59 protein-coding genes (2 of these 59 running past the window's edge) are annotated in these 53,606 nt (G+C 70.3%); 29 read left to right on the top strand and 30 right to left on the bottom strand.

Annotation, left to right across the window (positions count from 1 at the left end; all coding sequences use genetic code 11):
• A protein-coding gene (locus tag DJ017_RS17915; protein ID WP_111530271.1) for an NADPH:quinone reductase crosses the window boundary here: on the top strand, positions 1–855 show its 3' portion. The gene continues 135 nt to the left of window position 1, outside the view; the window shows 855 of its 990 coding nt (coding positions 136–990); its start codon lies beyond the left edge, outside the window; it ends in the stop codon at positions 853–855.
• A gap of 43 nt (positions 856–898) precedes the next feature.
• Here the strand turns inward: DJ017_RS17915 and secA are convergent, their stop codons facing one another.
• Positions 899–3,655, bottom strand: a complete 2,757-nt coding sequence (gene secA / locus DJ017_RS17910) for a preprotein translocase subunit SecA (RefSeq protein WP_111530270.1) — start codon at positions 3,653–3,655, stop codon at positions 899–901.
• 182 nt (positions 3,656–3,837) lie between these two features.
• The gene (locus DJ017_RS17905; protein ID WP_111530269.1) at positions 3,838–5,007 is read right to left on the bottom strand and encodes an acetyl-CoA C-acyltransferase; all 1,170 of its coding nucleotides are present in this window, start codon (positions 5,005–5,007) and stop codon (positions 3,838–3,840) included.
• A gap of 150 nt (positions 5,008–5,157) precedes the next feature.
• Here DJ017_RS17905 and DJ017_RS17900 point away from each other — a divergent pair, with 150 nt between their 5' ends.
• From DJ017_RS17900 to DJ017_RS17885, 4 genes are read left to right on the top strand one after another with little or no spacing between them, the layout of a single operon-like run.
• On the top strand, positions 5,158–6,120 hold the full coding sequence (locus DJ017_RS17900) for a peptidylprolyl isomerase (RefSeq protein ID WP_111530268.1): 963 nt from the start codon (positions 5,158–5,160) through the stop codon (positions 6,118–6,120).
• The gene (gene argJ, locus DJ017_RS17895) at positions 6,117–7,628 is read left to right on the top strand and encodes a bifunctional glutamate N-acetyltransferase/amino-acid acetyltransferase ArgJ (protein WP_165830706.1); all 1,512 of its coding nucleotides are present in this window, start codon (positions 6,117–6,119) and stop codon (positions 7,626–7,628) included. The genes DJ017_RS17900 and argJ overlap by 4 nt, the downstream gene beginning before the upstream one ends.
• Positions 7,629–7,630: 2 nt before the next feature.
• Positions 7,631–8,041 carry a (deoxy)nucleoside triphosphate pyrophosphohydrolase gene (locus DJ017_RS17890; protein ID WP_111530267.1) on the top strand — a complete coding sequence of 137 codons (411 nt, stop codon included), beginning with the start codon at positions 7,631–7,633 and terminating at the stop codon, positions 8,039–8,041.
• On the top strand, positions 8,041–8,457 hold the full coding sequence (locus DJ017_RS17885; protein ID WP_111530266.1) for a secondary thiamine-phosphate synthase enzyme YjbQ: 417 nt from the start codon (positions 8,041–8,043) through the stop codon (positions 8,455–8,457). Before DJ017_RS17890 ends, DJ017_RS17885 begins: the two co-directional genes overlap by 1 nt.
• Here the strand turns inward: DJ017_RS17885 and DJ017_RS17880 are convergent.
• Positions 8,454–9,254 carry a hypothetical protein gene (locus DJ017_RS17880; protein ID WP_111530265.1) on the bottom strand — a complete coding sequence of 267 codons (801 nt, stop codon included), beginning with the start codon at positions 9,252–9,254 and terminating at the stop codon, positions 8,454–8,456. The genes DJ017_RS17885 and DJ017_RS17880 overlap by 4 nt on opposite strands.
• A 214-nt stretch (positions 9,255–9,468) precedes the next feature.
• Positions 9,469–10,371 (bottom strand): methyltransferase domain-containing protein, encoded by a 903-nt coding sequence (locus tag DJ017_RS17875; RefSeq protein ID WP_111530264.1) that lies wholly within the window; start codon positions 10,369–10,371, stop codon positions 9,469–9,471.
• Here DJ017_RS17875 and DJ017_RS17870 point away from each other — a divergent pair.
• From DJ017_RS17870 to clpB, 7 genes are all read left to right on the top strand, one after another.
• Entirely contained in the window at positions 10,371–11,168 is a 798-nt protein-coding gene (locus DJ017_RS17870; protein ID WP_111530263.1) for a ComF family protein, read from the top strand. The two genes, DJ017_RS17875 and DJ017_RS17870, sit on opposite strands and share 1 nt — an antisense overlap.
• Before the next feature lie 31 nt (positions 11,169–11,199).
• Positions 11,200–11,460 carry a glutaredoxin 3 gene (grxC, locus tag DJ017_RS17865; RefSeq protein ID WP_111530262.1) on the top strand — a complete coding sequence of 87 codons (261 nt, stop codon included), beginning with the start codon at positions 11,200–11,202 and terminating at the stop codon, positions 11,458–11,460.
• 48 nt (positions 11,461–11,508) lie between these two features.
• Positions 11,509–12,324 carry a carbon-nitrogen hydrolase family protein gene (locus tag DJ017_RS17860; RefSeq protein ID WP_111530261.1) on the top strand — a complete coding sequence of 272 codons (816 nt, stop codon included), beginning with the start codon at positions 11,509–11,511 and terminating at the stop codon, positions 12,322–12,324.
• 9 nt (positions 12,325–12,333) lie between these two features.
• On the top strand, positions 12,334–12,762 hold the full coding sequence (locus DJ017_RS17855) for a DUF1178 family protein (RefSeq protein ID WP_111530260.1): 429 nt from the start codon (positions 12,334–12,336) through the stop codon (positions 12,760–12,762).
• 62 nt (positions 12,763–12,824) lie between these two features.
• On the top strand, positions 12,825–14,261 hold the full coding sequence (locus DJ017_RS17850; protein WP_111530259.1) for a M20/M25/M40 family metallo-hydrolase: 1,437 nt from the start codon (positions 12,825–12,827) through the stop codon (positions 14,259–14,261).
• A gap of 102 nt (positions 14,262–14,363) precedes the next feature.
• The gene (locus DJ017_RS17845; protein ID WP_111530258.1) at positions 14,364–15,251 is read left to right on the top strand and encodes a hypothetical protein; all 888 of its coding nucleotides are present in this window, start codon (positions 14,364–14,366) and stop codon (positions 15,249–15,251) included.
• A gap of 183 nt (positions 15,252–15,434) precedes the next feature.
• On the top strand, positions 15,435–18,017 hold the full coding sequence (clpB, locus tag DJ017_RS17840) for an ATP-dependent chaperone ClpB (RefSeq protein WP_111530257.1): 2,583 nt from the start codon (positions 15,435–15,437) through the stop codon (positions 18,015–18,017).
• A 147-nt stretch (positions 18,018–18,164) separates the two neighbouring features.
• Here clpB and DJ017_RS17835 read toward each other — a convergent pair whose 3' ends face one another.
• The 5 genes from DJ017_RS17835 to DJ017_RS17815 form a co-directional block, all read right to left on the bottom strand.
• Positions 18,165–18,569: a hypothetical protein gene (locus DJ017_RS17835; protein ID WP_111530256.1), complete on the bottom strand. Its 405-nt coding sequence runs from the start codon at positions 18,567–18,569 to the stop codon at positions 18,165–18,167.
• Between the two features lie 81 nt (positions 18,570–18,650).
• The gene (locus DJ017_RS17830; protein ID WP_111530255.1) at positions 18,651–18,944 is read right to left on the bottom strand and encodes a hypothetical protein; all 294 of its coding nucleotides are present in this window, start codon (positions 18,942–18,944) and stop codon (positions 18,651–18,653) included.
• A gap of 124 nt (positions 18,945–19,068) precedes the next feature.
• Positions 19,069–19,623 carry a hypothetical protein gene (locus tag DJ017_RS17825; RefSeq protein ID WP_111530254.1) on the bottom strand — a complete coding sequence of 185 codons (555 nt, stop codon included), beginning with the start codon at positions 19,621–19,623 and terminating at the stop codon, positions 19,069–19,071.
• 111 nt (positions 19,624–19,734) lie between these two features.
• The gene (arfB, locus tag DJ017_RS17820; protein ID WP_111530253.1) at positions 19,735–20,160 is read right to left on the bottom strand and encodes an alternative ribosome rescue aminoacyl-tRNA hydrolase ArfB; all 426 of its coding nucleotides are present in this window, start codon (positions 20,158–20,160) and stop codon (positions 19,735–19,737) included.
• A complete protein-coding gene (locus tag DJ017_RS17815) occupies positions 20,157–21,155 on the bottom strand; it encodes a DUF3667 domain-containing protein (protein ID WP_165830705.1) in 999 nt (332 codons plus the stop codon). The genes arfB and DJ017_RS17815 overlap by 4 nt, the downstream gene beginning before the upstream one ends.
• A 310-nt stretch (positions 21,156–21,465) precedes the next feature.
• Between DJ017_RS17815 and ilvC the strand changes: the two genes are divergently transcribed.
• The 3 genes from ilvC to DJ017_RS20535 all read left to right on the top strand — a co-directional run bounded on the left by ilvC (position 21,466) and on the right by DJ017_RS20535 (position 23,104).
• Complete coding sequence (gene ilvC, locus DJ017_RS17810) at positions 21,466–22,485, top strand: ketol-acid reductoisomerase (RefSeq protein ID WP_111530251.1); 1,020 nt, start codon at positions 21,466–21,468, stop codon at positions 22,483–22,485.
• Positions 22,486–22,559: 74 nt separating this feature from the next.
• Positions 22,560–22,877, top strand: coding sequence for a GNAT family N-acetyltransferase (locus tag DJ017_RS17805; RefSeq protein ID WP_111530250.1), 318 nt, complete (start codon positions 22,560–22,562; stop codon positions 22,875–22,877).
• A gap of 83 nt (positions 22,878–22,960) precedes the next feature.
• The gene (locus tag DJ017_RS20535; protein ID WP_165830704.1) at positions 22,961–23,104 is read left to right on the top strand and encodes a hypothetical protein; all 144 of its coding nucleotides are present in this window, start codon (positions 22,961–22,963) and stop codon (positions 23,102–23,104) included.
• 9 nt (positions 23,105–23,113) lie between these two features.
• Here the strand turns inward: DJ017_RS20535 and DJ017_RS17800 are convergent, their stop codons facing one another.
• On the bottom strand, positions 23,114–23,854 hold the full coding sequence (locus DJ017_RS17800) for a tRNA1(Val) (adenine(37)-N6)-methyltransferase (protein WP_111530249.1): 741 nt from the start codon (positions 23,852–23,854) through the stop codon (positions 23,114–23,116).
• 214 nt (positions 23,855–24,068) lie between these two features.
• Between DJ017_RS17800 and DJ017_RS17795 the strand changes: the two genes are divergently transcribed.
• The gene (locus DJ017_RS17795) at positions 24,069–25,004 is read left to right on the top strand and encodes a polyprenyl synthetase family protein (RefSeq protein WP_111530521.1); all 936 of its coding nucleotides are present in this window, start codon (positions 24,069–24,071) and stop codon (positions 25,002–25,004) included.
• 108 nt (positions 25,005–25,112) lie between these two features.
• Complete coding sequence (locus DJ017_RS17790) at positions 25,113–26,057, top strand: iron-containing redox enzyme family protein (protein ID WP_111530248.1); 945 nt, start codon at positions 25,113–25,115, stop codon at positions 26,055–26,057.
• A gap of 1 nt (position 26,058) precedes the next feature.
• Here the strand turns inward: DJ017_RS17790 and DJ017_RS17785 are convergent, their stop codons facing one another.
• Entirely contained in the window at positions 26,059–26,484 is a 426-nt protein-coding gene (locus DJ017_RS17785; RefSeq protein WP_111530247.1) for a GNAT family N-acetyltransferase, read from the bottom strand.
• Positions 26,484–27,875 (bottom strand): class II fumarate hydratase, encoded by a 1,392-nt coding sequence (gene fumC, locus DJ017_RS17780; protein WP_111530246.1) that lies wholly within the window; start codon positions 27,873–27,875, stop codon positions 26,484–26,486. Before fumC ends, DJ017_RS17785 begins: the two co-directional genes overlap by 1 nt.
• 85 nt (positions 27,876–27,960) lie before the next feature.
• Between fumC and DJ017_RS17775 the strand changes: the two genes are divergently transcribed.
• Positions 27,961–28,347 carry a RusA family crossover junction endodeoxyribonuclease gene (locus tag DJ017_RS17775; protein WP_111530245.1) on the top strand — a complete coding sequence of 129 codons (387 nt, stop codon included), beginning with the start codon at positions 27,961–27,963 and terminating at the stop codon, positions 28,345–28,347.
• On the opposite strand, the gene DJ017_RS17770 is transcribed toward DJ017_RS17775, so the two are convergent.
• A complete protein-coding gene (locus tag DJ017_RS17770; RefSeq protein ID WP_111530244.1) occupies positions 28,295–28,714 on the bottom strand; it encodes a hypothetical protein in 420 nt (139 codons plus the stop codon). The genes DJ017_RS17775 and DJ017_RS17770 overlap by 53 nt on opposite strands.
• A gap of 213 nt (positions 28,715–28,927) precedes the next feature.
• Between DJ017_RS17770 and DJ017_RS17765 the strand changes: the two genes are divergently transcribed.
• On the top strand, positions 28,928–29,485 hold the full coding sequence (locus DJ017_RS17765; RefSeq protein ID WP_133255497.1) for a hypothetical protein: 558 nt from the start codon (positions 28,928–28,930) through the stop codon (positions 29,483–29,485).
• A 275-nt stretch (positions 29,486–29,760) separates the two neighbouring features.
• Entirely contained in the window at positions 29,761–30,864 is a 1,104-nt protein-coding gene (locus DJ017_RS17760) for an alpha/beta fold hydrolase (RefSeq protein WP_111530242.1), read from the top strand.
• Between the two features lie 80 nt (positions 30,865–30,944).
• Here DJ017_RS17760 and sciP read toward each other — a convergent pair whose 3' ends face one another.
• From sciP to DJ017_RS17740, 4 genes are all read right to left on the bottom strand, one after another.
• The gene (sciP, locus tag DJ017_RS17755; protein WP_111530241.1) at positions 30,945–31,232 is read right to left on the bottom strand and encodes a CtrA inhibitor SciP; all 288 of its coding nucleotides are present in this window, start codon (positions 31,230–31,232) and stop codon (positions 30,945–30,947) included.
• A gap of 167 nt (positions 31,233–31,399) precedes the next feature.
• The gene (locus DJ017_RS17750; protein WP_111530240.1) at positions 31,400–32,767 is read right to left on the bottom strand and encodes a flagellar hook protein FlgE; all 1,368 of its coding nucleotides are present in this window, start codon (positions 32,765–32,767) and stop codon (positions 31,400–31,402) included.
• A 112-nt stretch (positions 32,768–32,879) separates the two neighbouring features.
• Positions 32,880–33,602, bottom strand: a complete 723-nt coding sequence (locus DJ017_RS17745; protein WP_111530239.1) for a flagellar hook assembly protein FlgD — start codon at positions 33,600–33,602, stop codon at positions 32,880–32,882.
• A gap of 13 nt (positions 33,603–33,615) precedes the next feature.
• On the bottom strand, positions 33,616–35,337 hold the full coding sequence (locus tag DJ017_RS17740) for a flagellar hook-length control protein FliK (protein ID WP_111530238.1): 1,722 nt from the start codon (positions 35,335–35,337) through the stop codon (positions 33,616–33,618).
• A gap of 375 nt (positions 35,338–35,712) precedes the next feature.
• Here DJ017_RS17740 and flgK point away from each other — a divergent pair, with 375 nt between their 5' ends.
• From flgK to DJ017_RS17720, 4 genes are all read left to right on the top strand, one after another.
• Entirely contained in the window at positions 35,713–37,812 is a 2,100-nt protein-coding gene (gene flgK, locus DJ017_RS17735; RefSeq protein WP_111530237.1) for a flagellar hook-associated protein FlgK, read from the top strand.
• 11 nt (positions 37,813–37,823) lie between these two features.
• Positions 37,824–38,759 (top strand): flagellin, encoded by a 936-nt coding sequence (locus DJ017_RS17730; RefSeq protein ID WP_111530236.1) that lies wholly within the window; start codon positions 37,824–37,826, stop codon positions 38,757–38,759.
• A gap of 173 nt (positions 38,760–38,932) precedes the next feature.
• The gene (gene mnmA / locus DJ017_RS17725; protein WP_111530235.1) at positions 38,933–40,120 is read left to right on the top strand and encodes a tRNA 2-thiouridine(34) synthase MnmA; all 1,188 of its coding nucleotides are present in this window, start codon (positions 38,933–38,935) and stop codon (positions 40,118–40,120) included.
• 82 nt (positions 40,121–40,202) lie between these two features.
• Complete coding sequence (locus DJ017_RS17720; RefSeq protein WP_111530234.1) at positions 40,203–41,396, top strand: acetyl-CoA C-acyltransferase; 1,194 nt, start codon at positions 40,203–40,205, stop codon at positions 41,394–41,396.
• Here DJ017_RS17720 and DJ017_RS17715 read toward each other — a convergent pair.
• Together DJ017_RS17715 and DJ017_RS17710 are read right to left on the bottom strand one after the other, a co-directional pair.
• Positions 41,393–41,920: an SRPBCC family protein gene (locus DJ017_RS17715; RefSeq protein WP_111530233.1), complete on the bottom strand. Its 528-nt coding sequence runs from the start codon at positions 41,918–41,920 to the stop codon at positions 41,393–41,395. The two genes, DJ017_RS17720 and DJ017_RS17715, sit on opposite strands and share 4 nt — an antisense overlap.
• A 66-nt stretch (positions 41,921–41,986) precedes the next feature.
• Positions 41,987–42,574 carry a DUF3617 domain-containing protein gene (locus DJ017_RS17710; RefSeq protein ID WP_111530232.1) on the bottom strand — a complete coding sequence of 196 codons (588 nt, stop codon included), beginning with the start codon at positions 42,572–42,574 and terminating at the stop codon, positions 41,987–41,989.
• A gap of 98 nt (positions 42,575–42,672) precedes the next feature.
• On the opposite strand from DJ017_RS17710, the gene DJ017_RS17705 reads away from it, so the two are divergent.
• Positions 42,673–42,939, top strand: coding sequence for a GNAT family N-acetyltransferase (locus DJ017_RS17705; protein WP_111530231.1), 267 nt, complete (start codon positions 42,673–42,675; stop codon positions 42,937–42,939).
• Between the two features lie 263 nt (positions 42,940–43,202).
• Here the strand turns inward: DJ017_RS17705 and DJ017_RS17700 are convergent, their stop codons facing one another.
• Positions 43,203–43,490, bottom strand: a complete 288-nt coding sequence (locus DJ017_RS17700) for a hypothetical protein (RefSeq protein WP_133255496.1) — start codon at positions 43,488–43,490, stop codon at positions 43,203–43,205.
• Positions 43,491–43,917: 427 nt separating this feature from the next.
• On the opposite strand from DJ017_RS17700, the gene DJ017_RS20530 reads away from it, so the two are divergent.
• Positions 43,918–44,073: a hypothetical protein gene (locus DJ017_RS20530; RefSeq protein WP_165830703.1), complete on the top strand. Its 156-nt coding sequence runs from the start codon at positions 43,918–43,920 to the stop codon at positions 44,071–44,073.
• Positions 44,074–44,121: 48 nt separating this feature from the next.
• Here DJ017_RS20530 and uvrB read toward each other — a convergent pair whose 3' ends face one another.
• Positions 44,122–46,356 (bottom strand): excinuclease ABC subunit UvrB, encoded by a 2,235-nt coding sequence (gene uvrB, locus DJ017_RS17695; RefSeq protein WP_111530520.1) that lies wholly within the window; start codon positions 46,354–46,356, stop codon positions 44,122–44,124.
• A gap of 96 nt (positions 46,357–46,452) precedes the next feature.
• Here uvrB and DJ017_RS17690 point away from each other — a divergent pair, with 96 nt between their 5' ends.
• Entirely contained in the window at positions 46,453–46,857 is a 405-nt protein-coding gene (locus DJ017_RS17690) for a hypothetical protein (protein ID WP_111530229.1), read from the top strand.
• Positions 46,858–46,884: 27 nt separating this feature from the next.
• On the opposite strand, the gene DJ017_RS17685 is transcribed toward DJ017_RS17690, so the two are convergent.
• Together DJ017_RS17685 and DJ017_RS17680 are read right to left on the bottom strand one after the other, a co-directional pair.
• Complete coding sequence (locus tag DJ017_RS17685; RefSeq protein WP_111530228.1) at positions 46,885–47,997, bottom strand: alpha/beta fold hydrolase; 1,113 nt, start codon at positions 47,995–47,997, stop codon at positions 46,885–46,887.
• Positions 47,998–48,144: 147 nt separating this feature from the next.
• Positions 48,145–48,339: a hypothetical protein gene (locus DJ017_RS17680; protein WP_111530227.1), complete on the bottom strand. Its 195-nt coding sequence runs from the start codon at positions 48,337–48,339 to the stop codon at positions 48,145–48,147.
• Between the two features lie 376 nt (positions 48,340–48,715).
• Between DJ017_RS17680 and DJ017_RS17675 the strand changes: the two genes are divergently transcribed.
• Positions 48,716–49,663: a cell wall hydrolase gene (locus DJ017_RS17675; RefSeq protein WP_133255495.1), complete on the top strand. Its 948-nt coding sequence runs from the start codon at positions 48,716–48,718 to the stop codon at positions 49,661–49,663.
• Positions 49,664–49,672: 9 nt separating this feature from the next.
• On the opposite strand, the gene DJ017_RS17670 is transcribed toward DJ017_RS17675, so the two are convergent.
• Complete coding sequence (locus tag DJ017_RS17670; RefSeq protein WP_111530225.1) at positions 49,673–50,629, bottom strand: GlxA family transcriptional regulator; 957 nt, start codon at positions 50,627–50,629, stop codon at positions 49,673–49,675.
• An 80-nt stretch (positions 50,630–50,709) separates the two neighbouring features.
• Here DJ017_RS17670 and DJ017_RS17665 point away from each other — a divergent pair, with 80 nt between their 5' ends.
• Positions 50,710–51,414 carry a DJ-1/PfpI family protein gene (locus DJ017_RS17665; protein ID WP_111530224.1) on the top strand — a complete coding sequence of 235 codons (705 nt, stop codon included), beginning with the start codon at positions 50,710–50,712 and terminating at the stop codon, positions 51,412–51,414.
• Here the strand turns inward: DJ017_RS17665 and DJ017_RS17660 are convergent.
• The 6 genes from DJ017_RS17660 to nadC form a co-directional block, all read right to left on the bottom strand.
• Positions 51,411–51,941: an SRPBCC family protein gene (locus DJ017_RS17660; protein ID WP_111530223.1), complete on the bottom strand. Its 531-nt coding sequence runs from the start codon at positions 51,939–51,941 to the stop codon at positions 51,411–51,413. The two genes, DJ017_RS17665 and DJ017_RS17660, sit on opposite strands and share 4 nt — an antisense overlap.
• Positions 51,938–52,327, bottom strand: a complete 390-nt coding sequence (locus DJ017_RS17655) for an ArsR/SmtB family transcription factor (protein ID WP_111530222.1) — start codon at positions 52,325–52,327, stop codon at positions 51,938–51,940. The genes DJ017_RS17660 and DJ017_RS17655 overlap by 4 nt, the downstream gene beginning before the upstream one ends.
• 62 nt (positions 52,328–52,389) lie before the next feature.
• Entirely contained in the window at positions 52,390–52,920 is a 531-nt protein-coding gene (locus DJ017_RS17650) for a Rid family hydrolase (protein ID WP_165830702.1), read from the bottom strand.
• A 46-nt stretch (positions 52,921–52,966) separates the two neighbouring features.
• The gene (locus DJ017_RS17645) at positions 52,967–53,197 is read right to left on the bottom strand and encodes a hypothetical protein (protein WP_111530221.1); all 231 of its coding nucleotides are present in this window, start codon (positions 53,195–53,197) and stop codon (positions 52,967–52,969) included.
• Between the two features lies 1 nt (position 53,198).
• On the bottom strand, positions 53,199–53,411 hold the full coding sequence (locus DJ017_RS17640) for a hypothetical protein (protein ID WP_111530220.1): 213 nt from the start codon (positions 53,409–53,411) through the stop codon (positions 53,199–53,201).
• Positions 53,412–53,488: 77 nt separating this feature from the next.
• Positions 53,489–53,606, bottom strand: the final stretch of a protein-coding gene (gene nadC / locus DJ017_RS17635) for a carboxylating nicotinate-nucleotide diphosphorylase (protein WP_111530219.1). The gene runs 728 nt beyond the window's last position; 118 of the gene's 846 nt are visible here — the last part of the coding sequence; its start codon lies off the right edge, out of view; it ends in the stop codon at positions 53,489–53,491.

The following is a 53,606-nucleotide window of genomic DNA, read 5'->3' as shown; positions in this document are numbered from 1 at the left end:
TACTGGCGCGCGGGCGCCGCCGGGCCGATGCCCTATCCGCGCATCGTCCCCAACTCCGACGGCGCGGGACTCGTCGAAGCCGTCGGTCCGGGCGTCGATCCCGCCTGGGTGGGCAAACGGGTGTGGTTCTACAACGGCCAGCGCAACGGCCGCGCCTTCGGGACGGCGGCCGAACTGATCGAGCTCGACGTCGACCTGATCCGCGAGCTGCCGCCGGGGATCTCGTTCGCCGAGGGGGCGACGCTCGGCATCCCGTGCATGACCGCTCACCGCAGCCTGTTCCTGAACGGTCCCGTGCAGGGCCGCCTCGTGCTGGTGACGGGCGGGGCGGGCGCGGTCGGCCATTATGTGGTGCAGCTGGCTAAATGGGCCGGGGCGACGGTGATCGCGACGGTCTCGTCGCCGGAGAAGGCCGAGCGCGCGCGCCAGGGCGGAGCCGACCACGTCATCGACTACCGGCGCGAGGACGTCGCCGCCCGCATCGCGGAGATCACCGGCGGTGAGGGCGTCCACCACGTGGTCGAGGTGGACCTCGGCGGCAACCTGGCCGCCACCCTGAAAAGCGTGCGGATGAACGGATCGGTGGCCTACTACGCCACGCGCGGCGATCCCAATCCCGCCTTCGCCGTGGGCGCGGCGATGCGGCTCAACCTGGCGATCACCGGGGTCTACCTGCCGTCCAGTCCGCACGAGGCGCGCCGCCGGGCTCAGGACGACATCACCCGCTGGATCGCGACGGGCGAGCGCATTCTCTCGGTCGCCGGGCTCTATCCGCTGAAGGACTGCGCGGCCGCCCACGAGGCCGTGGAGGCCGGGACCAAGGTCGGCACCGTGGTGGTCGAGCCGAACAGCTAGCGCCTCTCCTCCGCGCGCCCCGTGGAGGAGAGGGGGCCGATCCTCAGACCAGCGCGCCGTGGCAGTGCTTGAACTTCTTGCCCGAGCCGCAGGGGCAGGGGGCGTTGCGGCCGGTCTGTTCCCAGCCGGCCGGCAGCGCGCTGACCGGCAGGGCCTCGCGCTCGGAGGCCGGCACGTTGTCGGGCAGATAGCCGCGCTCGGCCTCGTTCTCGCCGGTCTGCGGGTTCATGTGCACTTCGAACATCTGACCGGCGGGCGGGGGCGGCGGCTCCTCGATCTGGAACTCCACCGTCATCAGCCAGCGGGTGACTTCCTGGCGCAGGTCCACGAGCAGCTTCTCGAACAGCGAGAAGGCCTCGGTCTTGTACTCGTTCAGCGGATCGCGCTGGCCGTAGCCGCGCAGGCCGATGACGTTGCGCAGATGGTCGAGGTGCATCAGGTGCTCGCGCCACTGCATGTCGATCATCTGCAGCAGGAAGCTCTTCTCGATGTTGCGCATGTGGTCGCCGATGAGCGCCTCGCGCTCCTGGGCGCGCTGCTCGGCGGCGGCGTTGATGCGCTGCTCGATCTCTTCGTTGGCGATGCCGTCCTCGGCCGCCCAGTCCTTGATCGGCAGGTCGAGGCCGAGGAAGATCTGGACGCTCTGGGTGAGGCCCTCCACGTCCCACTGCTCGGCGTAGGCCTTGGGCGGCAGGTGGCGGGTGACCAGGTCTTCGATGGTGTCGCGGCGCATCTCCTCGACCACGTCGGAGATGTCGGCGGCGGCCATGAACTCGGCCCGCTGCTCGAACACCGCCTTGCGCTGGTCGTTGATGACGTCGTCGTACTTCAGCAGGTTCTTGCGGATCTCGTAGTTGCGCTGCTCGACGCGCTTCTGGGCGGTGGCGATGGCCGAGTTCAGCCACTTGTGGGTGATCGCCTCGCCTTCCTGGACGCCGAAGGTGCGCATGATCGCGTCCAGCCGGTCGCCGGCGAAGATGCGCAGCAGGTCGTCCTCGCAGGACAGGTAGAACTTCGAGTGGCCAGGGTCGCCCTGGCGGCCGGTTCGGCCGCGCAGCTGGTTGTCGATCCGCCGGCTCTCGTGGCGCTCGGTGCCGAGGACATAGAGGCCGCCGGCGGCCAGCGCCTTCTCCTTGCGGTCCTTGATCTCCGCCTCGATCTCCGCGCGGCGCGCAGCCGAGGCTTCCGGCGTCGGCTCCGCGCCGGCCGCGATCTGCTCCTCGCGCCACTTGGCGAGGCGCATGTCGACGTTGCCGCCGAGCTGGATGTCGGTGCCGCGGCCGGCCATGTTGGTGGCGATGGTCACCGCGCCCGGCACGCCGGCGTCAGCGACGATCTCGGCTTCCTGCTCGTGGTAGCGGGCGTTCAGCACGCTGTGCGGGATGCCGGCCTGCTTCTTGCCGTCGATCTCGAAATTGTGGGCCTTCAGGAGGTCCGACAGGTGCTCCGACTTCTCGATGGAGACGGTGCCCACCAGGATCGGCTGGCCGCGCCGGTAGCAGTCCTCGATCTGGGCGATGATCGCCTGGTTCTTCTCCGCCTCGGTCCGATAGACCTCGTCGTCGTCGTCGACGCGGGCGATGGGCCGGTTCGTCGGAATCTCGACGACTTCCATCTTGTAGATGTCGAAGAACTCCTGGGCCTCGGTGGCGGCGGTGCCGGTCATGCCCGAGAGCTTGGCGTAGAGGCGGAAGTAGTTCTGGATCGTCACCGAGGCCAGGGTCTGGTTCTCGGGCTGGACGACGACGCCTTCCTTGGCCTCGATCGCCTGGTGCAGGCCTTCCGACAGGCGCCGGCCGTGCATCATGCGGCCGGTGAACTCGTCGATCAGGATCACCTCGCCGGCGCGGACGATGTAGTCCTTGTCGCGGGTGTAGAGCACGTTGGCGCGCAGCGCCTGGTTCACGTGGTGGACCACGGACACGTTGGCGGCGTCGTAGAGACCGGCGGTGTCGGGCTCCAGGTGGCCGGCGGCGACCAGCACTTCCTCGATGCGCTCGGCGCCGAGCTCGGTGAGCATCACCTGGCGCTGCTTCTCGTCGTGCTCGAAGGTCTCCGGGTCCTGGATCATCTCCTTCACCAGGGCGTCGATGGTCCGGTAGAACTCGGAGCGGTCCTCGGTCGGGCCCGAGATGATCAGCGGCGTGCGCGCCTCGTCGATCAGGATCGAGTCGACCTCGTCGACGATCGCGAAGTTGTGGCCGCGCTGGACCATCTCGCCCTGGTCGTAGACCAGGTTATCGCGCAGGTAGTCGAAGCCGAACTCGTTGTTGGTGCCGTAGGTGATGTCGGCGTTGTAGGCCGCCTGGCGCTGGCCCTGGCTGAGGCCATGGACGATGACGCCCACTTCCATCCCCAGGAACCGGTAGATCTGGCCCATCCACTCGGCGTCGCGCTGGGCGAGGTAGTCGTTGACGGTGATGACGTGCACGCCCTTGCCGGCGAGCGCGTTCAGGTAGGTCGGGGCGGTGGCGACCAGCGTCTTGCCTTCACCGGTCCGCATCTCGGCGATGCCGCCCTGGTGCAGGACCATGCCGCCGACGAGCTGCACGTCGTAGTGACGCTGGCCGAGAGTCCGCTTGGCGGCCTCGCGCACCACCGCGAAGGCTTCTTCCAGCAGGTTGTCGAGGGTCTCGCCCTTGGCCAGCCGATCGCGGAATTCCGCGGTCTTGGCGCGCAGGTCGTCGTTGGAGAGCGCCTGGATCTGGGGCTCGAGGGCGTTGATCTTCTGGACCCGCGCCAGCAGCGTCTTGACCTTGCGGTCGTTGGAGGAGCCGAAGAACCGTTCGAAGATGCTCAAGGGGGAGGTCCGGATTTATGGGCGGCGGCCTGCGAGATTGGCCAGAAAAACCGCTCATTTGAAGGCCGGCGAGACTTAAGCAGCCCCCCTCGCAGTGTCAACGCGGCCCTCCGCCCGCCCCGCATAAGAAAAGGGCCTGCTCGCGAGGAGCAGGCCCGATCCCGATTACGTGGCGGTCAGCCTCAGAACACCTCGAAAAGTCCCGCCCCGCCCATGCCGCCGCCGATGCACATGGAGACGACCACGTTCTTCGCGCCGCGGCGCTTGCCTTCCTGCAGGACGTGGCCCGCCAGGCGCGCGCCGGTCATGCCGAAGGGGTGGCCGATGGCGATCGAGCCGCCATTGACGTTGTATTTCTCCGGGTCGATGCCGAGCTGGTCGCGGCAGTAGAGGCACTGCGAGGCGAAGGCCTCGTTCAGCTCCCACAGGTCGATGTCGTCGACCTTCAGGCCGTGACGCTCCAGCAGCCGGGGGATGGCGAACACCGGGCCGATGCCCATCTCGTCGGGCTCGCAGCCGGCGACGGCCCAGCCCTTGAACACGCCCATCGGCGTCAGGCCGCGGCGCTCGGCTTCCTTGGCTTCCATCACCACCACGGCGGCCGCGCCGTCCGACAGCTGGCTGGCGTTGCCGGCGGTGATGAACTTGCCCGCGCCCTTCACCGGCTCGAGCTTCTGCAGGCCTTCCAGGGTGGTGTCCGGACGATTGCACTCGTCACGGTCGACCACGTAGTCGACGACCGACTCCTGGCCCGTGGCCTTGTCGACCTTCTTCATGCGGGTCTGCATGGGGACGATCTCGTCCCGGAACTTGTCGGCCTGCTGGGCCGCGGCCATGCGGCGCTGGCTCTCCAGGGAGTACTCGTCCTGGTATTCGCGGCTGACGTTGTACCGCTCGGCGACGATGTCGGCGGTGTCGATCATGGCCATGAAGATCGCCGGGTGCATCTCGGTCAGCTTCGGATCGAAGTTGTCCTTGCCCGCGCCCATGTTGGGCATGGAGATCGACTCGACCCCGCCAGCGACCACGGCCGCGGCGCCGTCGTTGCGGACGTGGTTGGCCGCCATGGCGATGGTCTGCAGGCCCGAGGAGCAGAAGCGGTTGACGGTCACGCCGGAGGTGGTGATCGGCAGGCCGGCCAGCAGGCCCGCCTGGCGCGCGACGTTGCCGCCGCCGTGGGCCACATTGCCCATGAACACGTCCTCGATGTCCGCGCCGTCGACGCCGGCCTTGGCCACGGCGTGCTTCACCGCGTGGGCGGCCATGGAGACGGTCGGCGTCATGTTGAACCCGCCGCGGCCGGACTTGGCCAGGCCGGTGCGAGCGTAAGAGACGATGACGGCTTCGCGCATTTGAAATGATCCTCCCTGGAAATGGATTTTGCCGGCCCGGCTTAACCGCGCCTTTTGAACAGTCGGTCCAACCTTTGCATCGCGTGACGTAAATGGCTAGGGAGCGGCGGCGCAAGAGGCGCGACCGTCCCGAGAACGAGGATGAGCTGAATGGGGGCCGAACAGCCTGTCCGGATCCTGCGCCTCGCGGGTCTGCTGCTCGCCTGCGCCTTCGCCGTGACGGCGTGCGGCAAGGGCCGCGGGCCGGAGCAGCCGCCCGAGCGCGGCGACCAGGCGGTGGCCACCGTGGACGACCAGACCATCTGGGCCTCCGACGTGAAGCGCGAGGCGGTCAGCCAGGGCCTGATCGGCGAGGGCGAGCCGCTGGAGGTCACCTCCGACGTCTTCCACCGGGTGCTTGACGAGGTGGTCGACCAGAAGCTGCTGGCCGCCGAGGCCGCCCGCCGCAAGCTCGACAAGGATCCGTTGGCCCAGCGCCGGCTGGCCGCCGCCCGCGAGCGGGTGATGGGCGACCTGCTCGTCGAGAGCGTCGTCGCCGACGCGGTCAACGAGAACGCCATCCGCAACCTCTACCAGGAGCAGCTCAAGCTCGCGAAGCGCTCGGAGGAGATCCACGCCCGCCAGATCGTCACCGCCACCCAGGCGGAGGCCGAGACGGTGAAGAAGCTGATCGGCTCCGGGGCCTCGTTCGAGGCGCTGGCGATGGAGAAGTCCACCGACGCGGCCACCCGCTTCAACGGCGGCGACATGGGCTATTTCACGACCGACGTCATGCCCGAGGCCTATGTGGCGGCGCTGAAGTCGGCCAAGAAGGGCCAGCTCGTCGGACCCGTCGCCGTCGACGGCGGCTATGCCCTGATCAAGGTCGAGGACCGGCGCCTCGAGGCGCCGTTGACCTTCGACGCCGCCCGGCCGCAGATCGTGCGCTTCCTGACCTACGATCAGATCCGCGACCAGTTGGAGAAGCTGCGCGGACGGGCCAGGATCGTCCGGCTCATCAAGGGCGAGGCCCAGGGCCCGCCGGCGCCGCCGCCGGCCGACGCCCCCAAGGCCCAGCCCAAGCCCGCCGAATCCGCCGTCACGCCTGCCATCGCCAAGGGGGGAACTCGATGACCCGCAAGCCGAATACCCCCACCGCCAAGGGCGCAGCCGCCAAGGCTGGCGCGAAGAGCCCAGCCGAAAAGGCGCTCGAGGCGGCGGCCAAGCCCGTCGAGGTCGTGGGCCATACCCTCGAGCGCGCCTTCGACCCGCTGGCCAGCGCCCTGAAGCGGGCGGCGCTGAAGCGCGCCGACAAGCAGTCGCGCCAGTTCGACGCCGCGCCCGAGGCCGCCGAGCCGGCGGCTAGGAAGTCCGCTCCCGCCAAGGCCCCCGTGAAGACCAAGTCCGACATGCCCGTTTCCCCGCTCGTCGTCCCGTTCCCGAAGATCCCGCCGATCGCCGGCGTCCAGCTCGCCACCGGCCGCGCCGGGTTCTACAAGCACGAGCGCGAAGACCTGCTGGTCATGCACTTCCCGGAGGGCGCCAGCGCCGCCGGCGTGTTCACCCGCCACGGCGTGGGGTCGGCCCCGGTCGACTGGTGCAAGCGCCACCTGACGATGACCAAGGGCGAGGGGGTGAAGGCCGTCGTGGTCAACGCCGGCTGCGCCAACTCCTTCACCGGCAAGCCCGGCGCGGACGCGGTGCGCCGGGTCTGCTCGGCGGTCGCCAAGCGGTTCGACTGCCGCCAGCGCGACGTCATGGTCGCCTCCACCGGCGTCATCGGCGTGCTGCTGGACGACTCCAAGATCACGCATCGCCTGCCTGAGGTCGGCGCCCGGCTGACCGACGACTACTGGGCGCAGGCCGCCCAGGCGATCATGACCACCGACACCTTCCCGAAGGGCGCCTACGCCGAGGCCACGATCGACGGCCAGAAGGTGCGCATCGCCGGGATCTGCAAGGGCTCGGGGATGATCGCGCCGGACATGGCGACCATGCTGGCCTTCGTGGTCACCGACGCGGCCATCTCGCCGGCGGCGCTGCAGATCCTCTGCAGCCTCTATACCCGCAACACCTTCAACGCGATCACGGTGGACGGCGACCGCTCGACCAACGACACCCTCTTGCTGTTCGCCACCGGCAAGTCCGGCGCGCCCAAGATCAGCCGGGCCGGCGACAAGCGCCTGGCGGACTTCCGCGACAAGCTGGAAGGGGTGCTGATGAACCTCGCCCAGCAGCTCGTTCGGGACGGGGAGGGGGCCACCAAGTTCATCAAGGTGTCCGTGACCGGCGCGGAGAGCCACGCCTCGGCGCGCAAGATCGCCCGCACGATCTGCGAGAGCCCGCTGGTCAAGACCGCCTTCGCCGGCGAGGACGCCAACTGGGGCCGCATCGTCATGGCGGTGGGCCGCGCCGACGAGCCCATCGACCGCGACAAGCTGAGCGTGAAGTTCGGGCCCCACTGGGCCGCCCAGGACGGCCTCATCGCCTCCAGTTACGACGAGGCCAAGATGAGCGCCTACATGAAGAAGAAGGAGCTCGAGGTCACCGTCGACGTGGGCGTCGGCCGCGGCTCGGCCGAGATGTGGACCTGCGACCTCACCAAGCGCTACGTCGAGATCAACGGGGACTACCGGTCCTGAGGATGGCCGAGGGCAAGCCGATCCTGCTGGTCGCCGCCGCGGCGCTCGTCGACGTCGACGGCCGGGTGCTGATCTGCCAGCGGCCGCCGGGCAAGTCGCTGGCCGGCCTGTGGGAGTTTCCCGGCGGCAAGGTCGAGGCCGGCGAGACTCCCGAAGCCTGCCTGATCCGCGAACTCGACGAGGAGCTGGGCATCCGCGTCGCCAGCGCCTGCCTTGCCCCCTTCGTCTTCGCCAGCCACACCTACGAGGACTTCCACCTCCTGATGCCGCTCTACCTCTGCCGGCGCTGGGAGGGCAGCGTCGTCGCTCGCCATCACTCGGCGCTCGCCTGGGTGAAGCCCTCGAAGCTCGGGGACTACGAGATGCCGCCCGCCGACGCGCCGCTGGTCGCCTGGCTGCGCGACGTCCTCTGATGCGCCAGGCGGCGAGGATCCTCGCGATCCAGACCTCCGGACAGGGGTTGGTGGAGATCACCCGCGAGGTCGCCGGCTGGGCAGCGGGGCAGGGGATGACCACCGGCCTGCTCACTGTCTTCTGCCGCCACACCTCGGCGTCCCTGCTGATCCAGGAGAACGCCGACCCCGACGTGCAGCGCGACCTCGAGACCTGGATCGCGCGCGTCGCGCCGGAAAGCCGCGACTGGATCCACCAGGACGAGGGGCCCGACGACATGCCGGCCCACCTGCGCGCGGCGCTCACGGGCGTGCAGCTGTCGATCCCTCTGATCGGCGGTCGGCTCGCCCTCGGAACCTGGCAGGGGATCTACCTCTTCGAGCACCGCCGCCGCCCGCACCGACGCGAGGTGGCGCTGCACCTGCTGGGCGACTAGCGCCGATAGCTGACCCGGCTCGCCCGCGTTGCGTCGGCGACGCAACTGCCGGTCTCGGCCATGGCGTGTTCGCCCAGGCAGAAGATGTCCTCGTACTGCGGCCCCGCGGCCGCCAGGCACTGGTAGAGATTGAGCTTGGCGATCCGCAGGCAGGAGGCGGTGCGGGGCTCGCTCATCAGCGCACGGCCGCGGCCTTCCTGACCCAGCACGTTCAACGCCGCCACCGCCACGGCCCGCGTCACCGCCGGGCTCGCCGCCCCGCCGCGCCGCCCGCCTTCCGCCATCGCCGCATAGAGCCGCGCAGCGTCCTCGCCGCCCCGCATCGGCTCGCTGGAGAGCTGCTTGACCCGGGCCAGCCGGCCGCGCGGGTCGGGCACGTTGCGCTTCGACCAGGCCTGGTGCTGCACCGAATAGGCCGCGCGCTTCACCTTCAGTCCCTGCGCGCGCAGCGCCTCTCCCTGGCTCGCCAGCGCGCCCGCCGCGCGCGCCGCCGCGGCCTCTCCGCCGGGCAGCTCGAGCGCATAGGCGGGATCGCTGGCGAGCCGCCGCGCCAGGTCCCCCCGGTCGGCGCGGCTCCCCCGAAGTCCGTCCACGAAACGCGGCTCCTGCAGGGCGGCGACCGCGGCGTAGGCGATCATGCCGCTCTCCAGCTGGCGCGGCTCTCCCGCCGCCCCCGTCTGCAGGGCCTCTGAAACCTCGGCCGGGCCCGAGAAGCTGGCGTCGATGCCGCGCGCCCGGCGCATGTAGCCTTCGAAGACGCTCGCTTCGGCCGTCAGTCCCGACGGCGTCGCGCGCACGGCGGGCGAATAGTAGCTGCGGGACTGAGAGCGCGGTTGTTCGGGCGTCGCAGCGCATCCGGCCACGACGAGGGAAACGGCGCAGGCGAGTCCTGCGGCGAAAACGACTTTCAAATCTGCCCCCGGGGCGAGAGCGTCCCTCAAGCGCAACCTTAAGGGTGCTTCGCAGCAAGCGCCGCCGTGGCGAGTTGTCGCTGTGGATAAGCTTGCCCGCCTAGCGCGGCAGCCGTTGCTCCACCGTGCCCAGGGCCTCGGCGAGGCTCATCTTGGCCGAGCCGGGGCGCAGCGGCTTCTGCTGGCTCTCGTGCGGCGCCCAGCCGGTCAGGGTGATGATCTCGAAGGTGGCCGGCACGCGCCCGTCCGGCCCGCCGAACCGCTGCACGTAGAGCTCGCTCGCCCGCGCCAGCAGGGCGCGGGTCATCGGCTTGGGATGGCGTTCGGCCAGCACGCTCGTCTCGCCCATCTGGCGCAGGTCGGCCATCAGCCGGATGGGGTGCTCGTAGCTCACCGTGACCCTGTCCACGTCTGCGACCGGCAGGGCGAAGCCGGCGCGCTGCAGCAGCGAGGCCGCGTCGGCGGTGTCGGCGAAGGGCGAGACGCGGCTGCCGGCCCCGCCGAGCAGCTCGGCCTCGGCGTCCATCAGCGACTGGCGCAGCTCGGTCAGGGTCGCGCCGCCCAGGAAGGCGCCGATGAACAGGCCGTCCGGCTTCAGCGCCAGGCGGATCTGCACCAGGGCGCCGACCACGTCGTTGGTCCAGTGCAGGCCCAGCGTCGAGACCACAAGGTCCAGGCTCTCGGAGGCGAAGGGCAGGGCCTCCTCGTCGAGCACCAGGCGGGCGCCGCCGCGCCCGCCCAGCATGGCGTGCGACAGGTCGGCCTCGGCCAGGAACCCCACGCGTTCGGCCGCCGGGCCCGCGCTCAGCGCCTCGCGGAAGGCGCCGCCGCGCGAGGACAGCTCGACCGCAACGGGAAAATTCCGCATGATCGCCTCGAGCCGCTCGGCCACGTCCTGGGCGGCGCGGCGGTGCAGGAAGTCGGCCTGGCCGAAGCCCCTGGCGGCGCGGTCCAGTCGCTTGCGGTGCAGGGTTCGGTCGAAGAGGCGGGGCGGTTCGGACATTGCGCGCGGAACATGGTCCCTTCGCCGGCTGGACGCCAGCCCCGCACCTGCGGGCCGCCTGGCGAACCGCGCTCGACCTGGTCTTCCCGCCCCGCAGCCTCGACGGCGGTCCCGCGGCCTCGGCCGGCGGCCTCCCCGCCGAGCTCTGGAGCCGCATCCACTTCCTCGACGATCCGGTCTGCGACGGCTGCGGATCGCCCTTTCCCTATGACCAGGGCCCCGGCCTGAACGGGGAACCTGCGCGCTGCGCCGCCTGCCTCGCCCGGCCCCGCGCCTTCGACGCCGCCCGCGCCGCCTGCCTCTACGACGAGGCCTCCCGCGAGCCGATCCTCAAGCTCAAGCACGCCGACCGGCCCGACCTCGGCGAGCTGTTCTCCCTGTGGATCGGCCGCGCCGCCCGCGACCTCGTCGTCGAGGCCGACGCCGTCGCCCCCGTTCCGCTGCACGCGCTTCGCCTGCTCAAGCGGCGCTACAACCAGGCGGCCGAGATCGCCCGGCCGCTGGCCCGCCGCGAGGGGCTCGCCTACCTGCCGGACGCCCTGGTCCGCCGCCGCGCCACCGAGAGCCAGGCGGGCAAGTCTGGGTCAGGGCGCCGTCGCAACGTCGCCGCCGCCTTCGTGGTCCCGGCCGCCCGCCGCCGTCAGGTGGAGGGCAAGCACATCCTCCTGATCGACGACGTCATGACCACCGGGGCGACGGCGGAAGGCTGCGCGCGGGCGCTCAAGGCCGCCGGCGCGGCGCGCGTCGATGTCGCAGTGGTGGCCCGGGTTAAAGAGATGGGCGGACTCACCATATGAAGCTTTCGCGACCATTCTTCGTTTGAGCGCCATGGCCCACGTCACCATCTACACCAAGCCCTACTGCCCCTATTGCATCCGGGCGGTGTCCCTCCTCGAGGAGAAGGGCGTCGATTTCACCGAGATCGAAGCCGCCTTCGATCCGGACAAGAAGGCCGAGATGGTCCAGCGCTCCGGACGCATGACCTTCCCCCAGATCTTTGTCGGCGATCGCCACATCGGCGGCTGCGACGACATGATGGCCCTGGAGCGCGAGGGGAAACTCGACCCTCTGCTGCAGGCCGCGGCCTAGCACGCGAGCCCTCCTCTTCAGGGAGGGGATGGCCTATCTAGCCTGGTCATGAAGGTCGGCCTCATCCAGTCCCGCACGCCCGCGTCCCAGGACGCGGCGCTCGCCCAGATCCTGCCGCTGGTCCGCGAGGCCGCGGCGGGCGGCGCGGAATTCATCGCCACCCCCGAAGGCTCCAACATCCTGCAGAAGGACCGGGCCAAGCTGTTCCCGGCCTTGATGAGCCTCGAGGAGGACGTCTTCGTCGCCGGCATGCGCGAGGCGGCGAAGGACCTTGGCGTCTGGATCCTGATCGGTTCGGCCCTGGTGAGACGCGAGGACGGCAAGTGCGCCAACCGCGCCGTCCTGATCGACCCGCAGGGCGCCATCACCGCCACCTACGACAAGCTGCACATGTTCGACGTCGACCTGCCTACCGGCGAGGTGGCGCGGGAGAGCGAGAGCTACACCCCCGGCGACAGGGCCGTGGTGGCCGACATCCCGGGCACGAAGCTCGGACTCACCATCTGCTACGACCTGCGCTTCCCGGCCCTCTACCGCGCCCTGGCTCTGGCCGGCGCCGAGGTGATGACCATCCCGGCCGCCTTCACCCGGCCGACCGGGGAGGCCCACTGGGAGGTGCTGATGCGCGCCCGGGCGATCGAGACCGGCTCCTTCGTCCTCGCCCCCGCCCAGGGCGGCTTCCACGAGGACGGCCGCGGCACCTGGGGCCATACCATCGTCGTCGGCCCTTGGGGCGAGGTCATCGCCCGGCTTGACCACGACGAGCCAGGCGTGCTTCTCGCCGACCTCGACCTGGCGGCCGCCGGCAAGGCGCGCCGCGCCATCCCGGCCCTTGCCAATGCGCGCGCCTTCACTGGCCCCTGAACCCGTCCGATGATCCGCTACGCCCTGGTCTGCGACCACGACCACGAGTTCGAAGGCTGGTTCGGCTCCTCGGCCGACTACGACCAGCAACAGGCGCGCGGCCTCGTGGAATGCCCGGTCTGCGCGTCCAAGACCGTCCGCAAGCAGATCATGGCTCCGGCCGTCGTCGGCGCCCGCAAGACCGTGCAGGACGAAGCGCCTCGCCGCGCCCAGATGATGATGGAGGCGATGGGCAAGCTCCGGGCGCATGTGGAGGAGAACTTCGACGACGTCGGCGACGCCTTCGCATCCGAAGCCCGCGCCATCCACGAGGGGCGCGCCGAGGACCGCGGCATCTATGGCCAGGCCTCGCCGAAGGAGGTCAAGGAGCTGGTCGAGGACGGCGTGCCCGTCGCGCCGCTGCCGCCCAAGCCGCCCCAGAAAACAGAGGTCAACTAAGCGGCCTTGCCGCGATTGTGACGGCCTCCTACGGTCCCGCCGCGTAACCTGGAGGGGCCCTGATGTTCCGAACCGTCGCCGCCGCCGCGGCCCTGCTCGTCGCCGCGACATCGCCCGCGCTCGCCGCCGACAAGACCGCCGCCGCCCCTGCGGCCGCCCCGAACTTCCCCGGCCAGGCCGAGTTCCGCGACCTCTACAAGGAGCTCATCGAAATCGACACCACGGCCGAGCACGGGTCCTGCACCCGCGCCGCCGAGGCCATGGCCGCTCGCCTCAAGGCCGCCGGCTACCCGGCCGCCGACGTCCAGGTGCTGGCGCCCGCCGACCGGCCCAAGGACGGCAACCTCATCGCCGTGCTGCATGGCTCCGACGCCAAGCTGAAGCCGGTGATGCTGCTCGCCCACATCGACGTGGTGGAGGCCAAGCGCGCCGACTGGACGCGCGATCCCTTCAAGCTGGTCGAGGAGAACGGCTACTTCTACGCCCGCGGCGCGAGCGACGACAAAGCCATGGCCTCGTCCTTTACCGACGCCATGATCCGCTTCCGCAAGGAGGGCTTCAAACCGCGCCGCTCCATCAAGCTGGCGCTGACCTGCGGCGAAGAGACACCCGACACCTTCAACGGCGTCTCCTGGCTGCTCTCCACCCACCGCGAACTGATGGACGCCGCCTTTGCGCTCAACGAGGGCGCCGGCGGGCGCCTGCAGGGCGACCAGCGCGTGTTCCTCGGCATCCAGGCGGGCGAGAAGGTCTACCAGGACTTCACCCTCTCGGTGACCAATCCCGGCGGTCACTCCTCGCGCCCGGTGAAGGACAACGCGATCTACCACCTGGCCAATGCGCTCGCCCGGCTGGGCGCCTATGACTTCCCGGTTCACATCAACCAGGCCACGCGTCTGCACTTCACCAAGATGAGCGCCATCATGGGCGGCGAGATGGGCGCGGCCATGAAGCTCGCCGCCTCCGACGCCCCGACGCCCGAGGCCATCGCCGCCATCGCCAAGGATCCCGGCTACAATTCGATGATGCGGACCACCTGCGTGGCCACCATGATCGACGGCGGCCACGCCCTGAACGCCCTGCCGCAGAAGGCCAGCGCCAACGTCAACTGCCGCATCCTGCCCGACGAGAGCGTCGAGGCGACCGAGGCGACCCTGGCCAAGGTCATGGCCGAGCCCGCGGTGAAGCTGGAGCCGGCCGGGGCCAAGAGCCCGGTCTCGCCGCCGCCGCCCCTGACGCCACAGATCCTCGGCCCGGCCGAGAAGGTGGCGGGCGAGCTCTGGCCCGGCGTGCCGCTGGTGCCGGCCATGTCCACCGGCGCCACCGACGGCCGCTTCATGCTGGCTGCGGGCGTTCCGACCTATGGCCTCTCGGGCATGTTCGGCGAGCCGGACGGCGGCGGCGTCCACGGCCTCAACGAGCGTATCCGCGTCCGCTCCCTCTACGAGGGGCGCGAGTTCCTCTACCGGGTGGTCAAGCTCTACGCCGCCCAGCGCTGACGACCGGCGCGAAGCTGGGGGCGGGGGCGGTTCTCGTAAACCGGGTATGGAACCCGGAGCTTCGCCTTCCGGTTGGTGGTCCCGCTTGAAAGGGACAACCCGATGCCAGACGCCACCCTCTCCAACGTCGTCACCCGCCCGCTGGTGACGCCCTACGCCACCGGGACCTACAACGGCGCGGAGTCGATCTTCGCCAGCGGCGATACGGTCAACCTGAACCTCTCCAAGCAGGTCGACCTGATGTCCGCCGCCCAGTCCGGCGTCCCGCAGTACAGCCTGCTTTCGAACGAGGCGCTTTCGCTGGTCTTCACCAAGTCGGTGGCGGGCCAGCTGACCGCCCAGTTCTCGCTCAACGTCACCGCCGCGGTGAACATCACCCAGCCGGACGGGACGACCAATCCGTTCAACAGCAACCTCTCGATCCAGGGGACGGCCACATTCACGCCTGAGGGCAAGGTCTGCCACATCGACTACAAGGGAGGCTGGTGCGGCGCCGATCTCGGCTGCGACGGTTCGCAAGGGCTGCCGCACGGCACGATCAGCCTCGACAGCGCGGCGACCAGCTACGCCTTCTCCGATCCGGGCGCGTACGGCTACGCGGCGCTCGTCATCGCCAACAACGCCGTGACGACCTCCAGCACCGGCGCCCAGGCGCCCGACCCGGCCCTGGCCGCGGCCGGCGCCCACGCCCTGATCCTCGGGGCCTCGGCCCTGGAGCACTTCTTCAGCTCCTCCTCGGAGGATCCCGTGCAGGGCTACGGCCACGCCGACGCCGACGTCCTGCGCGCCATGGGCGGAGCGGCCCTGACGATGATCGCCGCGCCGGACGACCAGGACGCCGCCGTCGCCGCGGTGGTCGCCGCCACGGTCGCCGGCGCCAGGCTCGCCCTGATCGACGGCCTCGCCGCCTATGACGTCGCCGCCCACGCGCCGCCGGTCAGCGTCGGCCCGCTCTCCCTCGGGGCGCCCGGAGACATCCTGCTGGGCTGAGGCGGCGGGCCCGCCCGGCCGCTTGTCCCTGGCCGCTTGTCCCTGGCGGCCGGATCGGGCCAAGCTCGACCTTCCGGGCCGCCTCTCGACCCTTGTGTGGCCCATCTGCCACACTACATCGGGAGGGCTGGGGTTGCGCTTGATCAAGGCTTCCCCGGCGATCCGCCTATCCAAGGGGACCCGATGAACATCGACATCTATTCCGACCGCGCCAAGCAGGCGATCAGCTCGGCCCAGAGCCTGGCGCTCGCCCGCCGTCACCAGCAGCTCGCGCCCGAGCACATCCTGAAGGTCCTGCTGGAAGAGAAGGACGGGCTCTCCCGCGCCCTGATCCAGAGCGCCGGCGGCCGGCCCGACGAGGCCGACCAGGCCGTGGACGCGGCCCTCTCCAAGCTGCCCAAGGTCGAGGGCGGCTCCGGCCAGCTCTACATGAAGCCCGAAACCGCGCGCGTGTTCGCCGACGCGGAGGAGGGCGCCAAGAAGGCCGGCGACGCCTTCGTAACCACCGAGCGCCTGCTGATCGCCATCGCCAAGGAAGGCGGCGAGGCGGCCAACGCCCTGAAGTCGGCCGGCGCCAATCCGGCCGCGCTCGACAGCGCCGCCCAGTCCATGCGCAAGGGCAAGACCGCCGACAGCGCCTCGGCCGAGGAGGGCTACGACGCGCTCAAGCGCTACGCCCGCGACCTCACCCAGGCCGCGCGCGACGGCAAGCTCGACCCGGTGATCGGCCGCGACGAGGAGATCCGCCGCACCATCCAGGTCCTCTCCCGACGCACCAAGAACAACCCGGTCCTCATCGGCGAGCCGGGGGTCGGCAAGACCGCCATCGTCGAGGGCCTGGCCCTGCGCATCGTCAACGGCGACGTGCCCGAGGGGCTGAAGGACAAGAAGCTGCTGGCGCTCGACATGGGCGCCCTGATCGCCGGCGCGAAGTACCGCGGCGAGTTCGAGGAACGGCTGAAGGCCGTGCTCGGAGAGGTCACCGCCGCCGAGGGCTCGATCATCCTGTTCATCGACGAGATGCACACCCTGGTCGGCGCCGGGAAGACCGACGGCGCCATGGACGCCTCCAACCTGCTCAAGCCGGCGCTCGCCCGCGGCGAGCTGCACTGCGTCGGCGCCACCACGCTCGACGAGTACCGCAAGCACGTGGAGAAGGACGCGGCGCTCGCCCGCCGCTTCCAGCCGGTGATGGTCGAGGAGCCCACCGTCGAGGACACGGTGTCGATCCTGCGCGGCCTCAAGGAGAAGTACGAGGTGCACCATGGCGTGCGCATCTCCGACAGCGCCATCGTGGCCGCCGCGACGCTCTCCAACCGCTACATCACCGACCGCTTCCTGCCGGACAAGGCGATCGACCTCGTCGACGAGGCCGCCAGCCGCGTGCGCATGGCCGTCGATTCCAAGCCCGAGGAGCTCGACGAGATCGACCGCCGCGTGGTGCAGCTGAAGATCGAGCGCGAGGCCCTCTCCAAGGAGACTGACGCGGCCTCCAAGGCGCGTCTCGAAAAGCTCGAGGAGGAGCTGAAATCCCTCGAGGGCGAGAGCGCCGAGATGACGGCCCGCTGGCGGGCCGAGAAGGAGAAGGTCGGTCAGGCCGCCCAGGCGCGCGAGGCGCTCGACCGGCTGCGCGCCGAGCTCGTCGGCGCCCAGCGCCGCGGCGACCTGCAGCGCGCCTCCGAGATCGCCTACGGCGAGATCCCGACGCTGGAGAAGCGCCTGGCAGAGGCCGAGGCCGCCGAAAGCAAGGACGCCATGACGCCCGAGGTGGTCGACGCCGAGCAGATCGCCGCCGTCGTCTCCCGCTGGACCGGCGTGCCGGTGGAGAAGATGCTCGAGGGCGAGCGCGAGAAGCTGCTTGCCATGGAAGACGCCCTGCGTGGCCGCGTCGTCGGCCAGGAGGAGGCGCTCGTCGCCGTCTCCGACGCGGTGCGCCGCGCACGGGCGGGCCTGAAGGACCCCAACCGGCCGATCGGCTCGTTCCTCTTCCTCGGCCCCACGGGCGTCGGCAAGACCGAACTCACCAAGGCCCTCGCCGAGTTCCTGTTCGACGACGAGTCCGCCGTGACCCGCCTCGACATGAGCGAGTACATGGAGAAGCACTCGGTCAGCCGGATGATCGGCGCGCCGCCCGGCTACGTCGGCTACGACGAGGGTGGGGCGCTGACCGAGAGCGTGCGCCGCCGGCCCTACCAGGTGGTGCTGTTCGACGAGGTCGAGAAGGCGCATCCGGACGTCTTCAACGTCCTGCTGCAGGTGCTCGACGACGGACGCCTGACCGACGGCCAGGGCCGTACGGTCGACTTCCGCAACACTCTGATCATCATGACCTCGAACATGGGCTCTGAGTACCTCGCCAGCCTCGGCGACGGAGACGACGTCGAGAAGGCCCGCGGTCCGGTCATGGATGTGGTGCGCAAGCACTTCCGGCCGGAGTTCCTGAACCGGATCGACGAGATCATCCTCTTCAAGCGCCTCGGCCGGGCGGAAATGGACAACATCGTCCGCATCCAGCTCCAGCGCGTCGAGAAGCTGCTCGCCGACCGCCGCATGGCCATCTCGCTGTCGCCGACCGCCATGCACTGGCTGGCCGAGCGCGGCTATGACCCGGTCTATGGCGCGCGCCCGCTCAAGCGGGTGATCCAGAAGGAGCTGGTCGATCCCATCGCCCGCAAGCTCCTGGCGGGCGACCTCGAGGACGGTTCGGTGATCGACGTCGAGGCCGGCGACCAGGGGCTCGAGATCGGCCGCGCCAAGGTGCACTGATCGCCAAGGTGCACTGATCCAGGTGCTCCCCCTCAGGGGGAGCTGTCGCGAAGCGCTGAGGGGGTTGAGCCGCAGGGCGTCTGACGCTCGTGGGCTGCAACCCCCTCCGATCCTGCGGACCACCTCCCCCTCAGGGGAGGATCGGCGCTACCAGCACTGCCTGTAGGTGCCGTAGTGCCCGTAGCCGTCGTAGCCGGTCCGCAGCTTGCATTTGATGCGGTGGCCGTCGGGCGCGATCATGCCGTTCGGGTCGGGGCCGTAGCGGTCCACCGGCACAGGCGGGCCGGCGTAGTTGTCGCCGAGCAGCGAGCCGATCAGGGCGCCGGCGAGGCCCGCGCCGCTGTCGCCGTAGCCGTAATAGCGGTTCGAATAACCGTTGTAGTAGCCGTTGTAATAGGGCGCGGGCGGGGCCGGCCGATAGTAGCCGTTGTCGTAGTAGCCGGTGGCCGGCGGATAGTAATAGGGGTAGGGCTGGGCCTGGGCCGCACCTGCGATGACCATGCCGCCGGTCACCGTGAGGCCGATGAGGGCGGCGCCTAACGTCTTGCGCATCACCAGATATCTCCGTTCGGCATCCCTTCAGGCCCTGCAAAGGCCTCGAAAGGCGAACGGGTTCCTAGGGCCGCGCTTGGGCTACAGCCCGCACTTGCGGCTGACGCCCGGGCGCAGGGTCACGCGGTCGGTGTCGGGGTCGTAGTTGCGATAGGTCGCCAGACAGTCGGCGATGTGGCGCGAGCGGGCGCTGTAGCCGTGGCCGGTCACCGCGCGGGCGGCCGGGGCGCGATAGCTGGCGGGCGTGCCGAACCGCTCGGCCGAGAACGCCGAATTGGCGGGCCGGGCGGCGCAGGCCGGCAGGCCGGCGAGCATGGCTGCGCTCACCCCGATCGAAAGGATGCTGATGGCTTTGGTGGCTTGGGGAATCCGCATCGCGAGCCTCCTGCGGGGACCGAGCCGCCCCGCCCGTCTCTCAATTGCGAAAATCCCCCGCGGGCCCGGCGGTTCACCGCCGCGCCGGGAATATTTTAACCCAAGTGAAGCTTGGCGGGCGCCGTCAGAAGGTGACGACGCTGGCCTTTCCGCCCTTGGTCACCACGCGCCGCATCAGGGCCAGGCTCTCGCCGCCCTTCACGGGCTTGGCGATGGTGATCACGTACCAGGCGCCGGCGGGCAGGTGGGTGAAGCTGAACCGCTCCTGGGCGTCGCAAACCGTGCGCTTGATGAACGGCGAGGAGTCGCCGGGCGGCGCTTCGGCGGTGCGGGCGCGCACCTCCTCCGCCGGCAGGGCGGCGCGTTCGGACGAGAGGTACAGCACCTCCATCCGGCGCTTCGACCAGGGGGTCTCCGGCGTCAGGATCACGCTCGCGCCCTGGCAGCTGTAATGGTTCTGGCCCCGCGTGTAGGTCAGGCGGCCGCTGATGGCGCTGGTTCCCGGCGCCTGCGACCAGCCGAACTCCGAGGCCCGGAAGCCCGGTTCGCCGGGCGCGGGCGGCGGCACATAGCCGGGCGGCGGCGGCCCCAGGCTCGGCGCGCAGGCGGCGACCGCGGAGGTCAGGGCAAGAGCGGCGATGAGGCGAACGCGGTGCATGGAGCGGAGCTTATAGGCCATTGCGGCGAAACCATGCCAGAGGGCTGAACGTCGGCCTGAGGACCGGCCTGACAATGCTCAAGCTTGCCGCTGCTCGTCCGGTTCCCGTCCTCCCCTGGATTAATGAGGCGCTCAGTCGTCGCCGCGCACCCGTCCACGCATGGCCTTGATGCCGCCGCGGGTCTTCTTGGCGTCGAGCCGGCGCTGCTTGGCGGCCTTGCTGGGCTTGGTCTTCTTGCGGGGCGGCGGCGGCGGTTCGGCCGCCTTGCGGATTAGGCCGACCAGCCGATCGAAGGCCGCCTGCCGGTTCATCTCCTGGCTGCGGTGCTCCTGGGCGACCAGCACCAGCACGCCTTCCTGGGTCAGCCGGCTGCCGGCCAGCCGCGCCAGCCGCTCGCGAACCCGCTCGGGGAGGGAGGGCGAGCCCATCACGTCGAAGCGCAGCTCGATCGCCGTCGAGACCTTGTTGACGTGCTGGCCGCCGGGTCCGGAGGCGCGGACCGCCCGCACCTGCACCTCGTCGTCGGCGAGGGCGATGTGGCCCGTCACCTCGATCATGCCAGTTGCGCCAGGCTCCACATGCTGAGCGCGAAGGTCAGCACGCAGAAGATGACCAGGTTGGCCACCCAGACGATCGCCGTCTTCACCGCCGCGCCGACCACGCTCGAGCCGTAGCCGCCACGCAGGGTCTGGAAGAGGTTCACCGGCGTCCACAGCAGCGCGGCGGCCAGCCAGTAGAAGATCCACGGCGAGGACATCAGGAACGCCGGGGCGCTGATCAGGAAGATGAACGCCATCAGCTGCATGGCCACGGTCAGGTGGTCATAGAGGAAGATCTGCGGCTTGTTGCGATAGACCGCCGCCAGCATCAGCCCCACGGCCGGCAGCAGCACCCAGGCCAGGCGGTGGCCCCAGCCGAACAGCACCGTCCAGTAGTACTCCGGGTTCTCGGCGGCGCGCCGCTGGGCGACCTTGCGCCAGTTCTCCGTCGCTGAGGGCGGCTTCGGCGGCTCGGGCAAGCCCTGGGCGACCCGGTCGGCGTGCGCCAGGGCCTCGGCGTAGCGCGCCTCGGTCTTGGCCAGCTGCCGCTGGTAGCGGGCCTCGACCTTGCCCGGCTTCTCGTCCTTGTCCTTGAGGTCCTCGGCGTGGTCCGTGGCGGCCTCGCGCAGGTCCTCGGTGCGCGACGCCGCGGCCTCGTTGCGGATCTTGGCGGCCTCTGCGGCGCGGCCGGCCGGCGTCGCCAGGGCCGCGGCCTTGGCCTCCTTCTGGCGTTCCTGGTCGAGGGTGTAGTGGTGCGCCGCCACCTCGGCGGCCAGGATGAAGATCACCAGCGCCGCCAGGAACAGCCGGAACGGCGGCACGTGCCGGGCGATGCGCCCCTCCATGTAGTCGCGCGCCAGCCGGCCGGGCCGGAAGAAGAGGTCCGGGAGGGTCCGGGCCAGCCGCCCGTCGAGGTGCAGCAGCCCCTCGATCGCCTCCCAGCCCAGGTGCAGGATCGAGCGCTTGTGGTCGTCGGCCGACTGGCCGCAGTCGTGGCACCAGCGCCCGCGCAAGGCCGCGCCGCAGTTGGCGCAGCTCCCCCGCTGCGCCGTCCCTGGCGCTTGCTTGTCCGCCGTTTTCGCCGCCGCCGTCACTTCAACCCCAAGATGCGCCGTTGGACGAACCTTGTGCCATGCTTCGCGGCCCCGGTCTAAAGCGCGGGCGAGGGGGCGGCCGGCGGCTCGGCTGCGACTCTGCGGCCCGAAGGCCCCTTTCGGGGCCGGCTTCCCTTGACGTTTCGGCAAAAAACCGCTTGAGAGCCCCGGCTTTGCTGCACTGCGATTGCGCGGCCGCAGCGCTTCTTGTCCCTCTAGGAGAACAAACATGCGCGTCTACTACGATCGCGACGCCGACATTTCCCGCATCCTGGACAAGAAGATCGCCATCGTAGGCTATGGTTCGCAGGGCCGCGCGCACGCGCTGAACCTCACCGACTCCGGCTGCAAGAACGTCGCCGTGGCGCTGAAGCCGGGCTCGGCCACCGCCAAGAAGGTCGAGGCCGACGGCCTGAAGGTGATGAGCGTCGCCGACGCCGCCAAGTGGGCCGACGCGATCATGATCCTCGCGCCCGACGAACTGCAGGCGGCCATCTACCGCGAGGAGATCGCCCCCAACATCCGTGACGGCGCGGCCCTGCTCTTCGCCCACGGCCTCAACGTCCACTTCAACCTGATCGAGCCGAAGGCCTCGCTCGACGTGCTGATGGTCGCCCCCAAGGGCCCCGGCCACACGGTGCGCGGCGAGTACCAGAAGGGCGGCGGCGTGCCCTGCCTGATCGCGGTGCACCAGAACCCGACCGGCGGCGCCATGGACCTCGGCCTCGCCTACGCCTCGGCGATCGGCGGCGGCCGCTCGGGCATCATCGAGACCAACTTCCGCGAAGAGTGCGAGACCGACTTGTTCGGCGAGCAGGCCGTGCTGTGCGGCGGCCTGGTGGAGCTGATCCGCGCCGGCTTCGAGACCCTGGTGGAAGCCGGTTACGCGCCGGAGATGGCCTACTTCGAGTGCCTCCACGAGGTGAAGCTGATCGTCGACCTCATCTACGAGGGCGGCATCGCCAACATGAACTACTCGATCTCCAACACCGCGGAGTACGGCGAGTACGTCACCGGGCCGCGGATCGTGACCCCGGAGACCAAGGCCGAGATGAAGCGCGTGCTGGAGGATATCCAGTCGGGCCGCTTCGTGCGTGACTTCATGCAGGAGAACGCGGTCGGCGCGCCGAGCTTCAAGGCCACCCGCCGCCGCGCCGCCGAGCATCCCATCGAGGAGGTGGGCGGCCGCCTGCGCGCCATGATGCCCTGGATCACCAAGAACAAGCTGGTCGACACCAGCCGGAACTGATCCGGACCGCGGATTGCAGGCTGATGAGGGGCCCGGGCTCGCGTCCGGGCCCTTTTTCGTGCCTAGATCGCGGCATGACCGAAATCCCCGCCGTCGTCGACAACACCGCCACCCACCGGTTCGAGATCGTGCTCGAGGGTGAGACCGCCTTCGCCGAGTACCAGCTGGTGGCCGGCGGCATCATCCTGCCGCACACGGTGGTGCCCACCGTGTTCGAGGGGCGCGGCATCGCCAGCCGGCTCGCGGTCTACGCCATGGACTACGCCCGCCAGCGGGGGCTGAAGGTGATCCCGCTCTGCCCCTTCATGGCCGGCTACATGAAGAAGCACCCGGAGACCCACGACCTGGTGCATCCCACCTACCGCGAGCGCATCGGGCTGAGCCCTGCCTGATCCGGCTCAGGCTTGATCCAGCGCAAGCCGCGGAACCCTGCCGGACGCTAGGAGGTTCGCCGAGCACGTCACGGAGAACCGCCATGCCCGCGCGCCTGAGCGAGCCGCTCCAGCCCGAGCCGCCCGGCCCGCACATCCCGCCCGAGATGCCGCCGGGCGCCGATCCGCCGGACATCCCGGTCATCCCGTTCCCGGAGCCGATCGACGATCCGGATCCCTCGGCCTAGGTGTCCCGCCTAGACCCACTCCAGCGCCGCCCGGCCGCGCAGGATCGCCTCGGCCTCGGCCCTGTGCTTGCCGCCCGCCCGGTCGTGCAGCACGAGGGCGGGGAGGAGCTGCAGCGGCGCCTTGCCGGTCTTCACCGCCCGCACAATCACCCGCTTGGCCGGCGCATCGGCGAAGGGATGGATCGGCCGCACCTGGAACGAGCCCGCCTTCTCCGCCAGGAGCGTCAGGAGGTCGGCGAGCCGGTCGGCCCGATGGATCAGGGTGATCGTGCCGCCCTCGCGCACCGCCTTCACCAGAAACCCGGTCCAGGCGGCGAGCCCGGCGTCGGCGATCCACGCGCCCCGCCGCTCGGGGGAAGGCGCCCTCAGCGCCCCCGGATCGTCGAAGAACGGCGGGTTCGACAGGGCGGCGTCGAAGGGCGCGAGGCCCAGCCTGGAGAACGGCGCGGCGACGTCGGCCTCGAGGATCTCCACCCGCTCCGACAGGCCGTTCAGGGCGGCGTTCTCCCGCGCCAGGGCCGCCGCGGCCGCATCCCGCTCGACGCCGGCGAACCGCGCCCCTTGGCGCCGGGCGGCGGCCGCCAGCAGCGCCGCACCCGCCCCGCAGCCGGCCTCGAGCACCCGCTGGCCGGGGCCGGCGTCGCAGGCGGCGGCCAGCAGGGCCGCGTCGAGCCCGGCGCGATAGCCACGGGCCGGCTGGCGCAGGCGCACCCGCCCGTCCAGCACGGAATCCTCGCTGATCTCGTCCATCCGGCCGCCCTTGGTGTAAGCTCAGGAACCTGCTCGCGCGCGGGTCGCTTGACCACGGCCTAGCGCGTCACCATTGTCCGCCGCAACGGCGCAGGCCCCTTTCGGGAAGCCCTCGCCCTTGCAGAAGTCCGAGGTCCTCGTGGAAGCCGCTCGCACGGCCGTCGTCGAAAAGCCGCCTTCCCTCGACGCCCTGCTCGGGCTGGCGAAGGCCGACATGGCGGCGGTCGACGGCCTGATCCGCCGGCACATGGACAGCCCCGTGCCGGTCATCCCGGCGCTCGCGGAGCACCTCATCTCCGGCTCCGCCAAGCGGCTGCGCCCCCTCCTGACCGTCGCCGCCGCGCGCCTAGCGGGCGCCCGCGACGACGCCTGCCTCAAGCTCGCCGCCGCCGTGGAGTTCATCCACACCGCCACCCTGCTGCACGACGACGTGGTGGATTCCTCCCAGCTACGCCGCGGCCGGGTCGCCGCTCACCTGATCTGGGGCGCGCCCTCCTCGGTGCTGGTCGGCGACTTCCTCTTCGCCCGCGCCTTCGAGCTGATGGTGGGGGCGAACTCCATGCCGGCGCTGGAGATCCTCGCCCGCGCCAGCCGCGTCATCGCCGAGGGCGAGGTGCTGCAGCTCACCCGCAGTCACGACCTCGATCTCACCGAGGCGCTCTACATCGACATCATCCGCGCCAAGACGGCCGAGCTGTTCGCCGCCGCCGCCGAGGCGGGCGCGGTCTCGGCCGGCGCGCCGCCGGAGCGCCGCCGGGCGCTGCGCAAATACGGCCAGGACCTCGGCCTGGCGTTCCAGCTCGTCGACGACGCCCTCGACTACTCCGGCGAGAGCGACGAGCTCGGCAAGAACCCGGGCGACGACTTCCGCGAAGGCAAGGCGACCCTGCCGCTGCTGCTGGCCATCGCCCGCACCGGCCCGGCCGAGCGCGAGTTCTGGCTGCGCACCGTCGACCGCCGCGAGCAGGCCGACGGCGACTTCGAGCGGGTCCGCGAGCTGATGCGCCAGACGGGAGCGCTTCAGGACACCCTGGACCGCGCCCAGGCCTACGCCGAGAGCGCCAAGGCCGCCCTCGCCGAGTTCCCGGCCATCGGCTGGCGCCCCGCCCTGGAAGACCTCGCCGACTTCGCGGTGGCGCGGAAGGCCTAGGAGCGACAGCCAGGAAAAGTGGGAACCGCTTTTCCGTCCGGCTGCGCGACGGGCAAGAACCTCCGCACTAGGAACCATCCCCGTCCTTCGAACGCTTGTTGCGGTCCCATGACCGACCGCATCACCGCAGGGACGCGCCTCGCCGGCCTGGGCGAGTTCAGCCCCGAGATCCCCGACTCCCGGCGCCTTCACCTGGCGCTCGCCCGCTGGAACCGCCGCCGCCTCGCCGTCGGGCGACCCTCTGAGACCTGGCTGCAGGACCTCGCCGAGGACACGCGGATGCTGCGCCTCGAGGGCGCCTTCGTGGAGGCGTTCCGCGCCCACGTCGCGCCGCTGCTGGCCGAAGTCCCGACCGAGCCCGAGGGCTTCATCGCCTGGTTCGAGGCGCTGAAGGACACCGGTCCCGGGCAATGGGACCAGCTCTTCGCCTGGCTGGCCGCCGAGGCCACGCTCGAGGAGATGCGGTGGTTCCTGACCCAGGAGGCGGCCGGGGAGGCCGGGTTCGACGACCTCGTGGCCATGACCCAGGTGAAGCTGCCGGCCCGCCCCAAGCTCGAGCTCGCCCGCAACTACTGGGACGAGATGGGCCGCGGCTCGATGGGCGGCATGCACGGGCCGATGCTCGACCGCACCGTGAAGGGGCTGGAGCTCTCGCCGACCATCGAGGGGACCCTCTGGCAGTCGCTGTGCCTGGCCAACACCATGACCGCGCTCGCGACCACCCGGCGCTACGGCTACCAGTCGGTGGGCGCGCTCGGCGTCGTCGAGCTGACCGCCCCGACCCGTGTCGCGGCCGTCGCCGACGGCCTGAAGCGCCTGGAGGTCGCGCCGGAGCAGCGGAAGTATTTCGTGCTCCACGCCAACCTCGACGTCGAGCACTCCAAGGCCTGGAACGCCGAGGCGCTGCTGCCCCTCGTCACCGAGGATCCGAGCTGCGCTCCTCTCATCGCCGAGGGCGCCCTGATGCGCCTGATCTGCGGCGAGCAGTGCTTCGAAGCCTACCGCGCCCACCTGTGGGCCCACGCCGACCCGGTGAGCTTCGCGGCGGAGTAGCCTAGCCGCGGAATTCGTGGCTCCAGGGCCGCCCGGCGACGGGGCTGAAACCCATCGCTTCCCAGAACCGCGCCGCCTCGTTCGACCCGGCGTGGACCGTGACCAGCCTCACGCTGTCCAGCGCCTCCTGCCCCAGGCCGTTGGCGATCGCCCGGGCCACGCCCATGCCTCGCGCCCGCCTCGCCACATAGAGCCGCCGCATCCGCCAAGCGGGCTCGCCGGCGTCCTCCGGCTCGTCGGTGACGCCGCCGATCGCCACCAGCCCGCCCTCGTGGAAGACGCCAAGCAGGACGTGGAACGCCTGCGGCTCCGTCGCCCATTCGCGCGCCAACCGCGTGAGGTGCTTGTGGCCTTCCGCCTCCGCCTCCTGGCGCAGCGCCTCGAAGCCTTCCGGCAGCGGGCCCTGGATGCGGACGGTCTGGACCATCAGCCCGGGTGGATCATGTCCTCCGGCCGCACCCAGGCGTCGAACTGCTCGTTCGTCACATAGCCGCCGCCGACGGCCTCCTCGCGCAGGGTGGTGCCGTTCTTGTGGGCCTTCTTGGCGATGGCTGCGGCCTTGTCGTAGCCGATGTGCTCCTTGAGCGAGGTCACCAGCATCAGGCTGCGCTCGAGGTTGGCCTTGATGTTGTCCTCGCGGGCCTCGATACCCACCACCATGTTGTCGGTGAAGCTGATCGCCCCGTCGGCCAGGAGCCGGCACGACTGCAGGAAGTTGTAGGCCATCACCGGGTTGAAGACGTTCAGCTCGAAGTGGCCCTGGCTGCCGGCGAAGGCCATGGCGGCGTTGTTTCCCATGACGTGGGCGCACAGCATGGTCAGGGCCTCGGCCTGGGTCGGGTTCACCTTGCCCGGCATGATCGAGGAGCCCGGCTCGTTCTCCGGCAGGGCCAGCTCGCCGAGGCCGGCGCGCGGGCCCGAGCCCAGGAAGCGGATGTCGTTAGCGATCTTGAAGAGCGCCGCCGCCGCGGTGGTCAGCGCCCCGTGGCTGAACACCATGGCGTCATGCGCCGCCAGGGCCTCGAACTTGTTGGGCGCGGTGACGAACGGCAGCCGGGTGATCGCCGCGATCTGCTCGGCCACCTTCTCGGCGAAGCCGACCGGCGCGGTCAGGCCGGTGCCCACCGCCGTGCCGCCCTGCGCCAGCTCGTAGAGCCCGTAGAGGCTCTCCTTGATGCGCCGCACGCTCATCGCCACCTGGTGGGCGTAGCCGCCGAATTCCTGGCCCAGGGTCAGGGGCGTGGCGTCCTGGGTGTGGGTGCGGCCGATCTTGATGATGTGGTCGAACGCCGCCGACTTGGCCTTCAGCGCGGCGTGCAGGTGCTCCAGCGCCGGCATCACCGAACGCGACACCTCCTCGGCGCAGGCGATGTGCATGGCCGTCGGATAGGTGTCGTTCGACGACTGGCTCATGTTGACGTGGTCGTTCGGGTGGACCGGGCTCTTGGAGCCCATCACCCCGCCCATCATCTCGATCGCTCGGTTCGAGATCACCTCGTTGGCGTTCATGTTCGACTGGGTGCCGGAGCCGGTCTGCCAGACCACCAGCGGGAAGTGGTCGTCGAGCTTGCCGTCGATCACCTCCTGGGCGGCGGCGACGATGAACTTGCCGATCTCGGGGTCCAGCTTGCCGAGCGCCATGTTGGCCTCGGCCGCGGCGCGCTTCACCACGCCCAGCGCCTTGATCACCGGCTTCGGCTGCTTCTCCCAGCCGATCTTGAAGTTCTGCAGGCTCCGCTGGGTCTGCGCCCCCCAGTACCGGTCGGCGGGCACCTCGATGGGGCCGAAGGTGTCGGTCTCTGTACGGGTGGCGGTCATGGCTCTCGTCTCCATCCAGCGGGCCGCGCCGGTTTAGCGACACCGCGCGAGACTGCAACCCATCCTGCCGCTAAGTAGCCTGCCGATGAGCGAAACCTGGACCCAGCACGGCAAGGTGCGCGCCCGCGAGGGCGGCGGCGCCCTGGTGGTCGAGGTCGACGGGCTCACCACCCAGGCCAAGTACTACAAGCCGCTGATCTACGAGTTCTTCCGCAAGGTTTGGCGCGGCGCCCGGCCCGGCTGGGGGGAGTTCTCCGTCGAGATCCGCATGGAATACGTGGGCGATCCGCCCTGGCTCGACCTCGACAACCTGGCCAAGGCGATCCTCGACGCGATCAAGGGCTACGCCTTCCACGACGACGCCCAGGTTGCCCGCCTGCTGGTCGAGCGCCAGGCCGGCGAACGCGAGCGGATCGTGATCAGCGTGAGGAAGTTGACCGACCGCCTGATGAGCCAGTCGCGTCAGGGCTGATCTCCGCGGCGCGCAGCTGCGGCTCGGCGGTTGTAGGCAGGCACATGGCCGCCAGGGCCTTGTGGTCCGAATAGCCGAAGGCCCGCATCATCGCCCGGAAGGTCTCCCGCTGCGCCGGATCGAGCCGCGCGTCCCACACCAGGCCGTCGAGCGTGCCGTCGTTCTGGATGTGCAGGCGACGCGGGTCGGAAAGATCGCCCACGTGCCGCAGCTCGCCGTCGCAGCCGCGCGCCCGCACCAGGCCGTCGGCGTCCAGCCGGATCAGCACCACGCCCTGATTGTGCACCGTCATCGCCCGGCGTGCGGGATCGTGCAGGTCCAGCGGGCGGGCCCCAAGGATCGATGCGGCGGCGAGGATGGCGAGCATGGCGAAGCAGTCGTTGCGGTATGGCCTGGGAATTCCGGGCCTCCACGCCGAGTTCCACGCCGTCCAGGTTGCGTTCCGCCTGGCCCAAACCGGCGGACGCGGAATTCCCCCAGGATGGGTAACGAGACCTTAACCGCGGCGGCCGGGCTCCGGCCATCGGGCGGCTGACCCAGGTCAATGCCGGCCGCCCGCCGGCGGTACAACAGCGGCCCGATGCGGCTCCATCTCCCAGTCCTCCTCCTGGCGGTGCTCCTCGCCGGGCCCGCCGCGGCCGCCGCCGATGCAGGCGCGGACGACGGCTTCCGGAACACCATGGACGAGGTGTTCGGGCCCGGCGCCTGGCGTCAGACCAGCGGCTATCGCACGCCCGCCCAGGAAGACGCCCTGCGCCGGCAGGGCGCCGGGACCGTGCCGGCGGGGCGCCGCTCGGCCCATTCGGCCGGCGACCGCCGCCGGCCGGGCGCCTACGACGCCGTGGTCCCCGGCATGTCCCAGCGCGAGGCCGCCGCCCGCCTGCGCCGCGCCGGCAAGCCGTTCCCGCGGGTCCTGGCCGAAGGCGCGCATGGCGCCCAGGGCGCGCACCTGCACATCGAACTCGCCGCCGGCCGGCGTGCGGGCCCCGCGCTCTGCGACGGCTACCGGGGCGATCCGGTGCGGATGCGGGTGGTGGACGGCCGCCGCAATCCGCTGATCGCCTGCGAGGAGCGCTGGCGGGCCGAGCGGCGCGCGACGGCCGCGCCGTCGGAGATCTCGGGCGGCATCCTCGACTGAGGCCTTGCTGGAACGGTTCCGCTCCGCCCCGCGTTGGCTCCCCCGCTGAAAACGCTGGGAGGAACCATGCGATCGATCTTGTTGTGGGCCATCGGCGTGCCGGTGCCCGTGATCCTGCTGCTCGCCTTCTGCACCCACCACCTCTAGGGCGCCGGGCGACAAGGAAGCGGCCGCGACCCTCGCCGGGCGCGGCCGTTTGCATGTCCGCCTTTTAAGGTGCGGCGAAGCGGCGACGGCGGCTAAGCCTGGCGACAGTCAGCCAGGAGTTCTCCGCCATGAGATTCGCCACCGCAGGGGCCGTCCTCGCCGCCGCCCTCCTTGCGGCCCTTCCCGCCTGGGCCGCGAGCCCGCCCGAACCCCACGCCATCCTCGCCGACGTCGGCAAGATCGTCTCGGGCCAGGGTGTCGACGAGGCCAAGGCGGTGGAGATCGGCGGCATCCGCCAGTGGATCACCGTCCGCGGCCGCGACCGGCGCAATCCGATCCTCCTCGTGGTCCATGGCGGGCCGGCCGCGCCGGATCTTCCCAACCGCTACCTCTTCGAGCCCGCCTGGGCCGACTATTTCACCGTCGTGCAATGGGATCAGCGGGGCGCCGGCAAGACCTTTCGCCTCAACGACCCTCAACTCGTCGCTCCCACCCTGACGCGCGAGCGCATCGTCGAGGACGGCGAGGAGCTGCTCGCCTACCTCCGCAAGACCTACGGTAAGCGGAAGGTGTTCGTCCTTGGTCATTCCTGGGGCACCTCGGTGGGCCTGCAACTCGCCGTCCGGCGGCCCGACTGGATCTACGCCTATGTCGGCGTCGGCCAGATCATCGACTTCAAGGCGCAGGAGGCGGAGGGCTACGCCTGGACCCTGAATGAGGCGCGCAGGGCGGGCGACGCCGAGGCCGTGCGCGAGCTCACCGCCATCGCGCCCTATCCGGAGGCCGACGGCTCCGTGCCGCTGGAGAAGCTCAACATCGAGCGCAAGTGGTCCGTCCACTTCGGCGGCCTCACCCACGGCCGGTCGAGCTACGACGTCTGGGAGAACGCCGAGCGCATCTCGCCGGATTATTCGCCCGAGGACTTCAAGGCCATCGACGAGGGCAGCGCCTTCTCCCTGCCGAAACTGTTGCCCGATCTGCTGGCCAGCGACTTCACCTCGATCACCCGGATCGGCTGCCCGCTGTTCATGTTCGCCGGCCGCTACGACTACACCACCTCCAGCGCCCCGGTGCGCCGCTGGTACGAACGCCTCCACGCGCCGGCCAAGCGCTGGGTCTGGTTCGAGAACTCGGCCCACATGGTTTACGAGGAGGAGCCGGGCCGCGTGCTCGTCCATCTCGTCCAGGACGTGCGCCCGATCGCCGAACGCGCCGGTGACGCCGCGCCTTAGGAGCCCTCAACATGGAAGCGGCCGTGTCCTGGAGGGGACACGGCCGCTGTCGCGAACCTTCCGGGGGGAGTGGAAATGGTTCAGCGATACTGTTGCAGTCGCGTGGTGCGCAGCCCGGCCATGCCGTGACGGTCGATCGACCGCTGCCAGGCCAGGAACTCCTCGCTCGTCAGGGAATAGCGCTCGAGAGCGTCTTCCAGAGAGAGCAGGCCGCCGCGGACGGCGGCCACCACCTCCGCCTTGCGGCGGATGACCCATCGGCCCGTGTTGGGCGGCGGCAGGTCGCGGATCGTCAACGGCGCGCCGGTCGGGCCAATGACGTAGGCCTCGCCCCGGCTGTTCGTGCGCACCTGTTGTTGTTGCAACATGGCTTTTAAGCTCTTCCCACCATCACTGTTGATGGGAAGGATAGCCCGCGGTCGCTAACGGCCGCTGAATCGCTATAGTAAAGAAACGACTAACCATCGCCCCCTCGTGTAACGTTCTGGTACAATTTACAATCGCGCCAGACGTTAATTCGCATTAACGCCTGTATTCATCGGATAATATTGATCAGTTCGTCCAACATCTGATCGGCAGTCGTGATGATCTTCGACGAAGCTGAATAAGCTTTTTGCGTAGAGATCAGGCCGGTGAACTCGGACGAGAGGTCCACCGTCGAGGCTTCGAGGCTGGAGGGCGAGATCTGCCCCGCGCCGCCGACGCCCGGGTCCTTCAGCACCATCTGGCCGGCCGGGATCGTCACCTGGTAAGCGTTGCCGCTCACCGGCTTCAGGGCGTCCGGGTTGGGGAAGGTCGCCACCGCCACCTTGGCGATCTTGCGCACCTGGCTGTTGTCGTAGATCGCCGACACCACGCCGTGCGCGTCCACCTGCACGCCGACGATGTTGCCGATGCCGGCGCCGTCGTTGGTGATGGTCGTCACGGTCGACGCGCCCGACTGCTGGGTGAGCTTCGTCAGGTCGACGTTGATGTTCTGGGCGTTGACGCCCAGCGAGGTGGCCCAGGCGGGAGCCGCGCCCGACGAGGCGTTCAGGGCGATCGGGATGGTCAGGGTGGTGGTCGCCGGATCGAAGGTGCCATCGCCCAGGAAGCCCACGTCGCCGGCCGCGATCTGGCCGTTGGCGCCGGCGTTCACGTCGCTGGCGGGTACCGCGTAGACTTCCGTCTTCCAGGTGTTCGCGGTGGAGTCCTTCAGGAACGCCATCTCGAACTTGTGGGAATTGCCCTGGCTGTCGATCACGTTCATGTCGAGCGTGAAGTCCGGCTTGGTGCCGGTGGCCACGCCCGCGGCATAGGCGGCCATGCTGGTCGTCGCCGAGGCCGCGCTGTAGGTGGCCGAGGTGATGGCCGCCGAGACCGGAGTGCCGCTGTCGAGGTTGGCGACGACGCCGAGGTTGCCGGTCGGCTGCAGCGCCGAGCCGAGGTTCTTGACGTTGATCGACGACAGCTTGTTCACGTCCGACGGGTCGAGCGCGAAGGTGCCCGTGGCGCTCGCCGGCCAGCCCTGCAGGTAGAGACCGGAGTCGTTCACCAAGTAGCCGTTGGCGTCGACGTTGAACGAGCCCGAGCGGGTGAATTCCCGCGCGTCGGACGGCGTCAGGTTGCTCGCCTTCTGGGTGACCACGAAGAAGCCGTCGCCGCTGATGGCGAGGTCGGTGGTCCGCGCGGTCGACTGGATCAGGCCCTGGGTCGAGACGTAGCTGTGGGTCACGCCCTGCACGCCGCCCGCCGAATAGCGCCCGGCCACCGCCTGGGACGTCACGACGTTGGCGAAGTTCACCTGGTTGCGCTTGTAGGCGACGGTGTTGACGTTGGAGATGTTGTCCGAGATCGCCGCCAGCGCCGACGAGTTGGCCACCAGGCCCGACACGCCGGCGAGCATTGCCGAATTGATGCTCATGGGTCCTTCCGTTCTGGTTCGAAGAGCCCGCGTGCTGCGGATCCGGACGGCGCGTTTTGGCCGTCAGGCTGGGCGGCGTTTTGCCGTCCGGGTTTCAGGGTGCGTGCGCGGCTCATGAGCCGCTCGACGCGGTTGAAGACGAAGCGGTCGAGGCGCCGGGCTGGGTGATGCTCTTCACCGTGCTCCAGTTGACCTTGGTGCCGTTGACCGAGATCAGGGTGCTGCCGTTCGACTGCTCGACGGAGGTCACCAGCCCCTGGACGTAGGTCGTGCTGGCGATCGCCGCCCCGGTGGTGTCGGCGGCGGTCACCTTCAGGGTGTAGGTCCCGTCAGGGGCCGCCGCGCCCGTCATGTCCTTGCCGTTCCAGGTGAAGTTGTGGTCGCCGGCCTTCAGGCCGTCGGCCGCCGAGACCTGCTCGGCGTGCATCACCACGCCCTGGGCGTTCACCACCTCGACCTTCAGGGCGGCGGCGTTGGAGGGCAGGTTGTAGGTCCACTGCGCCTTGCCGTTCTTCAGGTCGGCGTTGTCGCTCAGCGCGCGCACTTCCTTGCCGATCAGCCCCACCGCGGTGGAGATGCCGGTGCCGGTGTTGGCGGCTACCTGCTGCAGCAGGGCGTTGCCGTTGAGCTGCGCCTGCACCCCGGCCATCTGGGTCAGCTGCTGGGTGAACTGGGTGGAGTCCATCGGCGACAGCGGGTCCTGGTTCTTCAGCTGCGTGGTCAGCAGGCTGAGGAAGCTCTGGAAGTTGCTGCTGAGCTGGGACAGCGCGTCGGTGTTGGTCTGCGCCGCGACGGCGGCGCTCGAGGTCGTGCTGGTCGTGCTGCCGACGGTCATCGCGGGCCTCCCATCAGATCCGGATGTCCACGCCGGAGGTCCGGCTGGATCCGTAGCGAAGCGCGCTGTCCGCCGCCGCCTGGGCCGCACCGTCCGCCGTCTCGAGGGCGTTGGCGAAGGCCCGGCCGCGGAAGCTCGCGCCCGGCTGGTTGTCGAATTGGCCCTGGCCGGCGCCCGCGCCGCCGTTCTGGCCGCCGGCCATCTCGAACGAGAGGCCGCCGGAAAGGTCGAAGCCGGCCTGCTCCAGGGCCTGGCGCAGCTCGTTCGAGCGCGCCTTCAGCGCCTCGGCCGCGTGCGGGTTGTGGCAGGCGAGGGCGGCGCTGATCTGGCCGTCGGCGGAGATGTCGACGCGCACGTTGACCTTGCCCAGGCCCGCCGGGTCGAGCTCCACGTCGAAGCGGGTGGTCTTGGCCTCCAGCTTCTTGACGATCTGGGCGGCGAGGTTGGCCACCGTCTGCGGGGCGCCGCGCGGCGCGCTCGCCGCGGCGTGCACATTGGCCGGGGCGGCGGACTGCGGGGCGCTGGCCGCCGGATCGGCGCCGGGCGCGGCGCGGGCGTCGTCGTGGTCCGCGCTCCCGGCGGCGCCGTCGTCGGCGTCCTCGGCGCTCGCCGCGGCCGCCTGGCTCACGGCCTCGGTGGCTGCTTCGGTCTTCACCCCCTCGACACGCTTCAGGTGGCCGGGGGCGAGGGCCTTGGCCGAGGGGTCGGCGCCGGCGGTCTCGGTCTTGGCGGCGCCGCGATCGCGCACGGCCGGACGCGGGGCGTTCGCCTGAGCGTTCGCCGGGGCGGGCGTCTGGACGGCCGGGGCCGCGCTCTGAGCCGTGCTCTGAGCCGTGCTCTGGGCCGCGGTCTGGGCCCCCGGCTGGGCCTGAACCTGAGCCTGGCTGTCAGCCTGGCCCTGAGCCGTGGGCTCGCCCGCGGCCGGGGCGGCGGACTGCGGGCCGGCCGTCGGCGCAGCCTCGGTGGGCGCCGAGGGCGCGGCCGGCGAGCGCGTGCTCGGCGCGGCGGCGGTCGCCGGCGTCTCGGCCTTGACCGCGGGCGCGGGGTCGGCCTTGGCGAGCTGTTCGAAGGCGGCGGCCGGAGCCGGCGCGGCCTCGGTGATCGGCGGCTGCGGGGCCGCGGGCTCGGCCGTGGTCGGACCCGCGGGCTTGGTCTCCGCCGGCGTCGCGACCGGGGCCCCGGCCGGGACGGCGCCATCCGCGGGCGCGCCGCTGTCACGCAGGAAGGCGGCGTTCGGGTTGGCGTGGGCGTAGGCCGCCTGCGCGGGCTGCGCCGTCTTGGCCTTGCTCCCGTCGCCAGCCGCTTCCGCCGCCGGGTCGGCCGTCGGCGCGGCGCCGGCCGCAGGCTGCGGGGCCGCCGATTGCGGGACCTGGGCTGCGCCGGCCAGCAGGGCGGCGGCCTGGGCCTGCGCCCCCGCGACGTCCTGGCCGTCGGCGGTCTTGCCATCTGCGGTCTTGCCCGCCCCCGTCGCGTCGCCCGTCGTAGTGGCGTTGGCGGCGCTGGGTTGGGAGGCGCCCGCGGGGCCGGCCGCGGCCGCCTGGGCCGCGCCCGGCTGGACGAGGGTCCCGGCCTGGTCGCCGAACAGGGCGGCGATGAGCGCCTCGAAGCCCGCCACCGCGCCGGCCATTCCGGCCTGCGCCTGACCCTGGCCCTGGGCGCCGGCCGCGATCCCGCCCTGCCCGGCGGAGGCGCCGGGAGCGGGGAAGGGCGAGGCGTTAAGCACGGGCGCAGTCATGTGAGCCTTGGCTGTCCGATGTGGCGCGCTTGGCGCCGGGTTCATTCGGACAGTCCGGAGCAACCTTCGCGCCACACAGACAAGTATCTGAAAATACGAAATAAAGAGCCCTGTCTGGGCGCCTCGCCGAGGGGGTCCGATGGCGCTTTTTGCCGGGCCGATGGCGTCTTGATGGGGCGTTCCCTGCCGGGCCGGGGAGAGGCCCGGTCCGACTGGCGCCGCTCTTGCGCGTCATAACATGATGTCCATCAGGTCCGGAGAGGGACCATGTTGAAAACGCGGGACTTTTTGGCGAACGGTTGGCGCGCGTACACCATGCGCCCGGCAGATTCCGCCTATTCGCGCGTCAGCCTTTGCCGGGCGGAGGGTTAAGCCATGTCGCTGTCGATCGCGCTGCAGACCGCGACCTCGGGCCTGATGGCCGCCCAGACGGGCCTGCGGACCGTCTCGGACAACATCTCCAACGTCAACACGCCCGGCTATGTGCGCAAGGCGGTCAACCAGCAGCAGCTCACCGTGGGCGGCATGGGCCAGGGCGTCCAGGTCACCGGCGTCGAGCGGGTCACCGACCAGTACCTGCAGCTCGCCAGCCTGACCGCCGGCGCCGACTCCAACCGCTGGGCCGCCTATTCGCAGTACCTCGACAACGCCCAGGGGCTATTCGGCGACCCCTCTAGCAGCACCTACTTCTTCGGCCGGCTGGACAAGGCCTACACGGCCGCCGCCGCGGCGGCGAACGATCCCGCCAACAGCCTGCTGCGCGGCCAGGTGATCTCCACGGTGCAGGACTTCCTGACCGAGGCCGACCGGATCAACACCCAGGTCGACCAGCTCGGCCAGACCATCGACACGCGCATCAGCTCGGACATCAACACGGCCAACAACCTGCTGCAGCAGATCAGCAAGCTGAACGCCGACATCAGCCGCGCCAAGCTGGTCCAGGCCGACGCCTCGGGTGCGGAGAACATCCAGAGCCAGCTCCTCGACCAACTCTCCGGCCTGATCGGCATCAAGGTCGCCCAGCGGCCCGGCGGTGGGGTCGACGTCCGCTCGCCCGAGGGCGTGCTGCTGGCCGGCGACACGGCCGTCACCCTGTCCTACAACAAGACCGCCTCGACGCCGGGCTACGTCACCGCCACCGGCGGCTCGGTCTCCTCCACCGTCCAGCCGATCACCATGTCCTCCGGCGAGATGCGCGGCCTGATGGAGATGCGCGACCAGAAGCTGCCCGGCATCTCCGACCAGCTCGGCGAGTTCGTGACCCGGGCGGTGAACCAGCTCAACGCGGCGCACAACGCCTCCGCCGCCGTGCCGCCCCTGACCACGCTCACCGGCCGCGACACCGGCCTCGACCTGCCGACCGCCCTCAACGGCTTCACGGGTGCGTCGACGATCGCCATCACCGACTCGGCCGGGGTGGTGCAGCACACCTACGCCATCGACTTCACGGCCCAGACCATCAGCGTCGACGGCGGCGCGCCCGGCGCTACCTCGCCGGCCACCTTCCTGGCCGACCTCAACGCGGCCATGGGCGCCAACGGCACGGCCACCTACGTCAACAACAAGCTGTCGATCAGCGCCACGGGGACCAACGGCGTGGCCATCGACGAAGGCACGTCGTCCAAGACCGGGCGCGGCTTCTCGGCCTTCTTCGGCCTCAACGACCTGGTCCGCGCCAGCGGCTTCACCACCTACGAGACCGGGCTCTCGGCCGCGGACGCCCATGGCTTCACGGCCGGCCAGACCATCACCTTCCGGCTCTCCCAGGCCGACGGCAAGCCGATCCGCGACATCACCGTCACCATGCCGGCGCTCACCCAGATGAGCGATCTCCTCAACACCCTGAACTCCACGACGACGGGCGTCGGCCTCTATGGCCAGTTCTCCCTCGACGCCAACGGGGTGATGAGCTTCGCCGCCAACCAGCCGCTCAACGCCGGCCTGTCGGTGGTCCAGGACGGCACCTCGCGCGGCGCCGGCGGGCCATCCTTCAGCCAGCTCTTCGGCATCGGCGTCGTCGAGCGCTCTGCCCGCGCCAGCCGCTTCGACGTCGACAGCACCATCACCGCCAACCCCAGCCTTCTGGCCCTGGCCCATCTCGACCTCACCGTCGCCGCCGGCCAGCCGGCGCTGCGGCCCGGCGACGGGCAGGGGGCGGTGGGCCTCGCCCAGTCCGGCGACGTCACCACCCTCTTCCAGCCGGCCGGCTCGCTCGGCCAGCTCACCGCCACGGTCTCGCGCTACGCCTCGCAGTTCGGCGGCGCCCTCGGCCGCGACTCCGAAGCGGCTTCCACCGCCAAGACCAGCGCCGACGCCATCCAGACCGAGGCCCAGAACCGCCGCTCTTCGGTGGAGAGCGTCAATCTCGACGAAGAACTGGTCCGCCTGCAGACCTATCAACAGGCCTTCAACGCTTCCGCCCGCATGATCCAGGCGACGAAGGACCTGTTCGACACCCTGCTGCAGATGGTCTGAGGAGCATCGCCATGGTCACCCGCGTCTCGACGGTCGGCAACTACAACGCCGTGATCACCAACCTGATGAACGCCCAGCTGCGCCAGCTGGAGGCGGGCGAGCGCGTCTCGACCCAGAAGAACGGCCACGACCTCAAGGGCTTCGCGCGCAACGACGAGCTGCTCACCGCCATGAAGTCGATGCAGGTCCGCCTGCAGGGCTATTCGGACCAGAACACACTCATCGCCGACAAGCTGACCACCCAGGACACCTCCCTCAACCAGGTCGCCGACTCCGCCCAGGCCATCCGCCAGGCCATCGCCGACACCCTGGCCTCCGGCGACGCCACCAACCTGATGACCGAGATCCAGGGCCAGATGAACAAGGCCGTGGGCGCCATGAACACCCGTTACAACGGCGCCTACCTGTTCGGCGGCGGCCTGATCAACACCCAGCCGGTGACGGCCACGACGCTGGCCAGCCTCACCGCCGGCCCGCCGATCTCGTCCTTCTTCCAGAACGACCAGTTCAAGGCCACGACCCAGCTGGACGACGCCACCAAGGTGACCACCGGCATCCTGGCCTCGGACATCGGCACGCCGATGCTGACCGGTCTGCAGACCATCGAGGCGTTCGATCAGAGCGCCTCGGGTCCCTTCAACGGCGCCCTCAGCCCGGCCCAGCGCACCTTCCTGCAGAACCAGCTGGCCACCTGGGACACGGTGCACACCGGCGCCGTCGCGCTCGCCGCCCAGAACGGCATGGTCCAGCAGCGGGTCGACCAGATCAAATCCGACCTGGGCAGCCGCCAGACCACCCTCACCACCATGATCGGCGGCATCACCGACGCCGACATGGCCCAGGCCTCGGCCGACCTGACCATGGCACAGACCTCCTTCCAGGCCGCCGCCCAGGTCTTCCAGACCCTGAAGAACTCCTCGCTCCTGAGCCTGCTGCAGATTCAGTAGTCCAGATCCTCCCCCTCAGGGGGAGGTGTCGCGAAGCGACGGAGGGGGTTGCAGCGACGAGCCTCAGACGCCCCGCCTCTCAACCCCCTCAGTCCGTTCCGGACAGCTCCCCCTGTGGGGGAGCATCTGGCTCCGGCTCGCAATCGCGGCCCCGAGCCTCTAAATAGCGGCCCATGAACGCGCCCTTTGCGCCCGATCTTCCGTCCGAGCTCTCCGCCGACCTCGTCGAGGCGGCGCAGGCGGCCGTGCGCCTGCCGGTCGGTTCGCGGATCGTCGCGGCCATGTCGGGCGGGGTGGACTCCACCGTCACCGCGGCCCTCCTGGCCAAGGCCGGCTACGATGTCGTCGGCGTGACGCTGCAGCTCTACGACCACGGCGCGGCGATCCAGAAGAAGGGCGCCTGCTGCGCCGGCCAGGACATCTACGACGCGCGGATGGCGGCCGAGGCGATCGGCATCCCGCACTACGTGCTCGACTACGAGAGCCGCTTCCGCGAGCAGGTCATCGAGGACTTCGCCGACGCCTACCTGCGCGGCGAGACCCCGATCCCCTGCGTGCGCTGCAACCAGACGGTCAAATTCCGCGACCTCCTCGACGTCGCCCGCGACCTCGGCGCAGCGGCCATGGCCACGGGCCATTACGTCCGCCGCGAGGAGGGGGCCGCCGGCCCCGAGCTGCACCGCGCCTTCGACCCGGCGCGCGACCAGTCCTATTTCCTGTTCGCGACCACCGCCGAACAGCTCGACTACCTGCGCTTCCCGCTCGGTGGCCTGCCCAAGCCCGCCGTGCGCGCCGCCGCGGCCAGCCTCAACCTGTCGGTGGCCGACAAGCCCGACAGCCAGGACATCTGTTTCGTGCCCGAGGGCCGCTACACGACGATCATCGACAAGCTGCGCCCGCACGGCGCCGAGCCCGGCGACATCGTGCATCTCGACGGGCGCGTGCTCGGCCGGCACGAGGGCGTCACCCGCTACACCATCGGCCAGCGCCGGGGGCTCAATGTCGCGGTCGGCGATCCGCTGTTCGTGGTCCGCATCGACGCCGACGCGCGGCAGGTGATCGTCGGCCCGCGCGAGGCCCTCATGACCCACGCCCTCTCCCTCAAGGAGACCAACTGGATCGGCGACCACGCCTCGATCGGGGCCGCCGCCGAGGCAGGTCGTCCCGTGCTCGCCCGCGTCCGCTCCACCCGCGAGCCGGTGGCCGGGCGCCTCGCCATGGTCGATGGCGCGCCGGGCGTGGTCTTCGACGGGGCGGAGGAAGGCGTCGCCCCGGGCCAGGCCTGCGTCCTCTACGCGCCGGAAAGCCCCACCCGCGTGCTTGGCGGCGGCTTCATCGCCGGGACCGTCCGCGCGGCCTGAGTCCTGAGGCGAGAGTCCTGCCGTGAGCGGGGTTCCCCATCGGGAGGATGCATCTCATCGTCTGGTGAATTATATCTCCGGCATGAGCAACACCGCCTCCGACCCCGTCGTCATCGCCGCCTACGCCCGCACGCCCATGGGCGGCTTCCAGGGCGTCTTCGCGCCGGTGAAGGCCACCGACCTCGGTGCCGCGGCCGTCCGCGCCGCCGTCGAGCGCGCCAAGGCCGACCCCGCCGCGGTCGAGCAGATCTTCATGGGCTGCGTCCTGCCGGCCGGCCTCGGCCAGGCGCCGGCCCGCCAGGCGGCGCTGGGCGCGGGCCTGCCGAAGTCTGTGGAGGCGACCACCGTCAACAAGATGTGCGGCTCGGGGATGCAGGCGGCCATCATGGCCCACGACGCCCTGGCAGCCGGCACCGCCGATATCATCGTCGCCGGCGGCATGGAGAGCATGACGGGCGCGCCCTTCCTCTCCAAGCAGCACCGCGCCGGCGCCCGCATCGGCCACGACACCCTCTACGACCACATGTATCTCGACGGACTCGAAGACGCCTACGAGCCGGGCCGCCTGATGGGCTCCTTCGCCGAGGAGACGGCCAGGCAGTACCAGTTCACCCGCGAGGCGATGGACGAGTTCGCCATCGGCTCCCTGGAGCGGGCCAAGGCGGCCACGGCCTCGGGCGCCTTCAAGAAGGAGATCGTCCCCTTCGAGGTGGTCACCCGCAAGGGCGCGGTGCTGATCGAGGATGACGAGCAGCCCGCCAAGGCCGACCCCGCCAAGATCCCGACGCTGAAGCCCGCCTTCGCCAAGGACGGGGCGATCACCGCCGCCAACGCCTCCTCGATCAGCGACGGCGCCGCGGCCCTGGTCATGACCCGCGAGAGCGTGGCCCGGAAGCTCGGCATGAACATCGTCGCCCGGATCGCCGGCCACGCCGCTCACGCCCACGAGCCGGGCCTCTTCACCACCGCGCCGGTGCCGGCCATGCAGAAGGCGCTGAAGCGCGCGGGCTGGAGCGTCGCCGACGTCGACCTGTTCGAGGTCAACGAGGCTTTCGCCGTGGTCGCCATGATCGCCGAGCGCGAGCTCGGAATCGACCGGGCCAAGCTCAACGTCAACGGCGGCGCCTGCGCCCTCGGCCACCCGATCGGCGCCTCGGGTGCACGCATCCTCGCCACCCTCATCGCAGCCCTCGAAGCGCGCGGCGGCAAGAAGGGCCTCGCCTCGCTCTGCATCGGCGGCGGCGAAGCCACGGCCATGGCGGTGGAGCTGGTCTAGCGGCGGGGGGGGCAGAGCCGCCGCGCCAGCTCGGCCATCTGCTCCGCGGCGATGCCCCAGCCGCCTTCGAAGCCCATCTCCTGGTGGGCCCTGGCGGTGGCCTCGCTCCAGTGCATGGCCCGGGCGACGTAGAGGGTGCGCCCGTCGGCCTGCGGCTCGAAGCTGACCTCGCCGACGAACTGCAGGTCGCCCTCCACCGGCCGCCAGCCCTCGCCCATCGCACTGGTGAACACCAGCTTCCGCCCCGGCACGATCTCGAGATAGACCCCACCCGAGGGATGGCTGGCGCCGTCCGGGCCGCGCATCATCAGCGACTGCGTCCCGCCCGGCCGCACGTCCATGGACAGCACCTCGGCTACCCAGGGCTTCGGACAGAACCACTCGGGGATCAGCGCCGGGTCCGTCCAGCAGCGGAAGAGCTTGTCCGCCGGCGCATCGATCAGCCGGGCGATCGCGAGCTCGCGCGCATCCCGCGGCTCGATCGCCACGACCTCCACCGCCGCCCGATCCTTCACCTGTTGCATCACATCCTCCTCAGGATTTCCCCAAGGACGCACCGGCCCCTGCCGCCCCGACATTCGTCGTGCGGCCTATTTCGCCTTCGCCCCCGCGGCCGGGTTGATCTTCAGCCCGTTCGGCAGGGCGATGTCGCCCGGCTTCATGTCGGCGGGGCAGGGGCCCTTCCATTCCGCCTCGATGGCGAACTTGCGCACGCCGTTCATCTCCGGCCCCGCCGCCCCGGTGGTGGTGCTCTCGATGTCGACCCGGTACTTCGCCCCGAAGTCGCCTACCGCCTTGCCCTGGCTGGTCACCTTGCCGCCCTCGCCCATGTCGCAGACCGAGCGGAACGCATAGCCGCCGGGGATGGCGCTCACCGCGCTCTCGGAGCAGGGGTTCGGACCGCGGTTGCCCTCCAGGCCCAGCTTCTCGTCCGTGGCCGCGTCCAGGCAGATTCGGCTCGTCTGCCGCATCTTGCCGAACTCCACCGTCTGCTCCCAAAGGCCTGCCTTGCGCACCGGCCGGGCCGAGGCGGGAGCCCCAGCCGCGGGAGCCCCGGCCGCGGGAGTCTCCGCCGCCGGCGCCGCGGCGTTGCCACCGGTCTGCGCCGTCTCCGTCTTCTTGCCGCAGGCGGCGAGCGCCAGCACCGCGGCGGCCGCGATCCACATACGTTGCGTCATCTTGAGACTCCTCGTCGGAAAGCCCAGGTTCAGGCTAGACCGGGATCGGTCGGGCCCGCCACCGCGTTCGAGGGGGCCAGGGACCACGGAGGATCAAGATGAGCGATCTGCGCGACACCGGCCGCCGCTACGAGATGGACGAGCAGGGGCAGACCTCCTGGGCCGACTACCGCCTGGCTGGCGAGCGCATGTTCATCGACCACGTGGAGAGCCCGCCGGCCCTGCGCGGCACCGGCGCCGCCGGGCGCCTGATGGCCGCCCTTGCCGCCGACGCCAAGGCCAGGAACCTCAAGATCACCCCGATCTGCGGCTACGCCGCCGCCTGGCTCGCCCGCTCCAAGGAGTTCCGGGACCTGGTTCAATAGTCCCCGCCGCGCTGGCGGCTGAGGCATGAAAAAAACCCGCCATCCGGCGGGTCCCACATCCTTAAGTGACTTGGTGAACGGTCTCGGCCGCGTCTCCTGTGTCCTTCCGGGACACCCGGCCAAAGCCCGTCCGACCTCGTCGCCCGTCCGTTCCGCCGGCTGGTCCGGTCCCCCCGGAATACGCTCTGAAACACCCTTTACCGAACGCGGGCGTCTCTCCACGGGACCAAGCCTAAGCGGTGACGGCTAGGCGCCTCGCGCGCTTACAGGGTGCGCGAGACGATGGCTTCGAGGGTCTGGACGCGGCTGTCCAGGTCCTCGACCAGGCGGCTGGCCAGCTCGCGGACGCCCGGCGGATAGGCTTCGCCGCCTTCGGCGATTTCCGCGGCCATCTGCTCGACGGCGACCATCTGGTCCGACAGGGCGCGGATGTGGTCCTTGGCCAGAAGCTTGGCTTCGGCCTGCAGACGGCGCACGCGCTCGGCGACAGTCTCGGTCTTGGGACTGGTCTTCAGGTCGTTGTCGGCGACCACGCTGAGAGACGGTGACATTCGGTAATACCTCAAATCGCCAACCCAGGAGTTGTGGCGCCCTCCGCAGTCCCCGATGGACAGCGTCGAGAAGGGCCTCCAGTCCTGTTGTCTCGGTTACGTACTAAGACGGCACAGGTTCCCTGACGGATACATGAACGGCGCCAGTTCACCGTCTTGTCTGGCTAGATGGGGATTCCCGGACACAGTGTGTAGTTAAGCTGGATGGTGAACGGCCCGAGATTTCGTGAAGACCGTTGAAGCAGGGCTCCGGCACGGCCTCCAGCGGCCCGCCGTTCGCACCCGCCGGCATACCCGATCTTCCACCGCCTCACACATTTGTTAGGTCGGATACCCGACGCGCGCTCTCGACTCCCGTCACAGGCGAAGGCAGCTTTTCACATGAGTTAGCGAGTGTTCCGTTCCGGATCGGGGGTGGGGCATGCAGATGAGCACGCAGGAATTCGTCCACCGGCGTAACGTCCTGAACTACTTGCGCCAACTCAAGGACGCGCCCGACGACGAGCGCCGCCGGATGCTGATGGCGCTCCTCGCCGAGGAGGCCGCCAAGGCTCGCCGGGCGGGCTGGATGCCGGTCCACTGACCCGGGTCCATGAGCGCACGCTGATTGCGCGGCCTCCGCCAGGCGGCGTTAGCGCCGCGCCCGGCCGCGCTTCTTGAACGCCTCGGCCTTTTCCGCCCGCACCTCGGCGCGCAGGCCCTTCACCGTGTCCTTGTCGCCGGTCTCGCCCTGGCCGGCGAGGGCGTCGGCGGCGAACTCCAGGTCGAGCAGCTTCAGCCGCTTGACCTCGTCGCGCAGGCGGGCGGCTTCCTCGAACTCCAGGTTGGCGGCGGCCTCGCGCATGCGGGCCTCGAGGTCCTTGAGCGTGGTCTTGAAGTTGTCGCCCAGGAACGGCTTGCCGCCCTCGGCCACGCCCACCGGCACCAGCACGTGGTCCTTCTCGTACGGCGAGGCCAGGATGTCCTTGATCTGGCTGCGCACGCTCTCGGGCGTGATGCCGTGCTCGAGGTTGTAGGCCTGCTGCTTCTCCCGGCGGCGGGCGGTCTCGGCCATGGCCCGTTCCATCGAGCCGGTGACCTGGTCGGCGTAGAGCACCACCCGGCCGTCGACGTTCCGCGCCGCCCGGCCGATGGTCTGGATGAGGCTCGTCTCCGAGCGCAGGAAGCCTTCCTTGTCGGCGTCGAGGATGCCCACGAAGCCGCACTCGGGGATGTCGAGGCCCTCGCGCAGCAGGTTGATGCCGACCAGCACGTCGAAGGCCCCGAGCCGCAGGTCGCGGATGATCTCGATCCGCTCCACCGTGTCGACGTCGGAGTGCATGTAGCGCACGCGCAGGCCCTGCTCGTGCATGTACTCGGTCAGGTCCTCGGCCATCTTCTTGGTGAGGACGGTGATCAGGCTGCGGTAGCCGCGGGCCGCGGTCTGGCGCACCTGGTCGATGACGTCGTCCACCTGGCTGAAGCCGTCCTTGGAGACCGGGCGGATCTCCACCGGCGGGTCGATCAGGCCGGTCGGGCGGATCACCTGCTCGACGAAGACGCCGCCGGCCCGCTCCAGCTCCCACTGGGCGGGGGTGGCCGAGACCGCCACCGTGTCCGGCCGCATGGCGTCCCACTCCTCGAACTTGAGCGGGCGGTTGTCCATGCAGGAGGGCAGGCGGAAGCCGTATTCGGCCAGGGTGAACTTGCGGCGGTAGTCGCCGCGATACATGGCGCCGATCTGCGGGATCGTCTGGTGGCTCTCGTCGAGGAACAGCAGGGCGTTCTCGGGCACGTATTCGAACATGGTCGGCGGCGGCTCGCCGGGCCGACGGCCGGTGAGATAGCGGCTGTAGTTCTCGATCCCCGCGCAGGAGCCGGTGGCCTGGATCATCTCCAGGTCGAAGGTGGTGCGCTGCTCCAGCCGCTGGGCCTCCAGGAGCTTGCCGTTGGCCACCAGCCAGTCCAGGCGCTCCTTGAGCTCGGCGCGGATCTGGATGATCGCCTGGTTGAGGGTCGGCCGCGGCGTCACATAGTGGCTGTTGGCGTAGATCCGCACGCCCTTGAGGTCGGCGGTCTTCTTGCCGGTCAGCGGATCGAACTCGGTGATCGCCTCGATCTCGTCGCCGAACAGGCTGATGCGCCAGGCGCGGTCCTCGTAGTGGGCCGGGAAGATCTCGATGGTGTCGCCGCGCCGACGGAACGAGCCGCGCTCGAAGGCCTGGTCGTTGCGCTTGTATTGCAGGGCCACCAGGTCGCCCATGAGCTTCTTCTCGTCGATCCGCTCGCCGGGCGTCAGGTCGAAGGTCATGGCGGTGTAGGTCTCGACCGAGCCGATGCCGTAGATGCAGCTCACAGAGGCGACGATGATCACGTCGTCGCGCTCCAGGATCGCCCGCGTCGCCGAGTGGCGCATGCGGTCGATCTGCTCGTTAATCGAGGAATCCTTCTCGATGTAGGTGTCGGTCCGCGGGACGTACGCCTCGGGCTGGTAGTAGTCGTAGTAGGAGACGAAGAACTCGACCGCGTTCTCCGGGAAGAAGCTCTTGAACTCGGAATAGAGCTGGGCGGCGAGGGTCTTGTTGGGGGCGAGGATCAGCGCCGGCCGCTGGGTCTCCTCGATCACCTTGGCCATGGTGAAGGTCTTGCCGGAGCCGGTGACGCCGAGCAGCACCTGGTCGTGCTCGCCCGCATTGACCGCGGTCACCAGCTCGCGGATCGCCTGCGGCTGGTCGCCGGCCGGCTGGTAATCCGAGACCAGCTTGAAGCGCTTGCCGCCCTCCGACTTGGTTGGCCGCTCCGGACGGTGCGGCTTCCACAGCATCGGCATGGACCCTTCATCGTAATCGAAGGCGCCGGAGACGTCGCTGACAGAGGCGGGAGGCATGGAGGCCAAGGTAGGTTCTCGCGCGCCCCGACGCCAGCGGAGCTGTTGCCAGGGTGCTGTCACCAGGGTTCTCATATCGGGCAGATGGAGAGTTAGATGCCCAGGCCAGAGGAATTCCCCGAGCAGGTCGCCGCCGCCCAGAAGGTGCTCGACGACTTCATGACCGCCTTCAACGGCCGCGACGTCGCGGCCTTCGAGGCGACGTTCAACTTCCCGTCCGTCCGCCTGGCGTCGGGCCGGCTGGTGACGCTGAACAAGGGCGACATGACGCCCGAGCGCTTCAACGAGGGCGCGCTGGCCGAATGGGACCACTCGGCCTGGGACCGCCGTGAGGTGATCCACGCCGGGCCGGACAAGGTGCACATCGACACCCGCTTCACCCGCTATCGGAAGGACGGCTCGGTGATCGGCGGCTTCGACAGCGTCTATGTGATCACCCGCGAGGACGGGCCCGACGGTCCCCATTGGGGCGTCAAGATCCGCTCCAGCTACGCCCCCTGACGGAAGACGCCTCCGCTCGGCGCGCGGCTAGACCGGCTTGCGCCGCCGGGCCTTCGCCGGCCGGCCCAGCGCGAAAGGCCGCAGCCGCTCGACGAGTTCGCGCCGGAAACGGTCGGGGTGGGTCAGGAGGGCGGCGTGGGCCGCGCCTTCGACGATCACCAGCTCCTTGGCCGGGGCGCGCAGCTTGGCGAACACCTCGGTGACCAGGGCGGCCGGGACCTGCAGGTCGAGGTCGCCCTCGATGAACACCAGCGGCGTCTCGAACTCGGCGCCGCCGTCGGTCAGTCGCCAGTCGGCGATCTGGCCCCACAGGCTCTCCAGGCTGAACTCCAGGCCCTTGAAGTAGTCCCGCAGGTCTCTCATCCGGGCGTCGGGACCGACCAGCAGGCTCGGGATCACGCTGAGGAACGCGCGCCGCTCGGCCTTGGGCATGGTCGAAAGCAGCAGCCAGCGCTGGCGGTTGAGCGACTTGATGTTCGGATAGGGCGGCGGCGCGATGGCCTCCAGCCGGGCCGCGCCCCGCTCGTCGCCCTTGGCGCGCAGCCGGTCGATGGTCCCGAAGTAGGACAGGCTCTCGCCGCGGGTCATGTCGACCACCTGGCCCGTGCCCACATAGGCCGCGAACAGGTGGGGCCGGGCGCGCAGCATCTCGATGCCCAGGATGCTGCCCCACGACCAGCCGCAAAGAAGGATCGGAACGCCGGGGAAGCGGCGCTTGAGCTCCTCGGTGAGCTCGATGCCGTCGACCACCATGCGGCCGAGGGTCAGGGGCCCCGTGCCCTTCTTGCCGTGGCGGCCGAAGGTGCGGCCGGCGCCGCGCTGGTCCCAGTTGACGACGGTGAAGTGCTCCTCCCAGTGCGGGAAGGCGCGGTGCAGGAAGGGGCTCATGGCCATGCCCGGCCCGCCGTGCAGGAAGAGCAGGATGGGGTTCTGCAGGTCGCGGCCGCGGATCGTCACCCACTGCTCGAGACCGCCCAGGGTGATCCAGGTCTTCTCATCGACGCCTTCGGAGAGGAAGGCCCTGGCCCGGCCCTGGCGCTGGATCGCGCCGCGCACCACGAAAGCGCCGGCCACCAGGGCCACGCCGGCCAGAAGCGCCTTGCCAAGACCTCCGCCCTTGCGCGCGTCGTGCTGGGTCACGCCTGCCTCCTTGCCTCCTTGGGTTCAGGACGAGGACCATAGCACGGGCTCGCGGACAGGCGACCGCGCCCCCTCCGCAAAGCGGCGGAGAGGGCGCCTCACCGGGACCTGGCGACTGGGTGGCCCTGGATTCTTGTGGACCTGGGCCTAGTGGCCCTTGTCCTTGTCCTGGGTGGCGCTGACCGCCGCGCCGCCCGCGGCGCCGGCCACCGCGCCCACCGGGCCGGCCACCGCCGCACCCGCCAGGCCGCCGCTGGCGGCGCGTTGTTCCATGTTGTGGCCGCACGCGGCCAGGGCGAGGGCCGCCCCGGCGGCGGCGAGCAAGCTCAGAGTCTTGCGCATGTCAGTGTTCTCCGTCGGCAGATGACGGCTGAACAAACGAGGCTTGCCGGGCGAAGTTCCGGATGAAGCAAAGCTGGCCCGGGACTTGCCGCGTCTGCCGGCAAGTGGATCGAACCGGGACATGAAGTGATCGCGCCGCGACACTTTTGCTGCATTGCACAATGAGCTTGCTTTCGCCGCGCAATTCCTTCATAGATCGTTCACCATTTGCCGTCGCCTGCCCCCATCGAGTCCCGGGCAGGCCTGCCGGCGGAAGCTTCCAGCATGTGCAGGGGCGACCGCGGCGACATCTGTCGGGGGGCATGTCGCCCTCGCCGCGTAGGACGCGATAATCTTGTTTGTTGGAACGCAGGCCCGCGCCGATCGGCGCGTGCTGTTGAGCGCCGCTTTGATGGGCGCAGGCGTCGGCCTGTCCCTGGGCGCTGTCTATATGGCCGGCGGCATGGCCCGCGCCGCCACCGACCATGCCCGCGCCGAGCGCGTGGCCCAGGTCGCTGCGGGCAATTTCTCCGAGACCGTGCTGCAGCGCGAGGTGGCCGATCCCACCGTCCTGCGCCTGGCGCAGGCTCACGACCCGTTCGGCGCCGACGACACCGCCGCCGATCGCCAGGTCCAGCTGCTGGCCGATCGCCTGAACGCCCGCGCCGCCCATCCCGACGCGATGCAGCAGGCGCGCGACCTGGATTGCCTGACGGACGCGGTCTACTACGAGGCCCGCGGCGAGACCGTGCGCGGCCAGCAGGCCGTGGCCACGGTCGTGCTGAACCGGGTCAAGAACCCGAATTTCCCGAAGACCGTCTGCGGCGTGGTGTTCCAGCGCGCGGCCGGCGCCTGCCAGTTCTCCTTCGCCTGCGACGGCTCGATGCGCCGCGGCCGCGAGGTCGAGGCCTGGGACGACGCCCGCAAGATCGCCGCCCGTGCGCTCTCCGGCTACGTGCTGCGCGACGTCGGCTCGGCGACCCACTTCCACACCCTCGACGTCTCGCCGGGCTGGGGTCCGAAGATGCTGCGCGTGGCCACCGTCGGCCTGCACGTCTTCTATCGCTTCAACCCGCACGCCCGCGACGCCATCCAGGCGCCGGAGCCGCAGCGCGCGGTGTTCACCTCGACGGACGCCAATCTGCCGCCGACCCTGCGCATCGCGGCCGCCATGACCGTGAAGTCGGACGCCTCGGCGCCGGCCGCCCAGCCGGTCGCCGGCAAGGACGCCAAGGCCGTGGTGAAGGAGACGACCGTCCCCCAAGGCGTCGCGCCGGGCATCGCCAAGGCCACGGCCGACAGCGCCGACCTGAAGACGGCCAAGGCCGACACGACGGCTTCCTAGGACGAAGCTCTAGGCCCGCGCCGCGCGCCTCAGGGCCTGCGGTGGTTGGCCGAAGGCGCGCAGGAAGGCCCGGCGCATGCGCTCCGGGTCGCCGAAGCCCACCGCCTCGGCCACCCGGTCGATGGGCTCGGCCGAGGCCTCGACGCGCAGCCGCGCCGCCTCCAGCCGCAGCCGCTCCACCGCCTTGGCCGGCGTCAGCCCCGTCTCGGCGCGGAAGGCGCGGGCGAAGTTGCGCGGGCTCATCGCCGCCTGGTCGGCCAGCCGCTCGACGCTCAAGGGTTCGGCCAGCCGCTCGCGGATCCAGTCCATCAGGCCGGCGAAGCGGCCGTGCACCCCGCCGGTGTCGAGCAGGGCCGAGAACTGCGACTGGCCGCCCGGCCGGCGGTGATGCACCACGAGCTGCTGGGCGGTGCGCCGGGCCACCTTGGCGCCGAGGTCGTCTTCGATCAGCGCCAGCGCCAGGTCGATGCCCGCCGTGATCCCGGCTGAGGTCCAGATCTCGCCGTCGCGCCCCAGGCCATCCCGGGTGAAGATGCGGTCCGGCTCCAGCCGCACGGCCGGGAATTCCTGGGCGAAGTGGTCGGTGCTGTTCCAGTGGGTGGTCGCCCGCCGGGCGTCCAGGAGCCCCGCCTTGGCCAGGAGATAGGCGCCGGAGCAGACGCTGGCCACCCGCCGTGCCCGCGGCGCCTCGCGCTTCAGCCAGTCGAGCAGTGACCCGAGCTGGGCGTAGTCGCGCGATCCCTCGCCGCCGGACATGATGATGGTGTCGAACGGGCCCTCGCAGAGCGCCGCCGCCCCCAGGGCCGCGCCCGAGGTCGAGGCGACCATGCCGGCCTGCGGTGCGAGGAGGCAGAAGTCGTAGGTCCCCGGGCGATAGCGCCCGGCGATCTCGAACGCCGAGATTGGCCCCGCTGCGTCCAGCAGCTGGAAGTCGGGGAAGATCACGAAGGCGACGCGCCGGGTCATGGCAGTTTCCGAGGGAACATCGGCATTTCGGCCGGAACCTAGGCCTGCCAGGATAGCGCCGTCAAATCCGGAGCCTCGCCATGGCAGACCCTGAGACCGCGCCCGAGCTGGTCATCGTCATCGCCCTCTATCCGGGCGTCACCCACCTCGACTTCACCGGACCCCACCAGGTGCTGGTCCGGGCGCCGAACGCCAAGGTGCTCGCCGCCTCGCTGGACGGGCAGGACATCGAGGCGGAGGGGTTGGTGTTCGCCAGGCTCGCCGACCTTGCCGCCATCCCGCGCTGCGACGTGCTGCTCGTGCCGGGCGGCTTCGGCGCCACTGACGCCATGCTGGACGAGGCCTTCATGGCCCAGATCCGCCGCCTCGGGGGCTCGGCGCGCTACATCACCTCGGTCTGCACCGGCTCGCTGATCCTTGCGGCCGCCGGCTTCCTCACCGGCCGCCGGGCGGCCTGCCACTGGGCCTGGCGGGAGCTCCTGAAGCCTTTCGGAGCCATCGTCAGCGAGGCGCGCGTGGAGCGGGACGGCAATATCCTGACCGGCGGCGGCGTCACCGCCGGCATCGACTTCGCCTTCGTGCTGCTGGCCGAGCTGGCCGGCGAGGCCTACGCCCGGGCGATCCAGCTCGGGCTGGAATATGCGCCGGCCCCACCCTTCGAAGGCGGGCGGCCGGAGACCGCGCCGCCGGAGATCCTCGCCACGGTGCAGGCCCGCATGGGCCCGCTCGCCGAAAAGCGGATGGCGGACGCCCGCGAGGCCGCCCGCCGCCTGCAGTCCGCTTAAGGGAGGCGCTCGCCGTACGCCTCGTGCAGCCGCGACCAGGTGCTCCAGAACGCTCCGGGCTTCTCCCCGCGCGCCTGGGCGACCAACAGGTCGAGGTGGGTGTGCCACCCCGCGGCGACCTTCAGCAGGGTGGGGCGGTCGGGCAGCTTGTGATGGGTGACGGTGAGCAGGACCTCGCCGTGCATCGGCTCGAGCTCGAACACCACGTCGCCGGAGCCGCGCCAGGTGAAGCCCAGCAGGCGTGGGGGATCGAGTTGGGTGATCTCGCAGGTCATGCGGTTCTCCACGGGCATGCCGTCCGGCCGTGAATCCGGCGCCTCGCTCAGCTCATCATTGCGCCAGACCAGCTCGAAGCTCGCGCCGAGCTTCAGCTCCATCTCGCCGGCCGCCAGCCAGTGGCGGCGCAGCTCGCCGTCGGTGAGATAGCCCCACACCCGTTCGATCGGGCCGGGCAGCCGGCGCTGGATCTGCAGGGTCGTCGGTCCGGTCAGCCGGCCGTAACCGTCCTTGGTCATGACATCGCTCATCGCTGGTCTCCTTCGGAAGTCTTCGCGCCCTTCTGGGCTTCGGATTGGGAGTCTTTCCGGGCGTCTTCGCGCAGCAGCCGCTCGAGCACGTCGAGGCGGTCGGTCCAGAACCGTTCGTAGAAGGCGAGCCAAGCATGGGCCTCGGCCAGAGGGCCCGCCTCGAGGCGGCAGAGATGGCTGCGTCCGCGAACCTCGCGCCGGACGAGGCCGGCCTTCTCCAGCGCCTTGATGTGCTTGGACGCCGCGGCCAGCGAAATGTCGAAGGGCGCGGCGAGCTCCCCCACGCTGCGCTCGCCCGCGGCGAGGTCGTGCAACATCCGCCGGCGTGTGCTGTCGCCGAGGGCATGGAAGACGGTGTCGAGGTGCTCGGGGCTTAATTCAACCATGTGGTTGAATATGGTCGCGCGACCTCAGACTGTCAACCGTGTGGTTGAATATTGGCGGCGGTCTAGCGCCGCGAGACCTGCGGCGCGTAGGCGATCATCTGGATCTCGGTCACGCCGGTCTCGGCGATCAGGCCGGTGGATCCGACGGCGGTCCAGGCCGGGTGCGGCGGCGGCATGAACTCGTCCTTCACCGCGCTGAACGCCTCGAACTGCTGGGCCTTGGTCCCGGTGAAGTTCGGCCCCTCCCAGACGTGGAAGCTGTTGATCATGGTCACGTCGGCGAAGGTTAGGCCCTCGGCCTCGAGCAGCCCCTCGATGGTTCTGAAGGCGCGCCGCACCTGGGCCTTGTAGGCCTCGACGTCATGGCCTTCACCGGGGCGTGGCCCGGCCACTACGCCAGAGATGTAGAGCCAGTCGCCGGCGCGCCGGGCAGGGGCGAAGTGAAACTCGTCCCAGGCTCGCTGGTAAGGCGCGGCCGGGATCACCGCCTCGCCGCCGGGGGCGGCCACGTGCATGGGGTAATCCTGCGCCGCGGCGGGCGAGGCGAGGGTGGCGAGCGCCACGAGGGGCGCGGCGGGGGCAAGCTTCAGCATGAGCCGCTGATAGGCCCGCCCCCGGCGTCTCGCCAGTTACAGTCCGCTAATGCTTGCGGCGCTGCGCCGAGTTCTCCTCGGTGTCGTCCTTGGCCTTGGCGTCGTGACCGTGGTGGCGGTCCCGTTCGCCGCCGCCGCCCGAGACGTGGCTGTAGGGGGTGTTGGTCGGCTCGCCCGCGTGGCGAGGATCGCCCTCGTGCGGCTCGGGCTTGTCGCGGTTCTCGTGGCTCGCGCCCGGACCGCCCCAGCGATGGGTGTTGGGATGCTTGTCCGGCATGTCAGCGGTCCTGTTGGTAGCCTTGGTTGTGGGTGTTCTGCCGGATGTTCCCGTGCCGGCCCTGTTCCTTCAGGTTGATGTCGTCGTCTCCGGGCTGGCTGGACTGGTCGCCGGTCACCCGGTCGCGCCGCCCGACGTCGGCGCCTTCCACGTGCGGCTTGTCGGCCGGATGCGACCGCTGTTCCGGCGGGATGGGGGGAGCTTTCGAAGCCATGGGAGCCTCCTTGTTCGGGAGGTCAACACGGCCCCCGGGAGCCGGTTCCTAAAGCCCAGGCGCCTTGCGGGCCGGTCTCAGACCGCGTCCAGCCCGATGTCGAGCACGCCGACCGAGTGGGTCAGGGCGCCGACGCTGATCACGTCGACGCCGGTCTCGGCGACACCCCTCACGGTGTCCAGATTGATGCCGCCG

This window comes from Phenylobacterium soli, assembly GCF_003254475.1.
Taxonomy (GTDB): domain Bacteria; phylum Pseudomonadota; class Alphaproteobacteria; order Caulobacterales; family Caulobacteraceae; genus Phenylobacterium; species Phenylobacterium soli.
This window is presented reverse-complemented; position numbering and strand designations above follow the sequence as displayed.

Bases quoted from the DNA above. Each gene is read 5' to 3' on its own strand.
- DJ017_RS17705 (WP_111530231.1), top strand. From the start codon at position 42,673: ATGAGCGATCTGCGCGACACCGGCCGCCGCTACGAGATGGACGAGCAG.
- DJ017_RS17890 (WP_111530267.1), top strand. From the start codon at position 7,631: ATGGCCGAGGGCAAGCCGATCCTGCTGGTCGCCGCCGCGGCGCTCGTC.
- DJ017_RS17640 (WP_111530220.1), bottom strand. From the start codon at position 53,411: ATGGCTTCGAAAGCTCCCCCCATCCCGCCGGAACAGCGGTCGCATCCG.
- DJ017_RS17650 (WP_165830702.1), bottom strand. From the start codon at position 52,920: ATGCTGAAGCTTGCCCCCGCCGCGCCCCTCGTGGCGCTCGCCACCCTC.
- DJ017_RS17645 (WP_111530221.1), bottom strand. From the start codon at position 53,197: ATGCCGGACAAGCATCCCAACACCCATCGCTGGGGCGGTCCGGGCGCG.
- DJ017_RS17900 (WP_111530268.1), top strand. From the start codon at position 5,158: ATGGGGGCCGAACAGCCTGTCCGGATCCTGCGCCTCGCGGGTCTGCTG.
- DJ017_RS17730 (WP_111530236.1), top strand. From the start codon at position 37,824: ATGGTCACCCGCGTCTCGACGGTCGGCAACTACAACGCCGTGATCACC.
- DJ017_RS17855 (WP_111530260.1), top strand. From the start codon at position 12,334: ATGATCCGCTACGCCCTGGTCTGCGACCACGACCACGAGTTCGAAGGC.
- argJ (WP_165830706.1), top strand. From the start codon at position 6,117: ATGACCCGCAAGCCGAATACCCCCACCGCCAAGGGCGCAGCCGCCAAG.
- DJ017_RS17830 (WP_111530255.1), bottom strand. From the start codon at position 18,944: ATGCGGATTCCCCAAGCCACCAAAGCCATCAGCATCCTTTCGATCGGG.
- DJ017_RS17790 (WP_111530248.1), top strand. From the start codon at position 25,113: ATGACCGACCGCATCACCGCAGGGACGCGCCTCGCCGGCCTGGGCGAG.
- DJ017_RS17775 (WP_111530245.1), top strand. From the start codon at position 27,961: ATGAGCGAAACCTGGACCCAGCACGGCAAGGTGCGCGCCCGCGAGGGC.
- DJ017_RS17740 (WP_111530238.1), bottom strand. From the start codon at position 35,337: ATGACTGCGCCCGTGCTTAACGCCTCGCCCTTCCCCGCTCCCGGCGCC.
- DJ017_RS17715 (WP_111530233.1), bottom strand. From the start codon at position 41,920: ATGCAACAGGTGAAGGATCGGGCGGCGGTGGAGGTCGTGGCGATCGAG.
- DJ017_RS17845 (WP_111530258.1), top strand. From the start codon at position 14,364: ATGCCAGACGCCACCCTCTCCAACGTCGTCACCCGCCCGCTGGTGACG.
- DJ017_RS20530 (WP_165830703.1), top strand. From the start codon at position 43,918: ATGAGCACGCAGGAATTCGTCCACCGGCGTAACGTCCTGAACTACTTG.
- DJ017_RS17680 (WP_111530227.1), bottom strand. From the start codon at position 48,339: ATGCGCAAGACTCTGAGCTTGCTCGCCGCCGCCGGGGCGGCCCTCGCC.
- DJ017_RS17700 (WP_133255496.1), bottom strand. From the start codon at position 43,490: ATGTCACCGTCTCTCAGCGTGGTCGCCGACAACGACCTGAAGACCAGT.
- DJ017_RS17850 (WP_111530259.1), top strand. From the start codon at position 12,825: ATGTTCCGAACCGTCGCCGCCGCCGCGGCCCTGCTCGTCGCCGCGACA.
- DJ017_RS17670 (WP_111530225.1), bottom strand. From the start codon at position 50,629: ATGACCCGGCGCGTCGCCTTCGTGATCTTCCCCGACTTCCAGCTGCTG.
- uvrB (WP_111530520.1), bottom strand. From the start codon at position 46,356: ATGCCTCCCGCCTCTGTCAGCGACGTCTCCGGCGCCTTCGATTACGAT.
- DJ017_RS20535 (WP_165830704.1), top strand. From the start codon at position 22,961: ATGCCCGCGCGCCTGAGCGAGCCGCTCCAGCCCGAGCCGCCCGGCCCG.
- DJ017_RS17665 (WP_111530224.1), top strand. From the start codon at position 50,710: ATGGCAGACCCTGAGACCGCGCCCGAGCTGGTCATCGTCATCGCCCTC.
- DJ017_RS17795 (WP_111530521.1), top strand. From the start codon at position 24,069: ATGGCGGCGGTCGACGGCCTGATCCGCCGGCACATGGACAGCCCCGTG.
- DJ017_RS17875 (WP_111530264.1), bottom strand. From the start codon at position 10,371: ATGTCCGAACCGCCCCGCCTCTTCGACCGAACCCTGCACCGCAAGCGA.
- DJ017_RS17750 (WP_111530240.1), bottom strand. From the start codon at position 32,767: ATGAGCATCAATTCGGCAATGCTCGCCGGCGTGTCGGGCCTGGTGGCC.
- ilvC (WP_111530251.1), top strand. From the start codon at position 21,466: ATGCGCGTCTACTACGATCGCGACGCCGACATTTCCCGCATCCTGGAC.
- DJ017_RS17760 (WP_111530242.1), top strand. From the start codon at position 29,761: ATGAGATTCGCCACCGCAGGGGCCGTCCTCGCCGCCGCCCTCCTTGCG.
- DJ017_RS17770 (WP_111530244.1), bottom strand. From the start codon at position 28,714: ATGCTCGCCATCCTCGCCGCCGCATCGATCCTTGGGGCCCGCCCGCTG.
- DJ017_RS17710 (WP_111530232.1), bottom strand. From the start codon at position 42,574: ATGACGCAACGTATGTGGATCGCGGCCGCCGCGGTGCTGGCGCTCGCC.
- DJ017_RS17860 (WP_111530261.1), top strand. From the start codon at position 11,509: ATGAAGGTCGGCCTCATCCAGTCCCGCACGCCCGCGTCCCAGGACGCG.
- DJ017_RS17690 (WP_111530229.1), top strand. From the start codon at position 46,453: ATGCCCAGGCCAGAGGAATTCCCCGAGCAGGTCGCCGCCGCCCAGAAG.
- DJ017_RS17835 (WP_111530256.1), bottom strand. From the start codon at position 18,569: ATGCGCAAGACGTTAGGCGCCGCCCTCATCGGCCTCACGGTGACCGGC.
- arfB (WP_111530253.1), bottom strand. From the start codon at position 20,160: ATGATCGAGGTGACGGGCCACATCGCCCTCGCCGACGACGAGGTGCAG.
- DJ017_RS17720 (WP_111530234.1), top strand. From the start codon at position 40,203: ATGAGCAACACCGCCTCCGACCCCGTCGTCATCGCCGCCTACGCCCGC.
- sciP (WP_111530241.1), bottom strand. From the start codon at position 31,232: ATGTTGCAACAACAACAGGTGCGCACGAACAGCCGGGGCGAGGCCTAC.
- DJ017_RS17660 (WP_111530223.1), bottom strand. From the start codon at position 51,941: ATGAGCGATGTCATGACCAAGGACGGTTACGGCCGGCTGACCGGACCG.
- DJ017_RS17885 (WP_111530266.1), top strand. From the start codon at position 8,041: ATGCGCCAGGCGGCGAGGATCCTCGCGATCCAGACCTCCGGACAGGGG.
- DJ017_RS17765 (WP_133255497.1), top strand. From the start codon at position 28,928: ATGCGGCTCCATCTCCCAGTCCTCCTCCTGGCGGTGCTCCTCGCCGGG.
- clpB (WP_111530257.1), top strand. From the start codon at position 15,435: ATGAACATCGACATCTATTCCGACCGCGCCAAGCAGGCGATCAGCTCG.
- DJ017_RS17905 (WP_111530269.1), bottom strand. From the start codon at position 5,007: ATGCGCGAAGCCGTCATCGTCTCTTACGCTCGCACCGGCCTGGCCAAG.
- DJ017_RS17785 (WP_111530247.1), bottom strand. From the start codon at position 26,484: ATGGTCCAGACCGTCCGCATCCAGGGCCCGCTGCCGGAAGGCTTCGAG.
- mnmA (WP_111530235.1), top strand. From the start codon at position 38,933: ATGAACGCGCCCTTTGCGCCCGATCTTCCGTCCGAGCTCTCCGCCGAC.
- DJ017_RS17805 (WP_111530250.1), top strand. From the start codon at position 22,560: ATGACCGAAATCCCCGCCGTCGTCGACAACACCGCCACCCACCGGTTC.
- DJ017_RS17800 (WP_111530249.1), bottom strand. From the start codon at position 23,854: ATGGACGAGATCAGCGAGGATTCCGTGCTGGACGGGCGGGTGCGCCTG.
- DJ017_RS17745 (WP_111530239.1), bottom strand. From the start codon at position 33,602: ATGACCGTCGGCAGCACGACCAGCACGACCTCGAGCGCCGCCGTCGCG.
- flgK (WP_111530237.1), top strand. From the start codon at position 35,713: ATGTCGCTGTCGATCGCGCTGCAGACCGCGACCTCGGGCCTGATGGCC.
- DJ017_RS17655 (WP_111530222.1), bottom strand. From the start codon at position 52,327: ATGGTTGAATTAAGCCCCGAGCACCTCGACACCGTCTTCCATGCCCTC.
- DJ017_RS17825 (WP_111530254.1), bottom strand. From the start codon at position 19,623: ATGGCCTATAAGCTCCGCTCCATGCACCGCGTTCGCCTCATCGCCGCT.
- grxC (WP_111530262.1), top strand. From the start codon at position 11,200: ATGGCCCACGTCACCATCTACACCAAGCCCTACTGCCCCTATTGCATC.
- fumC (WP_111530246.1), bottom strand. From the start codon at position 27,875: ATGACCGCCACCCGTACAGAGACCGACACCTTCGGCCCCATCGAGGTG.